Below are 55,676 nucleotides of genomic sequence, written 5' to 3' on the forward strand. Positions count from 1 at the left end.
CGCCTCGGCCAGACCCTTGTCGATCTTGAGGATGGGCACCACGCCCTTGGTCTCCCACAGATAGGCGGCCGACGGCTTGCCCTCGATCTCCCGGTCCATCGTCTGCTCGAACAGGATCGCCGCCAGCACCCGGTCGCCGGTGAACGCCGGGGAGGTGATGATCCGTGACCGCATCTCGTGGATGAGGTCGAACATCTCCTGCTCGGAGGAGTAGGCGTTCTCTTGGATGCCGTACAGGCGGAGCGCCTTCGGGGTCGAGCCTCCGCTCTGGTCGAGCGCCGCGATGAACCCCTTGCCCGACGTCATCCGCTCGGCTTGCTGCTGGTTGGACATGAATCTCTCCACTTCCTCGGGCCCTGCCGCTGACGGCGCACCGTCAGGGCTCAGATCGTGCCGATCATATTCGTCCGGTCGCACCGCGGGCCGTCAGGTCGTCGCCATACCCACCCGGCCGCGCGGGGAACGCGGCGCCCCGAGTCCGCCCCCCACCTATGTCAGCGGGCGCCCATCGCGTCGACGAATTCGTTCAGTCGGGGCGGCTCAGCGCCACGATTGCGGGATCGTTTCCGCCATGCCTTACGATCGACGGATCACGCGCGGACTGCGCCTCAGGATGTGTGGCACAGATCGATGGAGTGTTCTTGTCAATATGGCGTGGTGGCGGGTTGAGTCGACAGCCCCGATTGGCGAGGGTCCGTGAAGGCTGTTTATATTCTTCCGCGCGGTGCGAATGTGAGTGATGCAGGATGATCGAACGATCCAACGATTCAGCCGAGCCGGCGCCCTTCGAGATAGCGAAGCGCCAGGTGGACGGTGCGATGGTGCTGAGCGTGTCCGGCGAGGTGGACATGCTCAGCGCGCCGCAACTGGACGAGGCGATACGCAGTGCCCTGGCCGACGGGCCCGCGGCCTTGATCGTCGACCTGACGAAGGTGGATTTCCTCGCGTCGGCCGGAATGACCATCCTGGTGACCGCGCAGGCCGAGGTCGCTCCGCCCACTCGGTTCGCGGTTGTCGCGAACGGGCCGGCCACCAGCAGGCCGATCAAGCTCACGGGTCTGGACGGCGTTTTGTCGATGTACAGCACGCTCGACACCGCGCTGAGCCGCGTCACCAAGGGGTAGATGCCAGGTTCGTTGGCGTCGTAAGCGCCCGCACCGCAACGGGATTCGCGCCCGGCCGACACCGTCGCGCATGCCCCGCGCACCGCGCAGCCATGTCGCGCGACCCGCGCCGTAGCATCGGCGCCATGGAACCGAGCCGGTGGTGGGGCGACGACCGCGCCATCCTGGACGACGAGGAGGCGCGCAGGCGGATCGTCGACGCCGCGGGCCGCTGCATCGTCCGCCGCGGCAACACTCAGTTCCGGATGGCCGAAGTGGCCGACGAGGCGGGGGTTTCGCGGTCGACGGTGTACCGCTACTTCCCCGCGCGCGACGACGTCCTGCTGAGCCTGATGCTGATGCGCGTCGACAACGCGCTCGGCGAACTGGTGCGCTCGCTGCCCGCGCCGGACGACCCGGTCCGGTCGGTGCCCGAGATGGTCCTGGCGCGCGTCGAGTCGGTGGACGGCAACCCCTTGAACGCGGCGCTGTTCGCCGCCGAGAGCACGGCCGTGGCCGCGGCCCTCGACAAGGGCTCGGAGCCTCTTGTGGACCTACTGTTGCGGCACTACGAACCGTTGCTGACCCGGTGGCAGGCGGGGGGCCGCCTGCACCGTGACCTGGACTTTCGGTCGGTTGTCGAGTGGCTGCACACCACGACGCTGTTCCTGCTGGCGCCCTCGTGGCGGCACCGTCCGGCGGCCGACAAGCGCAGGTTCGTCGAGCAATTCGTGGTGAGGGCCCTGGTTCCGAAGGTCGGACAATAGTCCCGTATCGTCCGATGTCCAGACGATCAGCTACTTTTGTCTGACGGGGCGCTGCGCCGGTTGACATTCCCTTGCCGGCGCAGGGCCCCGAACCAGGACGGACCGATATGAAAAACGCTGTGACACGGGTGCGGTCGATCGTCGGCCTGACCGCTCACCTGGGCCGCGGCGTCGGCCGGGTGACCGCCGACGCGGTAGTGCGGGGTCGCTTGGGGTTGCCCCGCACCGTCGACGACATCGACGCCCGGGTCCTGTCCAAAGTCATGGGAGCCACCGTCAGGTCGGTTCGCGTCCTGTCCCGGGACGCGGGGACGTCGTCGCGGGCCCGCCTCGTGCTGACCGGGAAAGACGTGCCGGAGTCGGTGTTCGTCAAGGTCGCGGCCCAGACGGCGGCCACCCGTTTGATGGGTGAACTCGGCCGGCTCGGGCACACCGAGGTGCGCTTCTACAGCCAGCTCGCGCCGCAACTCAACGGCGTCCCGCTTGCCTACGGGGCGGCATTCGACGCGTGGACCGGCCGCTATTTGCTGGTCCTCGAGGACCTGCCGGCCGAGACCTGCGAATTTCCCGACACCCTGCACCCGATTTCCCCCGACCAGGCCAGCCTCGTCATCGAGTCGCTGGCCGACCTGCACGCGTGCTTTTGGGGCCGCCTGCCCCGCGCCGGCCGCGGCCCGCTGGGCTGGCTGTACACGCCGTCGGGCGACGTCACCTCGTTGTTGACCGGCGCATTGATGCGCACGTCGATCAAACGTCTCGCCGACCGCGCCGGCACGCCGGCCGCCATTTCTTTCGACAAGGGCCGCTTCATCGCCGACAACTACCGCGCCGTCGCCGCCCTGATCGACAGGCCCCCGCACACCGTCATGCACGGCGACGCCCACCCCGGCAACATGTACTTCCACGGCGGCAAGGCGGGCCTTTTGGACTGGCAGGCGGTGCGGCGCGGGCATCCCTCCCGCGAGCTGGCCTACACGCTGATCACCAGCCTGACGACGGAAGATCGACGGGAGACCCAACGCGAGCTCCTCGACGACTACCGGCGCGCGCTCGCCGCGGCCGGCGGGCCCGACCTGGACCGCGACGATCTGTGGCTGCGATACCGGCAGGGCGCACTGTACGCATACGTTGCCCCGCTGATCACGGCGGGAATGGGCGGAATGCAGGCCGAGGAAATCGCCATGGAAGGCTTGCGGCGCGGTGTCGCCGCACTCGACGACCTGGAAACCGTTGCGGCACTGCGGGGTTCCCTATAGCCGGGCTACGGGCGGCCCGTCGGCGGCGTTCGGCCGCACAGTTCGGCGGATCACCGAACTTCATTGACTCGACCTGCCCTGGGGCATATCGTCAGTAGTTACGCTACGCAGCGTAGCGTAAATGTGCTGTGGCCGGCTCGGCGGCGCGTCGCGACAAGGAGAGAGCCTCATGTTCGATCTGAAGATCACCGGTGGCACGGTCGTCGACGGCACCGGCGCGGAGCGCTACCGGGCCGACATTGGCATCAAGGACGGCGTCATCGTCGACGTTGTCCGCCGCCCCGGACACAGCGAGGCGCCCGGCCTGGAAAACGCCGAGGCGGCCGAAACCATCGACGCGACCGGGCATGTCGTGGCCCCCGGCTTCGTCGACATCCACACCCACTACGACGGCCAGGTGAGCTGGGACAGCCTGCTGGAGCCATCCAGCGGCCACGGCGTCACGACGATCGTGACCGGCAACTGCGGTGTCGGTTTCGCGCCGGTGCGCCCGGGCAGCGAGCAGTGGCTGATCGAGCTCATGGAGGGTGTCGAGGACATCCCCGGCACCGCGCTCACCGAGGGCATCACCTGGGGCTGGGAGAGCTACCCCGAGTACCTCGACGCGATCGGCAAGCACAACTTCGCGATCGACGTGGGCAGCCAGGTCGCCCACGGCGCCGTGCGCGCGTATGCGATGGGCGAGCGGGGCGCCCGCAACGAACCCGCCACCCCCGACGACATCGCCGCCATGGCCCGGCTGGTCACCGAGGCGGTCGAGGCCGGCGCGCTCGGCTTTTCGACATCGCGCACCATGGGCCACCGCGCGATGGACGGCGAACCCGTACCCGGCACCTTCGCCGCCGAAGAAGAGCTGTTCGGCCTGGGCCGCGCCATGGCGGCGGGCGGTCAGGCCGTGTTCGAGCTGGCCCCGCAGGGCGCGGCGGGCGAGGACATCATCGGGCCCAAGAAGGAACTCGACTGGATGCGCCGGCTGAGCGGCGAGATCGACCGGCCGGTGTCGTTCGCCCTCATCCAGGTCGACGCCGACCCGAACCTGTGGCGGGAGATGCTGGACCTCTCCGCGGCCGCGCACGAGGAGGGCGGCCGGCTGCACCCGCAGATCGCCGCGCGCCCGTTCGGCATGATGATCGGCTTCCAGGGCCACCACGGCTTCAGCCACCGGCCCACGTACCGCAGGCTCGCGGCCGAATGCAGCCGCGCCGAGCTCGCGCAGCGCCTGGCCGATCCCGCGGTGCGGGCGGCGATCCTGTCCGAGGACGACCTGCCCGTCGACCCGACGCTCCTGTTCGACGGCATGTTCGCCCTGGTGCAACACTCGCTGCACCGCCTCTACGCGCTCGGCGATCCCCCCGACTACGAGCCCACACCCGACCGCACGGTCGCCGCGATCGCCGAGCAGCGTGGCGAGGACCCGCTGGCGACGCTCTACGACCTCATGCTCGAGTCGGACGCGACCAACATGCTGATGCTCCCGCTGTACAACTACGCCGACGGCAACCACGACGCGATCCGGGAGATGATGCTGCATCCGGCGGGCGTGCTGGGGCTCTCCGACGGCGGCGCGCACTGCGGGATGATCTGCGACGCCTCCTATCCCACCTTCCTGCTGACGCATTGGGCGCGCGACCGCCACCGCGGCGAGAAGCTGCCGCTGGAATACGTGATCCGCAAGCAGTCTCGCGACACGGCGCACCTGTTCGGCCTGACCGACCGGGGCACCATCGAGGCCGGCAAGAAGGCCGACATCAACGTGATCGACATGGATGCCCTGCGCCTGCTCCCCGCGACGATGGCGTTCGACCTGCCGGCCGGCGGGCACCGGATCCTGCAGGGCGCGAGCGGCTACAAGGCGACGATCGTCAGCGGAACCGTCACCCGCCGCGACGACGTCGACACCGGGGCCCGCCCCGGACGGCTGGTGCGCGGGGCACGCTAGGGGCCGCGCCGGTGAACGCGTCCGTCGGCAACCGGGCCGGCTCACACGTCCGGGAGGACGCGATCGGCACCCCGCCCGCGGGCCCCACCCTGGTGCCGGCCGAGCGCTACCACTCTCCGGCGTTCGCCGCGCTCGAGGCCGAGCGGATGTGGCCGAAGGTGTGGCAGCTGGCCTGCACGCTCGACCACGTCGCCGAGCCGGGCGACTACTTCGAGTACCGCTGCGGCGCGTACGGGGTGCTGATCGTCCGCGGGGACGACGGCGCGCTGCGCGCGTTCCAGAACGCCTGCCGCCATCGCGGCAATTCGCTGTGCACGGGCTCGGGCTCGGGGCTGCGCGAGCTCAAGTGCGGCTACCACGGCTGGACCTGGGACCTGGCGGGCGCGCTCAAGCGGGTGCCCGGCCGCAAGGGCTTCGGCACGCTGAAGATGTCCGACTTCCCGCTGATCCCGGCCCGGGTCGACTGCTGGGAGGGGATGGTCTTCGTGAACCTCGACGTCGATGCGATGCCGCTGCTCGAGTACCTGGAGGCGGTGCCCGACGACATCGCCTGGTGCCGTCTGAGCGACTTCCGCTGCTACGCCACGCTCACCGTCGACGTCGATGCGAACTGGAAGACGATCGCCGACGGCTACAGCGAGACCTACCACATTCAGACGCTGCATCCCGAGTTGCTGCGCTGCGTCGACGACATCCATGCGCCACAACAGATCTGGGGCCATACCGGCAAGTCGGACCAGCCGTACGGCGTGCAAAGCCCCCGTTTCGACGGCGCACTGAGCGACGAAGAGGTGTGGGACGCCTACGTCCGCACGCAGGGCGCGCTGATGGGCGCGGCGGAGGGCACGCCGTTCCCCGCCGACGAACGCCGGCCCGGGCAGACGGTCGCCGACCTGATCGCGGCCCGCACGCGGGCGTTTGCCGCCGGCCGCGGGGTGGACCTCGACTGGGCCGACACCGACCGCATCACCCGGCTGCACCAGTACAACGTGTTCCCGAACATGACGTTTCTGGCCAACGCCGACCACCTGACGATCATGTGCTCGCGGCCCGGCGCGGATCCCGATCACGGCGAGTTGGTCATCTTCCTGATGACCCGGATGGCGCCCGGCGCGCCGCGCAACAAGCCGGCGGACATGCGCACCACCGCCGGGGAAGCCGAGCCCGGCATCGTGCTCACCCAGGACATCCGGTTGCTCGCGGGCCTACAGCGCGGCCTGCACCAGCCAGGATTCACCCACCTGACGCTGTCCGGCGAGGAGCGACGCGTGATCAACATGCACCGCAACCTCGAGCGCTACCTGGATCTGCCCGAAGCGGAGCGGATGACCGGCGGCGAGTAGCGCGTTGAGTCTGCGCTGAGGGCGGGGTGTTCTCGCACTTTCTCGCCATGGCCGCAGAATCAAACTCCATAAATTCGCGCAGACCTCCCGAAATCGGGCCGAGTCGAATTAGACTCCCGGCTTGTGACCACCCGGTCGAACGCCTGGGGCGACGAACGTGGTCATCTCCTGCAGCAAATCCAGATGCGCTATCGCGCGCTCGGCCCCCGGGGGGCGCGGCGGCTGTGCCACCGCTTCGCGCGGGTCGGCGTCTACACCGCGCCGGATCGCCTGCGGGCGATGCTGGCGGGCGTCCCAGTCGCGTGCGACGAAGTCACCGATGTGAATTTCGCCCTGATCGCGATGCAGCTGAACCGCGAGGCGCGCGGCGCGAAACTCAAGCGCCTCAAGCGGCGCGGCACCCGTTCCCTGATGTTCGTGGGGCTGGTCCTGGTCGTGCTCAACTTCTTGTTCTGCCTTGCCTACGTCCTGCTGAACCTGGCACAGCAGGCCGCGCCTTTATAGGGCCTTGGTGGGTCAGCCGCGGGCGCGCTCGTTGTGCCTGACCTGGTTGAAGGGAATGCCGCGATCCGCCGCGTATTCGCGGGGGAAACCCAGCACCCGCTCGCCGATCACGTTGCGCGCCATCTCGTTGCTGCCGCCGCCCAGCGCCACGGTCTGGCGCGACAGGTAGCGCTCCCCCACCTTCAGCAGGTCGTGGTCGTCGTCCACCACGCCGCTGGCGCCGGTGATCTCCATCGCCGTGTCCACTTCCAGGCAGGTGACGTCCGAGTGGAACAGCCGGATGATCGAGCCCGCCGCCGGGGGCAGCGCGCCGTTGCGCATCGCGGTGGAGACGTGGTCGACGAGCCGGTCGCGCACCATGCGGCGCGCGAACACCCGCCCCACCCGGTCCTGGGTGCCCGGGTCGCCGGCCTGGCCGGTGGCCTCGGCGAGGGCGAAGAAGTCGACCAGCGCGTCCTCGGTGCGTTCGCGGCCCCGTCCGCTGGCGAATTCCGACCCGTGGCCGACCGCGCGCCGCTCGTGATGCAGCAGCCGCGAGGCCACCTCCCAGCCCTTGTTGACCTCCCCGACGACGGCCTCCTCGCCCAGCCGAAGGCCGTCGAGGAATTCCTCGCAGAACTCCGTAGACCCGTCGACCTGGCGGATGCGGCGCAGGGTGACCCCGGGATCGTTGATGGGGGCCAGGAACATCGTCAGGCCCTCGTGCTTGGGCACCGTCCAGTCGGTGCGGGCCAGCAGCAGGCCATAGTCGGCGGCGAATGCGCTGGTGCTCCAGGTCTTGGCGCCGTTGATGACCCAGGCGTCGCCGTCGCGGTCGGCGCGCGTGATCAGCCCGGCGAGGTCGGAGCCACCGCTGGGTTCCGAAAGCAGTTGGACCAGAACCTCTTCGCCGCGCAGCGCCGCCGAGATGTGCTGGCGCTTCTGGGCTTCCGTGCCGCTGTCGAGCAGCGCCGCACAGCAGATGGTGAACGTGGGAACATTTAGGATCAGCGGCATCTCGTAGCCGACGGTTTCGGCGTCGAAGGCCTTCTGGTAGGCCACGTCCAGGCCGAGCCCGCCGTATTCGCGCGGAAAGCAGATGCCGGCGAAACCGCCAACGTAGAGCCGCTTTTGCAGCTCGCGGGCGCGCTGCCAGGATGCGTCGTCGCCGCGGTCGCCCAACGGTGGCCGGACCGGATCGACCTGCGGCATGTTCTTCGCGAGCCACGCGCGGGCCCGCGCCGCGAAGGCCTCGACCGACTCCGTCATGCCGCGGGCCGCCCGCCGCGCAGCCCCGCGTAGATGGCGCGATGATGTTCGGCGGGCGTCCCGAACATCGAGCGGTACAACGTGATCCGGCGCAGGAAGAGATGCAGGTCGTGCTCCCAGGTGACGCCGATGCCGCCGTGCAGCTGCACGCACTCCTGCGCCAGCGTGGAAGCGTGCTCGCCGAGGTAGGACTTGGCGGCGCTCACGGTCAGCTGCGCGTCGGGTTTGCGTGCGGCGACGTCCGCGACCGCGCCGTAGGTGATGCCGCGGCAGGCCTCGAGCCACATTTTCATGTCCGCGAGCCGGTGTTTGAGGGCCTGGTAGGACGCCAGCGGGCGGCCGAAGCTGTGCCGATCCAGCGCCCAGCGAATGGTCATGCCGAAAACGGTGTCGAGAATGCCGACCAGTTCGGCGCACTGCAGCACCACCGCGATCTGCGCCTGACGATCGATGAGGACCGGCGCCTGCGTCGCCGAGCCGACCGCCGCGGCCTCGTCGACGACCACGCCGTCGAAATGCACTCGCGCGTAACGTTTGACGAAGTCCAGCGACCGCTGCGGCGCCACCGTCACCCCCGGCGCGTCCGCGGGCACCACGAACTGGCGCGGGCCGTCCGGGCTCCGCGCCACCACCAGCAACAGCGCGGACTCCGCGCCCGCCTCCACCCGGTCCTTCACACCGTCGATGCGGTGGCCGCCGGCGGTCGGTGTGGCGGTGACGGTCGGCCGTTGTGGTGCGAATGGCCGGCCGGGCTCGTCGACCGCCCACGCGCCCACCGCCGCGCCCGACATCAGCGAGTCGATGGTCGCGGCGTGCCGGTCGCGGTTGTCGGTCTCGGCCACGCCGGCCAGCACGACGCTGACCGGGTGCAGCGGGCCGGGTGCCACCGTGTGACCGAGGTTTTCGGCGATGAGTGCCAGGTCGTGCAGGCCGTCGCCGGAGACGCTGCCGCCGCCGAGCTGCTCGGGCACGAGCAGGCCGGTCCAGCCCAGCTCGGCGGCCCGCCGCCACCAGCCGGGGTCGAAGGAGACGCCGTCGGCGTGCAACGCGCGCACCTGTGCGAGCGATGCGTGCTTGTCCAGAAACGCGCGCGCGGTGGCGACGAACAACTCGGTTTCCGGGGCGGCGTCACCCATGGGCGCCCTCCTCCTCGATGCCGAACGTGTTGACGGCCATCGCGAGCAGGCCGTAGCCACCCACGGTGAACACCAGATCCATTCGCTGCCGATCGTCGAAGTGCCGGCCGAGATCGGCCCACGTCGCATCGGAAATCTCGCTGCGCTCGTCGAGTTCGTCCACCGCGCCGACCACCAGGCGGTCGAGTTCGTCGGTCAACCCGCCGTCGCGAATCGCATCGATGTCCGCCGGGGTCAGCCCGGCGCGCCGCGCGATCGGCTCGTGGTGAGACCACAGGTAGTCGCAGTCGCACCGCTGCACGATCCGCAACACCGCGATCTCGCGCGCCCGCGCCGGCAGCGTCGAGTCCACCAGCAGGTGGGCGTTGAACCGCAGGTACGCGCGGGTCAGGTCGGGGTGGCGCACCAGTGTCGCCAGCACGTTGCCGGCGTCACGCGCGTTGGCCCGCTCGGGAGGCAGCAGGGCCTTGAGGGCGGCGCGGGTGTCGTCGTTCCATTCGCCGTCCGGCAGCGGCGTCAGCCGCATGTGTCGCTCCTCGGGTTGGCGGCTCTACGCGATCGGTTCGTTGCCGAGCACGGTAGTGCGCAGCATCTCCCGCGGGGAGTCGGGGTCATAGGGTGCCGCCCGGTGCAGCACACCCTGGTTGTCCCAGATGACGGCGTCGCCGACCGACCACTTGTGGCGGTAGACCTTGTCGGGGCCGGTTGCGCGGTCCAACAATTCGGCCAACAACGCGCGGCCCTCGTCGAGGTCCATGCCGACGACGTAGTCCGCGGATGCCCCCAAGACCAGCGACCTGCGACCGCTGCGGTGCGTCCACACCAGCGGATGCTCGTGCGTGCGCCGCTGCCGCCAGCGCCGCAGCTGCTCCGGCGTGGGGTCGGGCGTGACGCGGCGCTGGGAGGCCTCCAGCGAGTGCACCACCCGCAGCGCGCCGAACCGCCGCTTCTCCTCGTCGGTCAATTCGTCGTAGGCCGCATAGGAATTGGCGAATTCCGTCTCGCCGCCGCGTTCGGCGACCGCCACCGCCGACAGCAGCGTGGCCTTCTGCGGGCACTCGTCGCCCAGGGGGGTGCAGCCGTCGATGTGCCAGTCGAAGGTGGCCCGCAGGTAGGCGGCCGAGGAGTTCTTGGACGTGTCGAGCGTGATCGGGTAGATGCCCGCCACCGGATGGTGGCCGTCGGAGGAATAGTCCACTTCGCCGAGGCGCCGGCAGAAATCCACCTGCGCTTCGGGTTGCAGCCCCAGCCCACGAAAGACCAATACGCCGTTGTCTTCCAGCGCCTCCATCACCGCATCGCCCAGCAGGTCGTCGGAGGCCAGCCGGTCTGCATCGACGCCGAGGACCTCGGCGCCGACCGACGAAGTGAGTTTGTTGATGGTGATGAGGCTCATCGCCCGTCCTTTCTCATGAGGGTCACGGCACTGGTTCGCCGACGCGATTGAGGACGGCGTCCGCGGAGTCGGTGGGCTTGGGCTGGGCGAAGATTTCGACCGCCATCGCGACCATCACCAACGAATAGACCAGGTGCAGCAGGTGCAAGACGTCCTCGGGCAAGTCGTCCAGCGGGAACTTGTCGCAGTAGTCGATCGCTTCTTCCAGACGCGGAAAGAACGCGTCGTAGAACGCTCGCATCTCCTGCATGCTGCTGGTCATCCGTTGATTCCAGCGCTCGGCTTCGGTTGCCAGACACCAGGTTTGCGCGAACCCTTCGAGTTCGGCGAAGGCGCTCGGTAAGAGGGGCTTGCTCATCGCTCACACCCCCGCCGGCTGCATGTCACGCTGGTACTGCTCGACCCAGTCGACGACCTCCTTGTGCAGGTGGCGCACCAGGATCTCCTGGTCGTTGAGCGGGAACTCGTCGACGATGCCGGTTTCCAGGGCCGCCTGGGTGCCGCCGAGCATGCCGGCGTCCTGCAGGGCGAACTCTTTGAGCACCACGGCCGCCACCTCGTGCTCGATGCGCTCGCGCACGGTGCGGGCGGGGTGGAAGGCGGTGTAGGCCTCGAACCGATGGGTGTTGTGCGACGTCGGCCAGTACCGGTACAGCAGGTACCAGCCGCCGTAGATCAGGATCTCCAGGTTGGGGAAGATCTGAAAATTGCTGATGCCCCATGGCTCGATGCCGCCGGGATTCAGCCCGGCCGGCAGCTCTCCGAGATCGGGTGTGCGCCAAGGCCCGACGAGCCCGCTGCGGGTGGCCCGTTCGATCGGGTACATGTATTCCGGCGCCAGCAGCCAGCGGCGGGTCCCCGCGGTCGAGACCACCCGGTGCGGACCGTCGATCTGGAAGTGGGCGCACTCGAACCCGGCGTTGGGGTCGCGCACCTCCGCCGGGACCTGCTGGGGATGCAGCGACGGCACGTGGTAGTACTCCTGGAACGCGTCGGCGAAGATCTTCCAGTTGCTGTTGTTGTGCGCCTCGAAGTCGTAGCGCTCGGTGAGCTTGCCGAACGGGTAGTCGTCGAGCCCCGTGATCATCGGACCGAGGAACTCGCGCAGGCCCTGGCGCGGCTGCCGGTCGAGGTTGATGAAGATGAACCCGTTCCACACGTCGCAATGCACCGGGCTCAACCCGTAGTCGGCCGTGTCGAGGTCGAAGAACTCCGAGTCTTGCTGCACGAAGGTCAGCGCGCCGTTGAGGTCGTAGCGCCAGCCGTGGTACTTGCAGGTGAACTGCCGGCACGTCCCCCTGGTCTCCTCCTGCGGAAAGTCGTTCCATACCAACTTGTTACCGCGGTGGCGGCAGACGTTGTGGAAGGCCCGGATCACCTCGTCCCTGCCCCTGACCACGACGATCGACGCCGGGGCCGCCTCGATCTCCTTGGTGAAGTAGCTGCCGACCTTTGGCAGCTCCTCGACCCGGCCGACGTTGAGCCAGGCCCGTTTGAAAATCGCTTCCCGTTCGAGCTCGTAGAACTCCGGCGACGTCGAATCCCGGAAAGAGATCGGCCCGGTACCCAGCGCCGGGTAGTGCCGGGTCCAGCTGCCCTCGGCCGGCTTAGGCCATCGTCCCATCAGAACCTGCCTCTCGTGGAAATATTCCGTGGCTGTCGACGGATTCCCGCTGTGCTCACGGTGCTCACATCACGGCTCCGCCGTTGACGCCGAGAACCTGGCCGGTGATGAATCCGGCCTCCTCCGAGCACAAAAACCCCACCGCCGCGGCGATGTCGTCACCGGTGCCCAAGTGGCCCAGCGGGATCTGGCTCGCCATCTCCGCGTTGGACTTGAGGTGTCCCTGCGCCTGCGACGCGTGCTGCATGGGCGTCTCGATGCCCGACGGGGGGATGTTGTTGACGGTGATTCCCAGTGGGGCGTATTCGCGCGCCAGCGATTTGGTCAGCGCGATCACGGCACCCTTGGAGGCCGCGTAATGCGCCATCTTGGGGGAGCCCCGCTGTGCGCTGGACGACGAAATCATCACGATGCGGCCCCATTCGGCGGCGATCATGTCGGGCACCGCCACCTGGCAGCAGTGGAAGGTGCCGGTCAGGTTGACGTCGATGATGTGCGACCAGGACTCGGTCGTGATTTCGGTGAACGGCGCAAATCCGACCACCCCGGCGCTGGTCACCAGGATGGTCACCGCTCCCAGCTCGTTGCGCACCTTGGCGAAGGCCTCCTCCACCGCCGGGCGATTGGTGACGTCGACCGCAACCCCCCACGCCTCCACGCCCTTGGCGCGCAGCTCTTCGGAAACGCGTTGGGCCGCCTCGCCGTTGATGTCGAGCACCGCGACCTTGTGCCCACGCCGGCCCAGCTCGTGGCACGTGGCCTCGCCCATGCCCGACGCCCCGCCGGTCACCACCGCGACCCGTGTCATTGGCGATGCCCCATTACTGACCGTCCTGTCACTCGTAGACCACCGTGATCGTTCGGCTTGTCGGCAGGGACTGACAGGTCAAAACCCAGCCCTCGGCGACCTCATCCGCGGTGAGCGCGTTGTTGTTGATCATTCGCGCGCTGCCCTCCGTCAATCTGGCCATGCACGTTCCGCAAGAGCCGGTTTCGCATGACGACGGCGCACGCAGGCCCGCGGACCGCGCGGTCTGCAGCAGGGTCTCGCCGTCGCGGTAGGCGACTGTGGTCCGCTGGCGGTCGAGGTGGATGGTCACCCGTTCGGTGGCCGTCACCGCCGGACCGTTTGCCGCCGCCGCGGCCACGTCGGGGGTGTCGAAGCGCTCCAGGCGCACGCGGTCGGCGGGCACACCGGCGCCCACCACGGTCGCTTCCACGGTGTCCATGAACGCCGCGGGCCCGCAGATGTAGACGTCGACGTCGTCGGGCCGGCCGACGAAGCGCTCGACATGGCCGGCGTGGACGACGCCGCGGTCCTCGTCGAGGTGGTGCTCGATCACCAACCGGTCCGGGTGGCGATCGGCCAGCCGGGCCAGCGCGTCGGCGAAGATGACCGACTCTCGGGTGCGGTTGGCGTAGAACAGCCGGATGGTCCGGGTCGTGTTCGCCAGCGCCCAACGGATCAGCGAAAAGACCGGGGTGATGCCGCTGCCCCCGGCGAAGGCCACCACGTCGCGGTTGGTGTCACTCAGGACGAACCGGCCGGCCGGCGGCGCCGCATGGATCTCCCCGCCGGCAGTGGCCGTGTCGTTGAGCCAGTTCGACACCACGCCACCGGGGTCGCGCTTGACCGTGATGCGCAGGTCCTCGCCGGCCATCGGCGACGACGACATCGAGTAGCAGCGCCGGTGCTCGAGGCCGTTGACGTGCACCCGCAGCGTGAGGAATTGACCGGCCTGGTAACAAAACCGCGGCCGGTGCGGGGCGGGCACGTCGAACACGAGCGACACGGCGTCGCCGGTCTCGCGCACCACCTGCTTGATGCGCAGCGGCGCGAAACCGTTGGCCGCCGAATCGTCTTGGGAGTCTGGACCTCCGCCTGGCTGTCCCATCCGGGCCAGATTATCAACCACTTGTCATGATTATCAAGTACTTGACATATGCTAGCGGTCGGCCGCGGTCAGGCCGGGTTCGCCGTATCGCACGCGCAGGGCCTCCCACGGGGTTGCGTACTCGCCGGGGACGTTGCGGTAGGCGCAGTGGCGCTTGATGAATGCCCGCACGAACGGGGCGGCCAGCCGGGTGGCGTGTCGCTTCCACCCCGCGATTTCCCGCATCTCGGCGAGCATCTCCGGCCACGAGTGGCGCTGAAACGCCAGCGCCTCCTGAGCCCGGGTGAAGTCCATCCAACAGTTGAGGAACCACCCGTCGTCGCTGTCGGGATTTCCCGGCCGGGCGCACATCGCGTCAACCAGCCCCGTGAGCCCTCGCGCCTCGCCCGGGCCCTCCGTCGTATCGCGCTGCGTCAGCAGGTGCGATTCGTCGCCCGCGACCAACAATGTCTCTCCGCCGACGTCCGCGCTGGTGGCCGCCGCGAACGCGCGGGCGACGTCGCGGACGTCGACGGTGTGCACCCGCCCGTCCGTCGGCATTATGGTGCCGAAGAACAGGATGTCGGGATCGTAGTTCTCTTCGCTCGGATCGACGGTCAGGACGCCACCGAGCCGCAGGATGACCCAGTCGAGGTGCGACGACCGAACGGTCTCCTCGGCTTCCAGCTTGTGCCGGCCGTAGAGCTCGCATGGTCGTAAGGGCGTGTCCGGGCCGCAAAGGCCGCTGAAGCGGTGCGGGTTGGGCGCGCCGTAGACCGACGAGCTCGACGCATAAACGAACCGCGGCGGATTCGGCAGCGCCTCGGCGCAGCGCACCAAAGCCGCGGTCGCGCCGACGTTCACCCTGCGCGCGAAGGCCGCATCGCGATAGGTCGTGGGCGGGATCACGGCCGCGAGGTGGACGATGACGGCCGGCGCCACCTCGGAAACGAGCCGCTCTACGTCGGTGAAGTTCGTGAGGTCGGCCCATCGAATGGCCACGCCGGCCGGAAGTCTTTGGGCGGCTTTGCGATTGGCCGGGCGATCGCGCCCGGTCGCGATCACCCGGCGACCGTCGGCGCCCAGGCGCTTCACCGTCGCGGATCCGACCAGACCGAAAGCACCGGTGACGAGGACCTCATCTGACATCGTGTGCCGCCTTCCCGGCGAGGCGCTTCGCGCTGGCGATCAGGATTGGGTGCGCTCGCTGAGCAACGTGTGACCCGTGCCCTTTTCGACGACCCGGGCCAACAGGTCGTGCAGCAGCTGCTGCTCGTCGCTCGTCAGCACCCCGAACACGCTCTCGTGGGCGGCGATCGCGTCGGCCAGCACCGCCGTGGTGACGGCTCGCCCCTCGTCGGTCAGATAGGCCTGCATGATTCGTCCGTGCTGCGGATCCTGCTTGCGCTCCACCAGGCCGCGGCTCTCGAGCGCGGACAGCGCCAGCTGGGCGCCCTGCGGGCTGATCAGCAGCCGCCGGGCCAGCTCGGCGCCCGACAGGCCGGGCTCATCGGCGAGCTGACGCATCAGACCGATCTGAGCGGTCGTCACGCCGTGGCCGCTGATGGCCTCGTTGACCTTGGTCAGCGAGAAGTGGAAGGCCTGCTTGAGCAGCCACAGGATGTTGTCGGTGAGGGCTATGCCGTCCACGGGTCCGTCACGCACCTTCCTCCGGGCTTCGGTGGACGCGGCCGTCTTTCATGACGAACCGCACGTCGAGGGTGGTGGCGATGTCCCGCGACGGGTCCCCCGGCACCGCGATGATGTCGGCGAGATAGCCGGGGGCGAGGCGTCCCAGCTCGTGCTCGGCCTCGATCAATTCGGCGCTGGTCACCGTCGCCGCACGGATCGCCTCCATCGGCGTCATGCCGCGATCGACGAGCGCGCACAACTCCCTGGCGTTCTGTCCGTGCGGAATCGCCGGCGCGTCCGTCCCGCAGGCGATGCGCACCCCGGCGGCAATCGCCTTGGGCAACATCGACTTTGCCCGCGGGAACACCTCGTTCGCCTTCTTGCGCAGCTCGGGCGCGATCCGGTCGACCGCCATCGCCTCGGTCAAATATGTCGTGGACACCAGAAAGGTGCCGTGGTCGACCATCATCTGGATCGTCTCGTCGGTGGCCAGAAAGCCGTGTTCGATGCAGTCGATTCCCGCTTTGATGCAGGCGCGGACGGCCGTGTCGCCGACGGCGTGCGCGGCGACGCGCACGCCGGCGCGGTGCGCCTCGTCGGCGATGGCGGCGAACTCCTCGTCGGAGTACTGCTGGGCACCCGGTGCCGTGCTGTGCGACATGACGCCGCCGGACGCCGACACCTTGATCACCTTGGCGCCGTGGCGAATCTGGTAGCGCACGCACGCACGGACATCGGGGACGCCGTTGGCGATGCCCTCGGCCACGCTCAGCGGCATGATGCCCGGGGCCAGCCGCTGGAAGACCGTCGGATCCAGGTGCCCGCCGTAGGGCGTCACGGCGTGGCCGGCGGGCACGATCCGCGGGCCGGAATGCCAGCCGGAATCGATCGCGCGCTGCAACGCCACGTCCAGCAGGTACCCGCCGGTCTTCACCATCAGCCCGAGATTGCGCACGGTGGTGAAGCCGGCGTCGAGGGTGGTGCGGGCGTTGACGGCGCCGCGCAGCGTGCGGTACACGGGGTCGTCCTGCACCCCGTGCATCGGGTTGGGCAGACCGTCCGGCCCGCCGGGGCCGCCGATGAGCAGGTTGAGTTCCATGTCCATCAGGCCCGGCAGCAGCGTCACGTCACCGAGGTCGATCTCCGCCGCCGAATCCGGCGGGCCCGCAACGGGATTGACCGCGCTGATCCGGTCGCCCTCGATGATCAGGAGGGCCGGCGAGCGGACCTCGCCGGCGTCGATGTCGGCCCAGCGGTCGGCCCGCAGCGCGATGGTCACGGGATGGGTTCGGAGACGCAGTCGAGGCTGGAGGCTCCCGAGTCGGGCACCCGGGGCTGTTTCCAGCACTCCACCGGGAAGGACACCATGATCATCGAATACAACAGGTGCATCAGGTTGGTGACGTCGTCGGGCAGGTCGTCGAGCGGGAATTTGTCGCAGTAGGCGATGGCTTCTTCGGCCCGCGGCGTGATTGCGTCGTAGAAGGCCTGCATCTCGGCCATGGAGCTGTCCAGTCGCTTCTGGTAGCGCTGCGGTTCGCTGTCCAGGCACCAGGCCGCGAACGGCTCCAGGTCGGCGAATTCGCTTGGGAGCTTGGCGGTCACGGCTACACCCCCACCGTGTTGCTCTGGTAGTCGGCGATCCAGTGGGCGGTCTCCTTGTGCAGGTGGCGAATCAGTATTTCCTGGTCGTTGAGCAGGAATTCGCGCACCACGCCGGTCTCGATCATGCCCTGGGTGGCCTCGAGCGTGTTGGCGTCCTGCAGGCCGTATTCCTTGAACGTCACCGCGGCCAGTTCCTGCGCGACCCGCTCGCGCGGCGTGCGCGGCTGGGGGAAGTACAGCGTCCCCTCGAACACGTGGGTGTTGTACGACGTCGGCCAGTAGTGGTAGGTCAAATACCAGCCCTGACCCCAGAACAGGATGACGAAGTTGGGAAACAGCTGGAACGAGTCCAGCCCCCATGGGTCGCACTTGGCCGGGTTCAGCCCCGGGGGCATCTCGCCGAGATCGGGTTTGTCCCAGGGCCCGAACAATCCGCTCTGGCAGATGTCTTCGATCGGCTTGCGCATCTCGGCGTCCATCTCCCAGGCCCGGATTCCCGAGGTGCTGACGAGACGATGCGGGCCCTCGATGCGGTAGTGCGGCGCCTCGAAGCCGGCTTCGGCCGCGGCCTTGGAGTAGGTGGTCGGTGACTGGTTCGCGTGCAACACCGGTGCGTGGTAGAACTCCTGGAACGCGTCCATGTAGAGCTTCCAGTTGGCGTGCACTTCCGAACGGTAGACCCACCGGGACGTCATCCGGTCGAAGGGATAGCCCTCCAGGTCGATGATCATCGGTCCGAGGAATTCCCTCAGCGACTGCTCGGGTCGCGGCGCGAAGTTGACGAAGATGAACCCCTCCCACACCTCGCAGTGCACCGGCACCAGCCCGTAGCGGTCCTTGTCGAGATCGAAGAACTCGCTCTCCTGCTGCACGTGGGTCAGCTTGCCGTCCAGGTCGTAGCGCCAGGCGTGGTATTTGCAGGTGAACTGCCGGCATGTGCCGCTCGTCTCCTCCAGCGGCATGTCGTTCCAGACCAGCTTGTTGCCGCGGTGCCGGCAGATGTTGTGGAACGCGTTGACCTCGCCCCGGGTGTTGCGGACCACGATGATCGACGTGTTGACGACCTTCAGTTCCTTGGTGAAATAGCTGCCCCTGCGCGGAAGGCTTTCCACGCGACCGACATTCAGCCATGCGCGCTTGAAGATCGCCGGGCGCTCCAGCTCGTAGATTTCGGGGCTGATGGAATCCTGATAGGACACCGGCCCGGTGCCCAGCTCGGGATAATGTTGTGTCCAGCTGCCTTCGGGCGGCTTGGGGAAACGGGCCATATCTGCCGACCGTATATGCTCTACATCACAATCGCAAGTAGTTGATATTGCCCGTCGCGGACGGTTGAGGAGGAGCTTCGGTGCACCAACATGACGCCTTGTTCATCGGTGGGACGTGGACCTCACCCAGCGGCGGCGAGACCTTCGAGGTGATCTCGCCGCACACCGAATCGCCCATCGCCCGGGTGGCCACGGCCGGGCCCGCCGAGGTGGACGCCGCGGTAGCGAGCGCGCGCGCGGCGTTCGACGAGGGACCGTGGCCGCGCCTGGAACCCGCCGACCGCATCGAAGCCGTGCGCCGCCTCGCGAAACTCTATGGGGCGCAACGCTCCCAGATGGCCGAGCTCATCACCGCCGAAATCGGTGCCCCCACCACCTTCGCCCAGCGAGCCCAGGTCGGGCTGCCGGCCATGATAATGTCCGCGTTCTGCGACCTTGCCGAACGCTTCCCGTGGCGGGAGACGCGCCCGGGCTTCTACGGAGCCGACCTCGACATCCGGCGCGAACCCGTCGGCGTGGTCGCGGCGATCGTCCCGTGGAACATGCCGCAGTTCCTCATCGTCACCAAGCTGATCCCGGCGCTGCTGGCGGGGTGCTGTGTGGTGGTCAAGCCGGCGCCGGAGTCGCCGCTGGACGCGCTGCTGCTCGCCTCGATACTCGAAGCGGCCGAGCTGCCGGGCGGTGTGGTGAGCGTGCTGCCCGGCGACGCGAGGGTCGGCGAGCGGCTCATCCGGCACCCCGGCGTGGACAAGGTGTCGTTCACCGGCTCCACCACCGCCGGCAAGGCGGTCGCCGCCGCCTGCGCGGCGGACCTCAAGCGGGTCAGCCTGGAGCTCGGCGGCAAGTCCGCGGCGATCGTGCTGGACGACGCCGATCCGGCCGCGGTCGCCTCCGCCATCCGGTCGGCGAGCCTGTCCAATTGCGGCCAGATCTGCAACGCTCTAACGCGAATCCTGTTGCCCGCCAACCGAAGCGATGAGTTCGTCGGTGCGCTGGCGGCCGAGATGGAATCCCTCCACATCGGCGATCCGGCCGATGCGGCGACGCAGCTCGGACCGCTGGTCGCGAAGCGCCAGCAGGAGCGCGTCCGCAACTACATCACCGAAGGCCAGCGGGAGGGCGCCCGACTCGTCACCGGTGGCGCCGAGCTGCCCGACGGCGTCGACGGCGGCTGGTACGTCAAGCCCACGCTGTTCGCCGGGGCCGACAACGCCATGCGCATCGCCCGCGAGGAGATCTTCGGCCCGGTGCTGACCACCATCGCCTACCGCGACGAGGACGAGGCCATCGCGATCGCCAACGATTCCGACTACGGGCTCGCCGGATCGGTGTTCACCGCCGACCATGGCCGCGGAGTCGGCATCGCGGGCCGCGTGCGCACCGGAACCTTCGGCGTCAACCAGGGCTACACGATGGACCCGTTCGCGCCCTTCGGCGGTGTCAAGGGCAGCGGATACGGGCGCGAGCTCGGCGCCGAGGGGATCGACGGCTATACGGTCCTCAAGTCGATCTCCGTCGCGGCACCGCAGTAGCGGCGCACGCTTGGGTGTGAATGCTCGGCGCACTGTCACCAGCCACGGTCCGCGGACGTCACGCCGGGCCGCGACCGTCACCGGCCAGTTGCAGCAGCAGTCTCGTGCCGCCCAGCGGGCTGGAGTGTAGGGACGCCGTGCCGCCGTGCAATTCGGCCTGCTGGGCAACGAGCGCCAGCCCCAACCCCGACCCCGAGCGCGATGCGGTGGAGCCGCGAGAGAAGCGCTCGAAGACCGCCGTGCGTTCGGCTTCGGGGACCCCGGTGCCGTCGTCGTCGATCATGATTTCCACACCGTCGCCGGAACTGCCCACGGCGAGCCGGATTTCGGTGGCGCTGCCATGCTTGACCGCATTGGCGATGGCGTTGTCGATGACCAGCCGCAGCCCGGTGGGCAGCCCGACCATCAGCACCGTGGGCGACGGCACCAGCGACACCTCCACCCCGGGGTAGATGCGAAGCGCGTCGTGGGCGGCGCGGTCCAGCAGTTCGGTGACGTCGAACGGGACGAAATCGTCGACCGTGGTCAACTCGCCCTGCGCCAGCCGCTCCAGCGCCGTCAGCGTCGCCTCGATCCGGCTCTGCGTTCGAATGACGTCGCCGATGACCTCTTTGCGCTGCTCCGCGGGAATATCCAAGGTGGACAACACTTCCAGGTTGGTGCGCATGGCGGTCAGCGGGGTGCGCAATTCGTGCGAGGCGACCGCGGCGAAGTCGCGCGCCGACTCGAGGGCCGCCCTGGTGCGCTGTTGCTCGTTGCCGATGCGGGCCAGCATGCCCTCGACCGCCTCGGCGATCTCGACGGCCTCGCGCACGCCGCGGACTTGAACCTCATCGGGGCTGGACTGCGCGTTGATGGCGCGGGCCTGTTGGGCCAGCAGCAGAAACGGGTTGACCATGATCAACGAGATGAACCAGCCGACGATGACGGTGCCCCCGATGACGCTGCCGCAGATCAGCAGCACACGCAGGTGGAGCTGGTTGATTCGGTGTTGCGCTTCGGCCAACGGCGCCGCGAGCGCGATCGAGGCGGGGCCCGCGGTGAAGGTGCGGACTCGGTATTGCACGCCGTCGATGGTCGTGTTGGCGTACCCGTTCGGAAGTTTGGGCAGGACGATGTCGCCCGGAACCGACACCGTCACGTCGCCGATGCGGGCGGTGCGCACCAAATTGCCGTCCGGCATGGGCCGGTCGGGGTTGGTGAGCTGCGCGCTGTTGATCAGTGTGTTGATGTCACCCAGGCTGCTCACCGAATCCAGTCGGCGGTCGAGCTGGCTGTACTGGTCGTTGGTGACGCCGATCCAGACCCAGGCCCCCAGCAGGACCACGAGGGTTATCACCGACAGCGCGGCGACGATGACGATGGTGCGCAGCGACAGCACCCGCATCGGCAGTTGGAGGTGGAAAACCGAATTATCGGGCGCCACTGTTCATCCCGTTCCTGGGTGACATCTCGCCTTCCGCTTTCGCCCCCGGCTCGGCCATCGGATCAGGATATAGGCGCGGCGGTCACCCGCCCTGTCGGCGCTTCGACGGACGTGCCAGTCCTGTGAACTGCACGACACTCACCTTGTTTTCCGATTAGGTGAGTGAGTACTCTCTCACCATGCAGCCCTCCGGACGTGATCGGCTCCTGGCGGCGGCGCTGAAGCTGTTCGCCGACAAGGGGTACGCGGCGACGTCGGTGGCGGACATCCAGCGGGCGTCCGGGCTGGCGCCGGGTTCCGGCGCGCTCTACAAGCACTTCGGGTCCAAGCGCGAGCTGTTGGAGTCCGCCGTCGCGCATCGCACCGACAGCATCGTGGCCGCCCGCGAGCAGTACGACGCCGGGACGCCGGGCAGCGTCGAGCAGGCGGTGCGCACCGCCGGCCAGCTGATCTGGAACAACCTGACCCAGAGCGAGGATCTGCTCAAGGTCATGCTGCGCGAACCTGACGAGCTCGGCGACCTCGACGAGAAGACCTGGCAGGTCATCACCGACAACGCCTATCAGCGGTTCGCCGACGAACTGGCCGCGTCCAACCGCTCCGGTCGCACCGACATCCCCGATCCCGAGGCCGCCGCGGCGGTCGCGATCGGCTCGCTGTCGTACGCAGCGACGCTGCAGGCCCTGACGGGGCGCTTGCCCGGCAACATCGACGAGCACCGTTACTTCGAGGCGTGGGTCCAGCAGACGCTCGGCGCCCTCGCGCGCCACACCATAGCCCGAAACCGTTGATCCCCAACATATTTCAGGAGAATACCCGTGTCGTTTTCACTGCAGCTCAGCGATGACGTGATCGAGGTGCGCGATTGGGTGCACAAGTTCGCCGCCGAGGTGATCCGTCCCGCCGCGTCGGAATGGGATGAGCGTGAGGAAACTCCGTGGCCCGTGATCCAGGAGGCCGCGAAGGTGGGACTGTACTCACCCGATTTCTTCGCGCAGCAGGCGGCCGAACCGACCGGTCTTGGCTTTCTCACCACCTTCGAGGAGATGTTTTGGGGCGACGCCGGCATCGCGCTGTCTATCCTGGGCACCGGGCTGGCCGCAGCGGCGTTGGCGGGCAACGGAACTCCCGAACAATTGGGTCGCTGGCTTCCCGAGATGTTCGGTACGCCCGAGGAACCCAAGCTCGGCGCGTTCTGTTCGTCCGAGCCCGACGCGGGCTCCGACGTCGGCGCCATTCGCACCCGCGCACGCTATGACGAGGCCGCCCGCGAATGGGTCCTCAACGGGACCAAGACCTGGGCGACCAACGGCGGTATCGCCAATGTGCACATCGTCGTGGCATCGGTCTATCCCGAACTCGGCACGCGCGGGCAGGCCACGTTCGTGATCCCGCCGAACACCAACGGGCTCGAGCAAGGCCAGAAATTCAAGAAGCACGGGATCCGCGCGTCGCACACCGCCGAGGTGGTGCTGGACAACGTACGGCTGCCCGAGGACGCGATTCTCGGGGGGCGGGAGAAGTTCGAGGAACGCATCGCGCGGGTCAAGTCCGGTGCTTCGTCGCGCGGACAGGCCGCGATGAAGACCTTCGAGCGCACCAGGCCCACAGTCGGCGCGATGGCCGTCGGGGTGGCACGCGCCGCCTACGAGTACGCGCTTGAATACGCCTGCCAGCGCGAACAATTCGGTCGCAAGATCGGTGAATTCCAGGCGATCGCATTCAAGCTGGCCGATATGAAGAGCCGCATCGACGCGGCCCGCATGCTGGTGTGGCGCGCCGGATGGATGGCGCGCAACAACCAGAGCTTCGACTCGGCGGAAGGCTCGATGGCCAAGCTGGTGGCCAGCGAGACCGCCGTGTACGTCACCGACGAGGCCATCCAGATCCTGGGCGGAAACGGGTACACCCGCGACTACCCGGTGGAGCGGATGCACCGCGACGCAAAGATCTTCACCATCTTCGAGGGCACGAGCGAGATTCAGCGCCTGGTGATCTCGCGGGCGATCACCGGCCTGCAGATCCGCTAGCCGCGCGGCGTCAGCCGCGGCGCAACGCGCCGATCGCCTCGTCGAGGGCCGCCTCTAGGTAGGACAGGTCACCGGTCGCGAGCATGATGCCGACGCCGCCCTGGATGCCGGCCAGCAGGGCGGCGGCCGCGCGCTCGGCGTCGACCCGGCCCGCGACCTTGCCCTGTTCCTGCATCTCGCGAATGCCGGTGGCGATGGCGCCGTGCCACTTGGCCATCAGCTCGGCCGTCACGGCCTGGGCGCCGGGAGTCGTGCGGCCGATCTCCGACATCAGCACCGCGATGGGGCAGTTCTGACCCTGGCGGCGATAGCGGCCCACCACGGCGTCGCGCCACCGCTGCCAGGCCGCCCACGAGGTGAGCGCCGACAGGTGCGGCTGCTGGTCGTCGAGCACCATCTGCGACTCGTATTTGGCCACCGCCAGCAGCAGCTGCTCCTTGCCGCCCGGGAAGTAGTGGAAAAGCTGACTCTTCGACGTGCGCGTGCGGGACATGATGTCGTCGAGCGTGGTCTGTGCGACACCGTGCACGCGGATCTCGGTGGCCGCGCCCTCGATGATGCGCCGCCGCGTCGCCCGCCCCTTCGCGGTCCACTTCTGGACTTGCGGGTCCATTTTTATCGGCGGAGCATGTGGACTCATGAGTCCAAACGATACGCGGCTGACGGGCCGCACAGCACTGGTCACCGGTTCTACCGCGGGCCTTGGCGCCGCCATCGCGAAGGCCTTGGCGGCGAGCGGGGCCTTCGTCGTCGTCAGCGGTCGCGACAAGTCGCGCGGGGACGCCATCGTGGCCGACATCCGCTCGGCCGGGGGCTATGCCGCGTTCGTGGCCGCCGACCTGGGCGCCGGGGACGAGGAGGTTCGTCACCTGGCCGCCGTCGCAACCGAGCTCGCCGGCGGGCGCCTCGACATCCTGGTGAACAACGCGGCCGCTTTGCAGATGCCGACGCCTACCGCCGAGATCTCCGAGCGGTCGCTGCGAGAGGCGTTCACCGTCAACGTCTTCGCGCCCTTCCTGCTGACCGGGGCGGTCGCACCGCAGATGGCCCGCGACGGCAGGGGCGCCGTCGTCAACATCGGCTCGATCACCGGGCTTCGGGGGTCCGACGGCTCGGCGGTCTACAGCGCCAGCAAGGCGGCCGTCCACTCGTTCACGAAGTCCTGGGCCGACGAGTACGGGCCCGCCGGCGTCCGCGTGAACGCCGTCGCGCCGGGGCCGATCGCCACGGAGCGGCAGGACGAGTTCGCCGATCACCTCACGCCGGTGCTGGCCCGGCTTCCGTCCCGGCGGATGAGCACACCCGAGGAGGTGGCCGCCTCGGTGGTGTTCCTGGCCAGTGACGACGCCGCGAACATCCACGGGGCCGTGTTGAGCGTGGACGGCGGCTGGGCGGCCGTCTAGCGGACGAGACATGATGGCGGCATGACCACCGACATTCGTGTTCTCGACAACGAGGAGGAGCTCGTCGCCGCGGCCAACGTGTTTCGTGCCGCCATGATCGGGTTCCCGCCGCTGTCGAACCTGGAGCCCGGCCAGATCGGCAGGCTGCTCGAACCGGGCCGCACGATCGGGGCGTTCGTCGACGGCCACCTCGTGGGCACCGCCGACGCCGTGACCAGCCGGCTGTCGCTGCCCGGCGGCGCGACCGTCGGCCATGCGGCCGTGACACACATCGGGGTCCTGCCGTCGTACACCCGCAAGGGCATCGCCACCGACCTGATACATCACCAGCTGCGCGACATCTCGGCGCGCGGCGAGGTGGTCGCGACGTTGCGCGCCTCGGAGGCGCCCATCTACGAGCGGTACGGCTACGGCGTGGCGAGTTCATCGCAGACCGTGGAGGTCCGGACGGCACGGGCGGCGCTACGCCCCGGCGTCGGCGCCGGCGGCCCGGTGCGGCTGCTGGACGGGGGCGAAAAGTGGGAAGCGCTGCCCCGGATCTACGCCGAGAATCGCCCGTCCCGCCCCGGCACCATCGACCGCCCCGAGGTGTGGTGGGAGGCCGTGCGCAAGCGCAGCGGATCCTCCTCGGCCCCTTCGTATGTTGCGGTACACGGCAAGCCCGGAGCCGAGTCCGGGTTCGTCCGTTACCGCCCCGTGGACACCGAGGCGTGGTTCGTCAGCGACCAGCGCACCATCGCCGTCGAGGATTTCTTCGCCCCCACCACGGACGCCTACCTGGGGCTGCTGCGTTTTCTGCTCGGGCTCGACCTCATTGACCGCGTGGTGTTCTGGATGCTGCCGATCGACGATCCGCTGCCCTGGCTGCTCGTCGATCGGCGCGCGGCGCGCGTGACCGCGGTGCACGACGAAACCTGGCTGCGGGTCGTCGACGTGCGAAAGGCGCTGGCGGCGCGGGGTTATGCCGGCGATGGCGCGGTGACGATCTCCGTCGATGACCCGCTGGTGCCGGGCAATTCGGGCAACTTCACCATCAGCAGCGACGGTGCGGAGCCCACGGACCGGCCCGCTGCGCTGCACATCGGCGTCGAGGGCCTGGGTGCCGTGCTGCTCGGCGGTACGACATGGCGTGGCCTCGCCGTCGCCGGGCTGGCCGGGGCCGACGACCCGGCAGCGCTTGCCTCGGTCGATCGCCTCTTTGCGGTGCCCGAGGCGCCGCACGCGGGGTTCTTCTTCTGATGATCGCGATCGTCGGGGCGGGGATATGCGGCCTCGCGGCCGCCTACGAGTTGTCGCGTCGCGGAGAGCGTCCGATGGTGCTCGAGCGCGGCCGGCCGTTCGCCGAGCAATCCGCCGGCCTGGCCCGCATTTTCCGCGTCGCGCACCGGCGCCCCGCGCTATGCCGGCTGGCGATGCGTGCCCGCGATGGCTGGCGGCGCTGGGAGGCCGAACTCGGCGCCGGGCGCCTGCTGGGTTCGGAGGGCTTCGTCGCCGCCGGCGCCACCGAAAACACCGCCGCGGCAATGGCCGCCGCCGGCGCCGACTTCTCCTGGCTGGACCGGTCGGGGATCACGGCGCGCATCCCCTTCGTCGCCGCGCCCTGGGAAGCCGGGGTGTTCGATCCGCTCGGCGGCAGCCTGCGCATCCGCCGCGCGCTGGTCGCCTTGGCCCGGCACGCCGACATCGTTCGGGCGGCGGTCGTTTCGGTCGCCGACGACGGCGCGGTCACACTCGCCGACGGCAGCGTCGTACGCGCGGCGCGGGTGCTCATCTGCGCGGGTGTTCAGACGCCGACGCTCTTCGGCCCGCTCGGCGTCGAGTTCGGCCCGCACACCCGCTTCACCTACGAGGGTCCCGCCAAGAACACAGCAGCCGGCGCCGCGTGCCTTTCCGCGCCCGAGGGCTACGGGTTGCCCCTCGGCAGCACCGGCCGCTGGGCGTTCGGCCAGGAGGTGCCGGACCCCGCGACCGTGCGCGCGCTGTTCCCGTCGCTGAGGCCCGTGGACCGGGTCGACTGCTTCACGGCGCGCGCCCCATGGCTGGACTCCGGCGGCGACGGCTGGACGGTGGCCCGGCGCGGCCGCGTCGTCGCATTCGTCGGCAGCAACCTGATGAAGTTCGGGCCCCTGCTGGGCCAGCTGCTGGCCGCTGCCGTGCTCAGCGACGAGCTGCCGGGCGAGCTGACGACGGTCTAGTGGGAACGCGGGCACCCCGCGAAACCAATTGCGTGGCAACGGAGTCAGTTATTTGTCCGAGCGCAGTTGCGGCTGCGGCAGCTTCTCACACAACTCGGCGAGGGTGGTGCGCAGCTCGGCCAGCCGCTCGGCGCCGATGACGGCCTCCACCTGCGCATCCAGCCAGGAGCTAACCGCCAGGGCGTCGGCCAGCAGATCCAACCCCGCTTGCGTGTAGCGCACGATCTTGGCCCTGCCGTCGTGCGGGTCGGCAACGCGCTCGACGAAGCCCAGGTCTTCGAGCTCCGACACCACCTGGCCGACGGCGTTGAGCGACACATCCTGGGCCCGCGCGATGTCGCTGATCCGGCTGCCCTCCCAGGCCAGGAACACCATCAGCCGGGCGTGTGCGGGCCGCAGCCTGTTGTAGCCCAGCGCCTGACCGCGGGCCAGGCTCGCGCGCGTCATCCACTCACCGAAGTCGATCGCGTGGCGCTGCAGCGAGTTCGATTGGAACTGATGCAGCCGGCGCTCGCTGGGCCGCGATCGCCTCCGAGCCGCACTCAACGTAAATCACACCTCCGAAACGCGGCCTGGCCTGATTGGCGACGTTACCGTGCCCCGGAGGCTACCTCAGCCCGCCCATTGCCGGCACAAACCCCTTACTTAGTGAAGGCTGCTTCACTACACTGTCGACCATCGTCTTTTTCGTCCACGCAAGATATCGAAGCCCCGCGGGTGACCGCGCCGTGAAGGGACGCCACGAACGATGATCGATGAAAAGACCCACTATGGCGCCGAATACGCGTTCGTACGGGGACCGGACCCGGCCTGCTCGAACTTTGCCCGGCTGGATGACGTGCAGCGGCAACACCGGCCTTTCCTGCACGCCGAGGAGGCCGACGGTTACTGGGTGTTCACCGACCATGATGTGATCCGCGAGGGCCTGCAGCATCCCGAACTCTTCTCGAACCGCGTCATGGTGCCGATCGAGCCGGACCCGCAGTACAAGTGGATCCCGATCATGCTCGACCCGCCCGAGCACACGAAATGGCGGCACGTGCTGGGCCTGTACTTCTCGCCGGGTCGGACCAAGGCGCTGGAAGACGAGCAGCGAGCCTTCGCCATCGAGCTCATCGAGAAGGTCCGCGACCGCGGGTCCTGCGACTTCTACCGCGACTTCGCGGCCGTCTTCCCGACGACGATCTTTCTGCAGATCATGGGCCTGCCGATCGAAAAGCTGCCCGATTTCATGGTGTGGGAGGACAAGATCCTGCACGCCACACCGGAAAACGACCCGGACCATTCGCGGGGGGTCGAAGCCATGATGGAGGTCGTCGGGTACTTCGGCGAATTGATCGCCGCCAAGCGGGCCGACCCGCGATTGCGGGCCGACGACATCGTCAGCAACGCCCTCGACTGGCGCATCGACGGGGAAGCGCCGTCGGACGCCGATCTCCTGTCGTGCATGCTGTTGCTCTTCATGGCGGGGCTGGACACCGTTGCGTCGCAGCTGTGTTACTCGTTTTATCACCTGGCCACGCACCCGGGTGACCGCCAGAAGTTGGTCGCCGACCCGTCACGAGTACCACAGGCGGTGGAGGAACTGGTTCGGGCCTACCCCATCGTGCAGACCGCCCGGATCGCGACCCGGGACATCGACTTCCACGGCTGTCCGATCAAACGGGGCGACATGGTGGCTTTCCCGCTCGCCATGGCCAATCGGGATCCCCACGAGCACAGTCGCGGCGGCACCGTCGACCTCGACGCCCCGTCGCCGCGGCATATCGGTTTCGGTGCCGGCCCGCATCGCTGCCTCGGCTCGCACCTGGCGCGCCAGGAGATGACGGTTGCGTTGCAGGAGTGGCACCGGTTGATCCCCGACTACGAAATCTCGGACGAGTCGGCGGTTTCCGAACACACCGGCGGGGTGTTCGGCATCGATCGGCTGCCGCTGAGGTGGGACCCGTAGCGGCGATCCAAGCCGCGCCGAAACGCCGTCCGGGGTTGACACCACCCTGCGAAACTGGTGAAGATACCTTCAGTATTAGCCCCCCGACTCGAGGCGGCCCGATGATCCTTGCCGGCGAGTTCCCAGTGCCCCCGGCCACCCTGCATCCCGGCGGCGTGTGGTTCTTCAACTGGATCGTTCCCATCATCGGAAGCGTCTTCATCGTTCTCGTCATCGCCGACGTGATGCGCCGTCGGCGGCTCACCTGGGGGTTTCTGTTCCTGTTCAACAGCATGGCGATCTACTGGATGGAAAGTCTGGGCGACTGGGGCCAAATGCTTTATTACAGCCCGGCCTTCGCCCGTCACCACCTGTTGGAGTGGCTGCCCCTGAAGACGCCCCACGACCCACTGTTCATGCCGTTCGCCTATGCGGTGTATTGGGGCGTGCACGCGCTGCTGATCCTTTGGCTGAGCCAGTGGCTGAGCACCAAGACCGGCTGGAGCATGCTGAAATCCGTTCTGGTGCTGGCCGTCCCGGTCAACTACGCGTGGGACTTCACGGTCGAGGGCTCGGCCACCGCACTCGGCTGGTGGACCTACGATCCCGGCATCGGTTTGGTCCTGCAATGGGGCAGCGGCGGTCGCATCACGCTGTTGTGGACGATCGGGCTGATGTGTCTTTGGCCCAACCTGATCGCCTACTGGGCCGGCAAGCCACCCATCCGCGGGCTCAACCACCTCGAGCGGTTCTGCCGGCTGGACCGGTTCACCGTGCCGAAGCGGGCGGACAGCCCGCGGCCATCCGCCACGGGCGCAGGCGCCACGGCGGTCGCGCTCGCGCCTACGGCGTCGCGGCTGACCAAACAGCAGGAGTTCGACGGTTACCTGAACTACGAGGTGACGATCCCGCGCTGGCGATTCGAGGTGCTGCGGCTTGCGGCCTGGTTCGTCGGATTCCAGGTCAGCTTCTTCGTCTACCTGACGCCGCTGTTGATCATGCGCGGACTGACCGGCGCCGAAAGCCCGTACGTCCCATAGCCGCTGGTGTCGGGGCGAGTTGACGTGTTGACAGCACAACTACATTTTAGTGAAGATAGCTTCACCGTTTCGCTGCCCGAAGGGAGCGGCCCATGTTGCTAGCGGCACAAGGCCCGGTGCCACCGGCCACGCTGCATCCTGGCGGAATATGGTTCTTCAACTGGGTCATCCCGATCGTCGGCGGCTTGGTCATCGTTCTTGCGATAGCCGATGTCGTCCGGCGCCGCCGTTTCACGTGGGGATTCCTGTTCCTGGTCAGCAGCATGAGCATCTACTGGGGCGAGACCATGGGCGACTGGGGTCAGATGCTCTACTACAGCCCCGCCTTCGCCCGCCACCACATGCTGGAGTGGCTGCCGCTCAAGACGCCGAACGATCCGCTGTTCATGCCGTTCGCGTACGCGATCTACTGGAGCGTCCACGCCGTGCTCGTGCTGTGGCTGAGCCAATGGATCGGCAAGCGCCTGGGATGGAGCCTGCTCAAGGCGATGCTGGTGCTGGCCGTCCCGGTGAACTACGTGTGGGACTTCACCGTAGAAGGCACCGCCAGCGCGCTGGGCTGGTGGACGTACGACCCGGGAATCGGTCCGGTGCTTCAGTGGGGCAGCGGCGGGCGGATCACCCTGCTGTGGACCATCGGGATCATGTGCGTGTGGCCCAACCTGATCGCCTACTGGGCGGGCAAGCCGCCTATCAGGGGGCTCAACCACCTCGAGCGATTCCTCCGCCTGGACCGGTTCACGTCACCCAAACCCGTCGCCGGTGAGCCGGAGGTGTCCCCCGCGCGGCCGGGCACCACCGCCACCGCCGTCGCGGTCGCCGAGGCGCCGGCGCGACGCACCAAACAGCAGGAGTTCGACGACTACCTCAACTACCGCGTCACCATCCCCCGTTGGCGTTTCGAATTGATGCGCCTGGGGGCCTGGGTGTTGTGTTTCCAGGTCAGTTCCATTGCCCTGATGGGCATCCCGCTGCTGCTCGTGCGGACCCTCACGGGCGCCGAAAGCCCTTACATTCCATGAAGCGAAGGGACACCGAACCTCGTGGCTGACACCTCAGATCACTCGCGTCGACACCCCCACGAGCTGCCGCCGGAATACTTCCTGCCGCCGGCCACCAACGCGGCGCTGTGGGCCGAAACCGTCAAGCTGGTCGCCGGCTCGTTCGCCTTCATCCTGGTGCTGGCGATCGTCGTGGTGCTCACCCAGGGCATCGTCATCAAGGTCTAGCCGCGCGGCGCCGCAGCCGCAGGCGCCTAACGTGATCTCTTGCGCCGCATGACCATTCGCGAGAGTCGCCCCACGGCGCCGGTGGTCCTCAGCCGTGCGGAGCCTCGGAGATCTTGGTGTCCGGCTTGCCCACCGTCTGGCAATACGTCATCGCCGACAACCGGGTCGCCGTGATCTCCACGTTGGTCGGATCAGACCCGCTCTTGTCCTTGAGCATCTTGCTGACCTCTTCGTTCTGCTTCTTCTCGTCCTGGGTGGTGAAGTCCTTGCACTTGGTGTCGCCGCCGGTGTTGACGATCTGCGAGGCCGAACACGCGCCGGACAGCAACGCGGCGGCCGCGATCGTGGCCGCAGCAATTCGCTTCATCATTTGCCCTCCTGGGTCGAAGTCGTGATATCTGTTCACCAAACGACCGTATTTCAAACCCCATGCGATTTCGCGCCGGCAAATGGCGTATTTACAACGCCACCGCGGCTATAGGAGGCCGCGCAACGTCTCGATCAGCTTGATCCGCTCGGCGGCGGTGCCCGCGATGGGCGCCACGTTCAGGGTGGTCACCCCCGCCTCACGGAAGGCCGCCAGGCGTTCCTTGACGAACTGGGGGCTGCCGATCAAGTTCACGTCGCGCACGAGTTCGTCGGGCACGACCTTGGCGGCGCCGTCCTTGTCGCCGGCGAGGTAGAGCTCTTGGATCCGGTCGGCCTGGGGGCCGTACCCGTATTTGGTGGCCAGCGTGTGGTAGAAGTTTTTGCCCTTGGCGCCCATTCCGCCGATGTAGAGCGCCAGGTGCGGTTTGACGAATTCCCGTAGCGACTCGACATTTTCGCCGATGGCGAGGACCGGGCCGGCGAATATCTCCAGCTTCCCCAGCCGGGGATCCCGGTTGGCCTGACCCGCGGCCAGCGCGTCTCCCCACACGTCGCGCGCCTTCTCCGGCAGATAGAAGATCGGCTGCCAGCCCTCGGCGACCTCGGCCGCCAGCTCGACATTCTTGGGGCCCAGCGCGGCCACCAGGATCGGGATACGTTCCCGCACAGGGCGATTGATGAGCTTGAGTGGTTTCCCGAGTCCGGTCCCCTGTCCGGCGGGGAGCGGAATCGTGTAGTGCTTGCCTTGGTGTTGCAGCGTTTCGCGGCGCCACACCCGACGGCAGATGTCGATCACTTCGCGGGTGCGTGCGATCGGCGCGTCATAAGGGACCCCGTGGAAACCCTCGATGACCTGGGGGCCAGACGCGCCGAGGCCCAGCGTGAACCGGCCGTCGGAGACGTAGTCGAGACCGGCGGCCGTCATCGCGGTCAGGGTCGGCGTGCGCGTGTACAGCTGCAGGATGCCCGAGGCCAAATGAACCCGTTGCGTGCTGGCGGCCAGGTAGCCCAGCGCGCTCACCGCGTCGAACGAATACGCCTCGGGGACAAAGACGATGTCCAACCCGGCGCGTTCCAGGTCGGCCACTTCGGCGGCGACCTCCTTGAACCCGCCCGCGTAATTGATTCCCAACCCGATCCGCATGCCCAGATCCCCCTACGCGCCGGCGAACTGCTCGGCCAGCTCGAGGGCCTCGTGCCGGATCCGGTCGAACTGGGCGCCCATCGCCTCGGCCAGGGCCTGCGCGCCGGAAAGCGGCCGGACCATCACCATGAAGTCGTCGATCAGGCCGGCATCGTCGAAGTGCAGGAAGTCGCAGCCCATGACGGTCACACCGGGCACCCCGGCCAACCCCGCTTCGAACACGAGCGCGTGGTCGCGCCCACCCGGGTCGGCGATCTCGCGGACATACCGAAAGTCCTCGAACACCCGCATCACACCCCGCAGGATCGCGGCGGTGATCGGCTTACCCACGTAGGGCTTGAACGCCACCGGGCTGGTGAACACCACGGTGTCGGCCAGCATCGCCTGGATCGCCGCCTCGTCCCGGGCCTCGACCGCCGCGCGGAACGGATGCTTGGTACTCAGGAGACACCTCCGCGTTAGTCAACTTGTTGACGTGTCGCTGCGTGATGCGGTGTTGGCCGCGCTCCTCGAGGGCGAGGCCTCCGGATACGACCTTGCCAAGGGCTTCGACTCGTCGGTGGCCAATTTCTGGATGGCCACCCCGCAACAGCTCTATCGCGAGCTTGACCGTCTCGCCGGCGAAGGCCTCATCCGGGCCCGCGTCGTGCACCAGGAACGCCGTCCCAACAAGCGCATGTTCTCGCTGACCCAGGCGGGGCACGAAGCGATCCGGCGGTTCACGTCCACCGCGCCGAAGCCGTCGGTGATCCGCGACGACCTTGCGGTCAAGGTGTTGGCCGCCGACGCGGGTGACGCCCGGGCCGTCCGTGACTTCATGGTCGAACGCCTGCGATGGGCGAAAACCAAGCTGCAGCGCTATCAGCGGATGCAAGCTCGCATGCTCGGCGGCCGCGGCGAGGAGGAATACCTTGCCGGGACCGAACGCGTGGGCCCCTACCTGACGTTGCTGCGCGGAATATCGTTCGAAGAAGAAAACATTCGGTGGGCCGAGCGCGCGCTGACCATCCTCGAACAACGCCTCGCGGACCGGCCCTGAACGCGCGGCTCGACGGCGCCGCGCTGCCATGAGTTGCTGGGGACACCAAATGAACCGCCCAACAATGTGATTGGTCGTCCGGCGGTGGTCCTCAACGGGCCCGCGGGCCATCGGCTACCGTCGGTTCAGTGTCAGAGGCTTCCGGTAGCGACCGAATCGACGATGTCACCCCCGGCGACCTGATCGTCGTCCACCGAGGCCGCGGCGAACGGACCTACAAGGTGATGTTCAAGGACCTCAGCGACGACCGCTGGCTCGTCACGCTCGACGGCGCGGAGGGGGAAGCCTTCCAGCTCGACCTCGCGCCCGGCACCACGGTCAAGCGGTCCCTCGCCGCGAAATGGGAATCCGCGCAAAGCCCGACGCCGAACCCCGAAGGTCGAGACGCCGTCGGGCCTTGACTGGTTCGGCCCGCATGGACACGATTGCCGCAGGGCGTGGCCGGCGCTGGTGGGAGGTGGAATGGCCGACATCACCATCCTGATCCGTGCTGACCACGATTGGTTTCGCGAACAGTTCGCCAGGCTGGACTCGCTGCGGCCGCAGGCGGCCAACGACTCCGCGCTCGAGCGGGTGTGGCGCCCGCTCGCCGACAAGCTCGACGTACACGCCTACATCGAGGAGAAGATCTTCTACCCGCAGTTGCTCAAGCGCGGCACCGACGATCCGGAGGGCGAAACACTCGATGCCATCGGCGATCACAACGACATCCGCGACGGGGTGCGCGACGCCAACGCGGCGCGGGCCGGCACCGACGAGTGGTGGGCGGCCGTCGACCGAACCCGGGCGGCGAACGACGAGCACATGAGCGAGGAGGAACGGGACGGGCTGCCCGACTTTCGCCGCAGCGCCCCGATCGGCCTTCGCGAAGCCCTCGGGCGGCAATACAGCGAATTCATGGCCGAGCATCCCACCACCGAGGGATTGCCGATCGTCGACCGCGACCCCGAGGGTTACGTCGAGAGCGTCGAGGACGCCTCGCCATCCGGGCGCACGGACTTCTCGCTTCGCATCGGCAGCCTGAAGGGCCAGTGAGAGCCATGGCGTCCACCGACAGCGACGTCCTGGCGATCACCCAGCTGGTCAATCTCTACGGACTGGCCGTGGACAGCCGGCGCTGGCAGTTGTTCGACATCGTTTTCGCCGCCGATGTCGTGGCGGACTACGGCGCGTCATCGCGGTGGACCGATCTCGAGCGGTTCAAGGCCGACTTCGCGGCGTATCACGATCCGTTCGACTCCACCCAGCACACCATGTCCACGCACGTGGTCCACGTCGACGGGGACCGCGCGCACAGCTTTTGCAACGGCGCCTGGCGCCTGGTGCGAAATGCCGCCGACGGCGGTGCGCTGTGGGACGGCACCGGCTGGTACGACGACGCCTGGCTACGCACGCCCGGCGGCTGGCGAATCACGCGCCGAACGTGCCGCATCGCGTGGTGGACCGGTAACCCGGCCGTCAACGAAACCATCCCCGGGGTGAGGTTCGATCTGACCACCTCGGTGCTGCGGCGCGAAGCCGACGCCGGGCGAATCGGTGTGCTCGGGCCCACCCGAGCCGGTTGAGGCCGCTTGGCCGACGGGTGGTTAACTGCGACCGTGACCAGGGAACCGGAGTTGGCGCGCCGCTTCTTCGATCGATACGAGCCCGTGCACGGCGTGACGTACTTCGCGCCGGAGTCGCGGGCGGCGTTGGACGCCCTGGGGTATCGGGGTTTTTGGATGGGCTACTTCGCCGCTCGATCGGCACCGCTGGGCACCGTGGCGCGGGAGGTCGTGGCCGCCGTCTTCTACAACTTCGCCCCCGAGCGCGTCGCCAAGGCCCTGCCCGCGGCGTGGGAGATCGCCGGCCCCGAGGCCGCGTTGCGCGCCCGGGAGGAGTCGGCGGTGGCGGCGCTGCGCCGGTACGGAATCACCGCGGATGACGACGTGACCACCGCGGCCGCGCTGGCGGGCAAGGCGGCGCGCGCGGCTCCGGCGGACGGAAGACCGCTGTTCGCTGCGAATCTGGCGTTGCCCTGGCCCGAAGATCCGCTGGCCACGCTGTGGCACGCGACCACGCTGCTGCGCGAGCATCGCGGCGACGCGCACGTGGCGGTGTTGGCGGCCGCCGGCATCTCGGGGCGGGAGTCCAACGTGCTACACGCCGCGGCGGGCCGAATCCCGCGCGACTACATCGCCCGCACCCGTGACTACGACGAGGCGGAGTGGCGGCGTCACCAACAGCGCCTGGCCGCGCGCGGCCTGCTCGACGATGACGGGTCCCTGACCGCGGCGGGCCGGGAGTTGAAGGACGACATCGAATCTCGCACCGACGCGCTTTCCCTCTCGGCGCTCGACGCGCTGTCCGACGACGAGGTGGAGACGCTGTTCCAGGCCCTCACCCCGATCACCCGGGCCGTGGTCGCGGGCGGCGATGTCCCCGCCTCCACCCCGATGAGCCTGCGCCGCGACGACCTGGGCGACGGCGGTGCACATCTGGGCAACGCCTAGTGTGTGGCGCCGACCGATTGTGCCACAACGGCATCCATCGGCGGTCCCGCCCCCTCGGTCATGTCGCGGTCGGCCACGGCGGTGGCCGTAGCGGTGCCGTTGCGGATCGTCCCGACGATGTCGACTCGGTCGTTGATCGCGAAATGCGCACTGGCGGTGGCGCGTTGGATGCCGTTGCGGGTGATGAAGGCGGTATTCGGCGTGACAAGATACGTCTGGGTGTATCCGTTGGCGCTGCGCGCGGTGACCGAGTCCGCCGACACCGCGACGATCTTCCCCTGCTGTCGCACCGGCTGGGAGGCCGGCGTTGGCTCCAAAGTCCCTGCCACCGTCCGCTTTTCGGGTGTGGAGTTGGTCAGCAGCGCGGCCAGGATCGCCGTGCACAGCAGCGCGGTGAAGGCGATGTCACACGCAGCCGCGGCGGCGGAGATGGTGCGTCGCGCGCTTCGACCGGTCGGAGACCGCCTTTGCCCCGACGGTTCGCTCATGCAGTGCTTGGCATCCACGGTCGGTCCTTCCGGCGGTTTTGCGCCGAGATCCGTCGACACCTACCGCATCCGGTCGTTGCTCGTGGTGTTACCCGCACAACCGGGGGCGTAAACAGCGTCCGGCGCGTGTCAGCTCTTGGCGAGCGTGAATTGCGCGACGTCGGTGTAACCCTCGCGGAACAGTTCGGCGCAGCCGGTCAGGTACTTCATGTACCGGTCGTAGACCTCCCGCGACTGAATCGCGATGGCCTCGTCCCGCCGCGACCGCAGGGCGGCCGCCCAGGTATCCAGGGTGCGGGCGTAGTGCAGGCGCAGCGGCTGGACGAGCCTGACTTCGAAGCCGGCGCGCTCGGCGTGCTCGACGACGGCCTTGGCGTTGGGCAGGTCCCCGCCCGGGAAGATCTCGTCCATGATGAATTTCATGAAGCGCAGCTTGGTCATGGTGATGGGCAGGCCGCGCTCGGCGAACTCCTCCTCGCTCGGCTTGATGATGCTGTGCAGCAGCATCACGCCGTCGACGGGGAGCGCCTGGTAGGCCATCTTGAAGAAGTCGGTGTAGCGGTCACGCCCGAAGTGCTCGAAGGCGCCGATCGACACGATGCGATCCACCTCGTCGCCGAACTGTTCCCAGCCCTGGAGCAGCACGCGCTTGCTCCGTCCGCTCGCATGCGTGTCGAGCCGCCGTTGCACGTGTGCCTGCTGATTGCGGCTCAGCGTCAGGCCCACGACGTTGACGTCGTAGCGCTCGAGCGCGCGAACGATCGTCGTGCCCCAGCCGCAGCCGATGTCGAGCAGTGTCATACCCGGCTTCAGAGCGAGCTTGCCCAGCGCGAGGTCGACCTTGGCCAACTGCGCCTCTTCGAGGGTCATGTCGTCGCGCTCGAAGTAGGCGCAGCTGTAGGTGCGCGTGGGATCCAGGAACAGCTCGAAGAACTCGTCTGACAGGTCGTAGTGCGCCTGTACGTCCTCGAAGTGCGGCTGCAAGCTGACGGCTTCGCTGTGATTTTCGGGCTTTCGAACAGGCAAGGCACAACCTTCGACGTGGGTTTGATTGAACGTTCAGCGAGTTCAGCGCCACTGCTCGAAGCCGCTCGACTGTCTGGCGGGCCAGTCTACCGGCCGGTCGGCCATGCCCCGAAATCGCGATTGCCGCATTCATTCAGGTGTGGGGGCCGCCCGCCGTGGCTAAAGGGAGATGGGGGCTGTTTCGAAGGGACGTCACACGGACGGAATGAGGTCGACACCATGGAACCGATATCGCCGACGGATGCGCTGTTCCTCATCGGCGAATCACGTGAGCATCCGATGCACGTGGGATCGCTACAGTTGTTCGAGCCGCCCGAGGATGCCGGGCCGCACTTCGTCCGGGACTCCTACCAGGCGATGCTGGAATGCACGGACGTTCAGCCGACGTTCCGCAAGCACCCGGCGTTCTTTGGGGGCCTCACCAACGTCGCGTGGTCGTTCGACAAGGACGTCGAGCTCGACTACCACCTTCGGCGCTCCGCCTTACCCGAGCCCGGACGCGTCCGAGACTTGCTGGAATTGGCTTCCCGGTTGCACGGCAGCCTGCTCGACCGGCACCGTCCGCTGTGGGAAGCGCACCTCGTCGAGGGCCTCGAGGACGGGCGCTATGCGGTCTACACGAAGTACCACCACTCCCTCATGGACGGTGTCTCGGCGCTACGGCTGATGCAACGCGCCTTAACCCCCGACCCAAGCGACGACGAGGTGCGGGTTCCGTGGAACCTGGCGCCCCGCAGCAACGGGAAGCGGCGCCCGCGGCCGTCGCTGCTCGACCGGGCCGGCCGCACCGCGTCGGCGTTCGCGCTGGCGCCGGGCACGCTCAGGCTCGCGCGGGCCGCGCTGCTCGAACAGCAGCTGACCCTCCCTTTCCGGGCGCCGCGCAGCATGTTCAACGTTCGGATCGGCGGTGCTCGACGGGTGGCCGCGCAGTCCTGGTCGCTGGAGCGCGTCAAGGCCGTCAAGTCCGCCGCCGGAGTCACGGTCAACGACGTCGTGCTGGCCATGTCCGCGGGGGCGCTTCGCGCCTATCTCCTCGATCAGAACGCCCTGCCGGACGCCCCGCTGACCGCGATGGTGCCGGTCAACCTCCGCAAGCAAGACGACGACCGCGGCGGCAACCTGGTCGGCACGTTCCTGTGCAACCTGGCGACCCACCTCGAGGACCCGGCGCAGCGGCTGGAGGTGATCAGCTCCTCGATCCGTGACACCAAGGGGGTGTTCCAGCAGTTGCCCCCGGTTCAGCAGCTGGCCCTGTCGGCGTTCAACATCGGCGGGCTGTTCTTCGGGCTCATCCCCGGCTATCTGTCGGCCGCCGCGCCGCCGTTCAACGTCGTCATTTCGAACGTCTCGACCGGCCCCGCCGAGCCGCTGTACTGGCGTGGCGCCCGCCTGGACGGGAACTATCCGCTGTCGATCCCGCTCGATGGTCAGGCGGTCAACATCACCGTCACCAACAACGCCGACAATCTCGACTTCGGCCTCGTCGGCTGCCGGCGCAGCGTCCCGCACCTGCAGCGGCTACTGGCCCACCTGGAGAACTCGTTGAAAGATTTGGAGCGCGCCTTCGGCGCGTGAAAATGCTTTCGCGCCTTAAACGTTGGCGCTTTCTATCGGCGCTGGCGTGGTGGTGTAATTCAGGCACACCGTGGTGCCGCCGGGGCGTGCCTTGATGGTGCAGTGATCGGCCAGCGCGTGCATCAACATGATGCCGCGCGACGCATCGGGATCGTTCGGCTTCTTCGGCTGGTGCCGGTGCCAGCTGCCGCGATCGCTGACGCACACGCTGATGGAGTGCTCGGTGGGATCGTGGTCGGCCTGAAGCTTCATGCTGCCGACCCTTTGCTGCGCGCGGTAGGCGTGCTCGACGCAATTCGCGAGCGCTTCGCTGGCGCCCAGCACGATGTCGTCGCAGACGTCTGCGGAGACTGCGGTCGAGTCCCGCAGCCAGCGGCGCAGCGCACGGCGCAGTTCCGCCGCGGTGACGGCGTCGGCCAGACCGGCGCGCGTGAATCGCGCCGGGGTCACGTGCGCGTCAGCGGCCATGGTGCAGACATACCCAGTTCCGGTCCAGGCGATGACCCCGTGCACGTCTCGCTTCGGTCACCGATCGGGAGTCGGTGGGAATCATCGCGACGAAAAAGGGGTGATTACCCGTTAATCGGCCGGCCACGCCCCGGGCGGTATGTGACTTCCGCCATACCCGGTCATTCCAGGACGAAGACCGGGATCTGCCGTTCCGTCTTCGCCTGGTATTCGGCGTACGGGGGGTACGCATCCACGGCGAGCCGCCACCACTGCTCTCGTTCGGCGCCCTCGACCTCGCGCGCGGTGAGGGCGACGACCTTGTCCCCGTCCTGCAGCGTCACCGCCGGGTTGGCCCGCAGGTTGAAGTACCACGACGGATGGTCGGGCGCGCCGCCCTTGGACGCCACCACCGCGTAGCGACCGTCCTTTTCGACGCGCATCAACGGGACATAGCGCCGCTTGCCGGACTTGGCCCCCGTCATCGTCACCAGGACTACGGGCCGGCCGAAGATTTCGACTCCGTCGGTGGTGCCCTGCTGCAGGATTCGTTCGGTCTGCTCGCGCACCCAGTCGGTGGGGCTCAACTCAACTTGGTCTGACATGGCTCGCACAACACCGAGACAAGGCCTGGCCATTCCCGCCGCCGTCTAGCGAGCCCCCGGCGAGAGGAGCGCCGGGCGGTGGCGGACCTGGTTTCCACCGGCGCGTTTGGCCTCGTACATGGCGGCGTCCGACGTGCTGATGAGATCGTCGATGAGTTGTGTGTCGTCCGTGGGCGGGGCGATGTCGAGGGCGACACCCGACGTTCCGATGCTGGCCGTGATCGGGAACGGAACGTCGGCGATGGCTCGGCGAAGCCGCTCGGCCATGCGCACGGGGTTGGGTGTGGTGTCGGTGTCGACGATCACGAACTCCTCGCCCCCGATGCGGCCGATCACGGCAGAGCCGGCGCAGCTCTGCCGCAGCGCCTCGCCGACCGCGACCAAAACCTGGTCGCCGACGGCATGCCCCTGGGTGTCGTTGATCTTCTTGAAGTCGTCCAGGTCGATGACCGCGATCACCAGGTACCTGCCCGGGGATCGGCGCCGCAGCGTGATCAGTTCGTGCACAGCGTCGTAGAAGGACCGCCGGTTGTGCAGGCCCGTGAGCGCGTCGCGATCGGAAGCCAGCAGATCGGTTCGCAGCGTGTGCACCAACGACCGGATCCCGAACGGCACGCCGATGTTCAGCGCGGTCACCGTGATCAGGCCGGCGCTCGTCAGGGCGATGTCGCCCGTGGCGGCGGTCAGCCGGTGCGCCAGAGTGGCCGCGCAGGCCGCGGCCACGACGAAGTTGGCGAACACGTAGTGGCCGGTGTGAAAGTAGGCGGTGAACCCGCCGAGAATGGCGAACGTCGTGCATCCCATCAAGCCCGCGTAGGGATTCGCCAGGCCCAAACATGTCACAGCGATTGCGGCCGTTGCGCCCAGCGAGAAACCGATCGACTGACGCCGGGTGGGCCAGCGCAGCAACCACCAGAACGCGCCGGCGAATCCCAGCGCCGCTATGCCGACGAAGGCCGCCCTGAGAGTCGGGTCGGCCGGTCCCGTGGGAGTGCGCAGCATCAGCAGAGGAAGCGCAGCCTGCGATGCGGTGAAGGCGAACGTTGCTCTCCGCCAAATGGTCTGCAGCCCACGGCCCTTCAAATAGGCACTGACACCTTCGTACTGATCGGGTCGGGTCACCGTCGATGACTCCGCGGTGGATTTGCCACGTGAAGAATTAAAGACCAACCGCGATAATGTGCAAACTCGACCAAGAGCTGCCCGGCGCTTGTCAGCTGCGGGGGCGCAGCACCGGCGTCACCAGCTCTTTGGTGGCCAGGTAGCTGTCGAGGTTGCGGATCGCGAGTAGCGCCATCGCCGTGCGGGTCCGACCGGTGGCGCTGCCGATGTGGGGGAACAGCACCACGTTGTCCAAGTTCAAAAGCTCGGCGGGCACATGGGGTTCGTCGGCGAAGACGTCCAGGCCCGCCCCGGCCAGCCCGCCGCCCACGAGCAACTCCACCAGCGCTTCCTGGTCGACCACGCTGCCGCGCGCGACGTTGATCAGGTAGCCCTCGGGGCCCAGCGCCTCGAGGACCGCGCGATCCACCAGTTTGCGGGCCCTGTGCTCGCCCGTCGTGGCGACGACCAGGGCGTCGACCGACCGGGCCAACTGCACCGGCGACTCCGCATACCGGTACCGCGACCCCTCGACCCGGTGGCGGTTGTGATACGCGATAGCACAGTCGAAGCCGAGCAGCCTGGTCGCGATGGCCGAGCCGATGCGGCCCAGGCCGAGGATCCCGACCTGCATGCCGCTGACGTCGGTGGCGTACGGGAACGGGCCGTCGCGCGCCCATCGCCCCGCCCGCACGTAGCGGTCGGCGGCGCCGAAACGGCGCGCTGTCATCAGGAGCAATCCCACTGCCGTATCGGCGACCGTGTCCGACAGCACGTCCGGTGTGTTGCTGACGCCGATGCCGCGGCGCTTCGCCGCATCCAGGTCGATCGCGTCCACGCCGGCCCCGTTGTTGACGATCGCCTCCAGGTTGGGCAGCGCCGCGATGGTGTCCGCGTCCACGCCGGGGTGGCCCGAGGTCACGACCACCCGGACGTCGCTGGCGTGCTCGGCCAGGAACGGGGTGCGCTGCGGGCCGTCGGGCAGGATGGGGATTTCATAACGCTTCGCCAGCTCGTCGGCAAAGGTTGGCTCGAACGCGCCGACGCGCAGTACCGCATTGGTCTTCCTCACCGTCACGCTTTTATCATCCGGCGTCTTGATCCGGCGACGGTGAACAACATGCGACCGCTCGGGCCGGCGGGTCAATCCGGCGGCGCGGGCGGAAACTCGGCGCGCTTGGCGACGGCATCGCGGTAGGCGTACACCCGGTTCGCGACGGTTCCCAGGACCGCGGTGGTGCGACCGGATTGCCCGTAAGCGGCTACGAACTCCCATCCGTCGGGGTCGCCCTCGACGATTTCGATCGCGTCGTAATCGGTTGGGAAACCCAGCATCTGAACCTTGACATCGTATTGGTCCGACCAGAAATAGGGCACGTCTTCGTAGGTTTCCGCCCCATCGGGGCCCGCCAACAGCGTTCGAGCGGCTGCCGCGCCCTGACGGCCCGCGTCGTCCCAGTGTTCGGTGCGCAGGTGGCGCTCATACAGCGGATGCCACCAGCGGGCGACGTCGCCGGCGGCGACGACGGGGGCGTCCGGGCTGCTGCCTTCGGCCGCGCCCGTGGCATCGCAGACCACCCCGTCGTCGACGCGCAGGCCCGAGCCGTCCAGCCAGTCGGTCGCCGGCCTGACGCCCAGCCCCACGACGACGAGGTCGGCCGGGATCTGCGATCCGTCGGTGAGCCGTACCGCCTCCACGCGCGCGTTGCCGACGAAAGCCTCGACGCCCACGCCCACTCGGAGGTCCACGCCGTGCCGGCGGTGCAGCTCGGCCCAGCGAGGCGCCAGCTCCTTGCCCAATGCGGCCAGCAGGGGGCTGGTGGCTTTCTCGATGAGCACCACATCCAGCCCCATCGACCGGCAACTCGCGGCCACCTCCGCACCGATGAATCCGCCCCCCACCACTACGACCCGCGGCCGTGAGCCAAGCCGGTCACGGATGGCCAGGCAGTCATCGACCGTCCGGAGCATCAGCACCCCGTCCGGGACGGGTCCGCCGGGCCACTCGCGTGGAGTAGCGCCGCTGGCGATCACCAATCCGTCGAATTGCATTGACACATCTCGGTTTTCGTCCCGCACCTGGACGGTGCGCGAGGGTAGGTCCAGCTTGGTCGCCGACGCCCCTCGCAGGACGCGCGCCTCCATCTCGAATTGCGGCGCCAAGTCGACGCCCGCCCGATGCACCTGGCCGGTCAAGAACTTCTTCGAAAGCGGCGGCCGGTGGTAGGGGGCGTGCCGCTCGGCGCCCACGATGGTCAGCGCGCCGTCGTAACCATCCTGGCGCAGGGTTTCGGCCGCACGGGTGCCCGCCACGCCGGCGCCCACGACGACCACCTGTCTCAGTTGACGACGCGACATCGGTCAGTCCTTCAGCGTGATCGCCTGGGTGGGGCACGACACTTCAGCGCCTACCAGCTTTTGCCGCAGCTCCTCGCGGGGTTGCTCCTGAAGAAGATGCAGCCCGTCCTCGCGCACGTCGAACACCTCGTGGCAGATGCTCATGCAAACACCGTTGCCATCGCAGGTATCAAGATCCACCGAAACCCTCATCGCACCTTCGCCTTTCCCGTCGCGTCGGCCCCCGTGATCCCCCGGGAACTGTCGGGTCCACCAGAGGGCTTTCCTTGCGCGCGCGCACGCTCGCGGGCGGCCTTCGCCACCGGCGAATACTCCAGGTAATCGACCGCCATCTGCGTGGACGCCTCATCGTTTGGATGGTGACTTGGCCGCATGTACCGGACCGGCGTCGTCACCAGAAGCTTCCACGGACCCGGCAACCGGTACTCGCGGGCGGCCCACAGCCAGTCCCGCCAGCGCCACTTGCGATCGATGGTCGGGTCCCGGGCCATCAGGTAGCGAGCTCCGGCGATCCACCAACCGACGAACAACGGCGCGGTGAAGAACATCGAAAACGCTCTGATCCAATAGCTTCCGCAGACGTTCTGGTAGACGTCGTAGACCACCGAGCGGTGCTCGACCTCCTCGGCGCCGTGCCAACGCAGCAGGTCGAGCATCATGGGGTCGGCCCTCGCATAATCCAGACCCCGGTTGGTCAGCACCCACTGGCCCAACATGGCCGTGAAATGTTCCAGCGCCGCGACGTCGGCCAGACGCCGATACAGCCACCACCGCTTCAACGCCGGCGGAAAGTATTTGGGCGGATCGCCGAGCGTGAACGACAGCACCTTTCCCAGCCGATCCGTATAGGGGGTGGTCTCGATGCCCTGTTCGGCCAAATGGTCCAGCACCACCTGGTGCGCCCAGGCATGCCAGGACTCCTGCTGAACGAACGGCTTGATCGCGGCCTCCAACTCCGGATCATCGACCAGCGACGAGGCTTCCAGGACGGCTTTGATGAAGTGCCGCTCACCCTCGGGCAGCAACAGGTGCAGGACGTTGATCATGTGGGTCGAGAAGGGGTCGTCCGGCACCCAGTGCAGCGGGGTGTCCGACCAATCGAAACGGACCATCCGGCGATATTTCGGATGCCCCTCGTGTTGGAGTTGGACCTCTGGCATCAGCTGCTCCTCCCGCCGACGGCTTGTGCACGGCGGCCGAGCCGAGCGCAACCCCCACGCTTGGCGACCGCTCAGACGGACGGGTACCCACGCGCCCGCGTGGCCATGCGTACCGGCGGTACCGGGTTTCCCCGACAATTCGCTGTGAACGAGTGTTTACCGGATAACGCCTGCCCGGGCCGCGCCCGCGGATTCCGCGCGGAAGCAAATGCGGCGTCGCTCGGTTGAACGCGGCATGCGCATTGGTGTCGTGTTCCCGCAGACCGAGCTCGGTGCCGACCCCGCGGCCGTGCGTGCCTACGGACAGGGCGTCGAAGAACTCGGCTTCACGCACATCCTCGCCTACGACCACGTCGTCGGCGCCGACACGGCGGTGCACCGGGGCTGGCAGGGACCCTACGACATCGACTCGACGTTTCACGAGCCGTTCGTCATGTTCGGGTACCTCGCCGCGGTCACCTCGCTGGAACTCGTCACCGGCGTCATCATCTTGCCGCAGCGACAGGCGGTGTTGGTGGCCAAGCAGGCGGCCGAGGTCGATCTGCTGACCGGCGGGCGGTTCCGGCTCGGTGTCGGATTGGGGTGGAACGCCGTCGAGTTCGAGGCGCTCGGGGAGACGTTCACCAACCGCGGCAAGCGCTCGGAGGAACAGGTCGAGGTCATGCGCAAGCTCTGGACCGAACGGTCGGTCACGTTCAACGGCGCCTATCACACCGTGACCGCGGCGGGCCTGGCGCCGCTGCCCACCCAGCGGCCGATCCCCGTTTGGTTCGGTGCGGCGTCCGACCGCGCCTACGAGCGCGCAGGACGACTCGGCGACGGCTGGTTTCCGATGATGGGACCCGGCCCCGGCCTCGATCACGCGCGCGCGCAGGTGCGCAGCGCGGCGACGGCGGCGGGTCGCGACGCCGACCGCCTCGGGATGGAGGGCCGGGTCAGTTGGGTCGGGGACGCGGACAAGGCGGCCGCCGACATTGCCGCCTGGAAGGACGCCGGCGCCACTCACCTGTCGGTGAACACCATGAAGGCCGGTCTGGCCACCGTCGACGACCACCTGGCCGCGTTGGGGCGGGTCGCCGCCGACGTGGGGTAGGTGCGGTCTCACCACCGCGAACCAAAGCCGTGCGCTACGCGCGCGCGCCGTGGTGAACCTGGTTTCCGCCGCGGCGTTTGGCGGCATACATCGCGTTGTCGGCGATCATGATGAGCTCGTCCACCGCGCACGCGGCCACGGCACCGGTCAAGAGGTGCAGTTCGGCGGTGGCGGTGCCGATGCTGGCGGTGATCTTCGGGAACACCCCGGCGAGCGCGGCGCAAAACCGCGCGGTCAATGGTCTCACGTCCGACGTCCCAGAGGTCAGTGCAACCAAAAACTCCTCGCCGCCGGCGCGGCAGATGACCGCGTCGTCCGGAGCGTGCTCACGCAGCAGCTCGGCCACGGCCCGCAGCGCGCGGTCGCCGGCCAGATGACCGTGGGTGTCGTTGATGCGCTTGAAGTTGTCGAGGTCGAGCATCACCACCGCCAGGTGCGTATGCGACGGCGGCGGGTTGGCCAACCGGTGACCGACCGCATCGGTGAACGCCCGCCGGTTCAGCAAGCCCGTGAGGGCGTCCTCTTCGGAACGAAGTGCATACGTTCCCATCGCGCGCGAAATGCTCCAGATGCCCAGGGGCACCGACAAATTCAGAAAGTTGTCCAGCCAGAACGCGGAGACCGCCGTCGCGATGTTGACCTCACCGGCGAGCCGCACCACCGCCGCGGTGGTGACCACCACAGCCCATAGGCCGTTCCAGAGCAGGAGCTTGGGGCCGTGGAAAAACGCGATGTATCCGCCGGTGACGGCCATCGCCGTAGCCGCCAGGGCGGCGAGGGCGGCGGTCGGTTGCACGAGGCTCCAGGCGGCGACACACAACGTGCCGACCGTCAGGATGGCCTGCGACTGACGGCGGGTGGGCCAGCGCGTCAGCCACAAGAGCATCAATCCGAGAATGAACGTGGCGGTGACCACGCCGGTGACCGCCCCTACCGCACTCTCCCGGCTCGGCAACGCCGTCAGCGGTACCAACGCCGACGATCCCGCGACGATAGCCATGACTACCTGTGCCGAACGGAGCATCCCCCGTTGGCGCAGAAACGCAGTGATCCAGTCGTACTGGTCGGGTTCGCTCAGCCACGCCCTCAGCCGCGACATCAGTCGGCGAACCCGCGGTGCGGTATGTGGCCAAGAGAAAGGTCTCTCGAGGATGGCCTCATCGCGGCGATGGGTCCCAACCCTCGCTCCCGTGCTTGGGCGAACGTCGACTCACTGCACTTACCGGCCACCGGATCGGTACCCCTTTGCGACCCACCTCGGCCCCGTCTTTCACCCGTCTTTTCGAGCCGCCGCGGCACCGACAACTTGCGAGTCCAAATGCTACTCCTTTGCGGGTGGCGCATCGCGAGTGTGGCGACCATCCGCAACGTCCCGCTGCGGTTCCCGACGTCCCGGTTTCGGATCCGCCGATTTGGGCGACCCTGCTCCAGAAGCATGCGTCGGAGCCCGGAGGAGACCTCGCATGGATCGGCAAGCCAACATCGACCCGCCGCCAACGCCCGAGGACGCCCGGAAGGCGACCGCGGAACAACGCGAATTGCAGGAGAAACTCGAACACCAGGACGACGACCCCGACGGACCGGGCTTGCACCAGTCCCGGCGCGACCTTCCCGACGAAAGCACACGGTAGGACCGCAACTCGATCCCATGCTGATCACCGAGCAGACCTGCTGGCGGGTCGAGCGCGCCGACCAGTTGGCCTGCGTTGTCGACGCCGCCGACTATTTTCGGCATGTCAAGGCCGCGATGCTGCGCGCCGAGCACCGAATCATGCTGGTGGGTTGGGATTTCGACACCAGGATGACGTTCGAGCGAGCCGGTAAGGAGCTGCCCGGGCCCAATCAGCTTGGCCCGTTCCTCTACTGGCTGCTGTGGCAGCGGCCGGCGCTCGAGATCTACGTGCTGAAGTCCAATCTGCGCCTGCTGCCGGTCTTCGACGGCATTTGGTACGGCATCACCCCCGTGTCCCTGATGAATCGACTCAGCAGCCGGCGACTGCGCTTCGCTATCGACGGGTCCCGCCCGACCGGCTCGGTGCATCACCAGAAGCTCGCGATCGTCGACGATGTCTTCGCGTTCTGCGGCGGCATCGACCTCACGCTCGATCGCTGGGACACACCGGAACACCGGCACGACAACCGTTTTCGCCGAGCGCTGGGTCGCAGGTACGGCCCTCGTCACGAGGTCGCCGCCGCGGTCGACGGCGCGGCGGCGGCGGCCCTCGCCGAGAGCGCCCGGGACAGGTGGCGGGGAGCAACCGGCCGGCCGCTGGGCCCGATCGACGGTGCCGATGCAGTCTGGCCTGCCGAGCTGCGGCCGATCCTGCACGATGTCGGCGTCGGAATCGCGCGCACGCTGCCCGGCTTCGATGGCCGCCGGGAGGTTCGCGAGGTGGAGGCGCTCAACCTCGCGGCGATCTCGGCGGCGCGCCACACCATCTATTTGGAGAACCAGTACCTGGCGGCCCGGCACGTGGTCGAAGCGCTGGCCGCTCGGCTCCGGGAACCCGACGGCCCGGAGATCGTGATCGTCCTTCCGCGCAGAGGCCTGAACCGCCTGGAGCGCGAAACGATGGACGGCGCGCGCCACCGCCTGATCCATCGGCTCTGGGCGGCCGACGAGCACCGTCGATTGGGCGTTTACTGGGCGGAGACCGACGGCGGGTCGCAGATCTACATTCACTCGAAGGTTCTGGTCGTCGACGACCGGCTGTTGCGCATCGGCTCGTCAAACTTCAACAACCGGTCGATGGGATTCGACAGCGAATGCGACCTCGCCGTCGAAGCCGACCCGAACGACGGAGCGCACGATCACATCCGACGCGCGATCGCGTCGGTCCGCCAACGACTGGTGTGTGAACACCTGGGTGTGTCGATCGATGCGTTCGGCCAGGCAATGCACGATGGCGGGTCGTTCTTGGGGGCCGTCGAGGCGCTTCGTGGTGAGGGAAAGACGTTGCGGCGGTTCACCAGCCGGGCCGTGGCCGGGGAGGACAGCCCGCTGGCCGAAAACGACTTGATGGATCCCGACCACGTTCCGCGGTCACTGGCCCGGAGCGCGCGGCGTCTGCTCACCAGGCTGTCCCAGTGATTTCCGTTTCCTCGGGTCGACTCTGGTCAGCGGCGGCGGGCGAAGTACTTCTTGTAATCCTCGGCCGCGGTGCGCAGTTCGGGGTCGGCTTGGAACTTCGGTTCGAATTTCGCCCATGCCGCTTCCCGCTTGGCGGGGAAGTACTCGGTCGGCCAGTACGGATGCTGCTGCGGGCGGTAGTCGCGTAGCACCCGCCTGGCGACGGTGGCCTTGTGGACCTCGTCGGCGCCGTCGGCGAGCCCCATCGTCGGCGCGCCCGCATACATCGCCTGCAGCGGCGTCAGGTCCGTCGTTCCCAGGGACCCCAGGATGTGCAGGGCGTTGTACGACACTTCCCGCAGTACCTTCGCCATCGTGAACTTGACCGTGGCGATGTCCGTGCGGGCCTCCTTGGTACTGGAATTGTCGATCTTCCAAGCCGTTTCGAGCACCAGCAGCCGCAGCATCCGGATGGCGGCATAGGAGTCGGCGATCCTCTCCTGCACCATCTGGTGTTCGGCGATGACCTTGCCGTGCGACTCGCGTGACAGCGCGCGCTCACACATCATGTCGAATGCGAGCCTGCACTGGGCGATGGTGCGCATTGCGTGGTGGATGCGTCCACCGCCGAGGCGGCGCTGGGCGAGCGTCTTGGCGCCGTCCTCGGGACCGAGCAGGTGGTCGAGGGGAACCCGCACGTCCTGGTAGATGATGTGGTTGTGGTTGCGGGGCTCCGGCTGGATCTCGACGCCCGGGGTTCGGCGCGGCACGACGAACATGCCGTTGGTGCACATCACGAAGAGAATGTCGGCCACCCGTCCAGCCGAGGTGAACCACTTCTCGCCGTTGATGACCCACTCGTCTCCGTCGCGCACGGCGTGGGTCTTGAACAGGCTGGGATCGGATCCGCCCTGCGGCTCGGTCATCGAATACGCCGAGAACATGTCCTGGTTGAGCAGCGGCTCCAGCCACCGCTTCTTCTGCTCCTCGGTGCCGAAGGCGGCAAGCATCTCCATGTTGCCGGTGTCGGGGGCGGCGGCGCCGAACATCTGCGGGGCCTGCGAATAGCGCCCGATGACCTCGTTCAAAAGCGCCAGCTTGAGCTGACCGAAACCGGGACCGCCCAGCTCCTCGTCGAGGAAGATCGCCCACAGCCCCTGGTCCTTGATCTGTTGCTGCAAACCGCGCACATAGGCCTTGACCCGCGGATCGGGAGAGCGAACCGCGTACGGGAACACGAAGTCGAGCGGCTCGATCTCCTCCTTGCAGAAGTTGTCGACCCAGTCGAGCTTGCATTGGAACTCGGGATCAGTCGAGAAGTCCCACGCCATGTTGGTCTCCGTTCTGCCGCGTGCTAGGCCTTCGTCAGCTCGGCGTATCGCGTGATGTGTTGGTCGGTGGTGCCGAACTCGTACTGAATGGCGGTGAGCCGCTTGAAATAGTGCCCGATCGCCAGCTCCTCGGTCATCCCCATCCCGCCGTGCAGCTGCACGGCTTGCTGGCCGATGAAGCGTGCGGCGCGGCCCACGGTGGCCTTGGCCGCCGATACCGCGCGAGCGCGGGCCGCCTCGTCGGCGTCGAGGTTGAGGATCGCCAGGTAGACGGCCGCGATGGACTGCTCGAGTTCCATGTACATGTCGACCATGCGGTGCTGCAGTACCTGAAAGCTGCCGATCGGTTGCCCGAATTGTTTGCGCTGTTTGCAGTATTCGACGGTGTCCGCCAACACCTTTCGCATGCAGCCGACCGCCTCGGAGCAGATGCCCGCGGCGCCCTCGTCGCGCGCGCGGCTCAGCGATGGCCATGCCCGGCCCCGCTCGCCGAGCAGTGCCTGAGCCGGCAGCCGCACGTCGTGGAACGCGATGTCGGCCGCGCGCCGGTCGTCGATGGTTCGATACGGGTGGACCTCGATGCCGGCCGCGTCGCTGTCGGTGAGAAACAACGAGATTCCGTCGACGCCGGGGGTGCGGGCGGTGACCAGCAGGTGCGTCGCCAATGGCGCGGCCATGGCCACGGCCTTCGCGCCGTTCAGCAGCCAGCCATCACCGTCGGGCCGAGCCAGGGTTGTCACGTCGTGCCAACGATCGGCGGAGTCAGCTTCCCCGGCGGCCAACGCCGCCACCGCTGTGCCGGCAACGATCTCCTTCAACACAGCGGTCGCCGCCGGGCCGCCGGCGCGGTGCAACAACCCGCCGGCCACGACGACCGACTCGATGTAGGGTTCGATCACCAACGCGTGGCCGAGTGCCTCGGTGATGACCATGAGTTCGACTGGGCCACCGCCGATTCCACCGGCCTGTTCGGGCAGGGTGGCGCCCAGGATGCTGAGCTCGGTGGCAAAGCCGCGCCAGATGTCAGGCTGCCAGCCGGCGCCGGTCTTCGCGGCCGCGCGGCTCGTCTCGAGGTCGTACCGCACGGTGAGAAACTTGGCCAGCCCGTCACGCAGCAGCTGCTGCTCGTCGGTCAGGTTGAAATCCATCTATAGCCCCAACGCGGCTTTGGCCAGAATGTTTCGTTGAATTTCGTTGCTTCCGGCGTAGATTGAGCCTGCCCGGTCGTTGAAGTATCGCAACGGCGCGACCGCCTGCCAGGGCGCGCCGGTCAGGTATCCGTCGCCGGGCGGGTCGAATTCGGCGATCGGACCGCCGGGTGCGGTCCCGTGCGGCTGGTAGGCCCGGCCCCGCGGCCCGGCCGCCTCCAGTGCGAGTTCGGTCAGTGCCTGGCTGAGTTCGGTGCCCAAGATCTTGAGCATCGACGATGCCGCACCGGGGTTGCGCCCCTGGACCACCGCGGCGAGCGCCCGGTATTCGAGAACCTCGAGCACCTCGGCGCGGATCCGCGCGTCGGCCAGCTTGCGCATGAAGGCGTCGTCGTCGGCAAGCCGGCCACCGCCCGGCCCGGGCTGGTCTTTGGCCGCCCGACCGATCTCCTCGGCCATCACCTGCAGGCCCGGCGACACCGCGCCACCGCCGCGCTCGAATTCCAACAGGTACTTCGCGACCGTCCACCCGTCGTCGATCTCGCCGATGACGTTGGCCTTGGGCACCCGCACCTCGTCGAAGAACACCTGGTTTTGGATCTGTTCGCCCGAGGTCATCACCAGCGGCCGGATCGTTATGCCGGGTGAGGTCATGTCGATCAGGATGAACGTGATGCCCTGCTGCTTTCTCTCCCGGCGGGAGGTGCGCACCAGCGCGAACATCCAGTTCGCCTCGGCGGCGTGGGTGGTCCAGATCTTGCTGCCGGTGCACACCAGATCGTCGCCGTCGACCACGGCCGCCATCGACAGTGCCGCCAGATCCGACCCGGCCTCGGGCTCGGAGTAGCCCTGGCAGAAGACCACCTCGCCGGTCAGGATCCGGGGCAAAAAGTACTCTTTGTGCGCGTCGGTGCCGTACTTGATGATCGCGTGCGCGACCATGCGAATCCCCATCGGCGACAACGACGGCGCGCCCGCCAGCGTCGATTCGCGGCTGAAGATGTAGTGCTGCGTCAGGGTCCAGTCGCAGCCGCCGTACTCGACCGGCCAGGAGGGCGCCGCCCAGCGCCGTTCGTGCAGGATCGCCTGCCACGCCATGCTCGCCTCGTGGTCGGCGTAGACGCTGGTCATCAACAGCCCGGTGCGCCGCAGTTCGGGGGTCAGCCTCTGGTCGAGAAAGCTGCGGACCTCATCTCGGAACGCCCGGTCAGCATCTGACCATTGCAGATCCATGAATTTCCCCGGCCATGACGTGGTATCAGCGTGGTGTCCGCGTGAGTCTAGCCCTCACCGCGGCGGCGGTAAGTCCGGGTTCGCCGCGACGACGGCTCTCATCCGTCGAGCAACGCGCCGTGCGGGAGGGTTGGCAGAATGAGTCGACCTCGCAACCTCACAGAGAGCACCACACCTTGATCCCAAGGGTCCCGATGCCCGGCGCCGGCATCATGGAAATTCCCAGCGCCCCAATCCATATGGCCGCCGCCGGCGGCGACCTCGTCGGCCTGGTTGTCACGACATGATCGACGTCGCCGCGCTGCAATCGTGGATGGACGAACGCGGGCTCGGCGCCGGCCCGGTGCACAACGTGCGGGGCATCGCCGGCGGAAGCCAGAACATCATGGTCCGTTTCGAGCGCGACGAGCGCGAGTACGTCCTGCGCAGAGGCCCACTGCATCCCCGTCCCTACAGCAACACCGCGATCCTGCGCGAGACACGGGTGCTGGCGGCCCTCGCAGCCACCGACGTGCCGCACCCACGACTGATCCAGGCGTGCGACGACCCCACCGTCCTCGGCGGCTCGGTGTTCTATCTGATGGAACCCATCGACGGATTCAACGCCAGCGTCGAACTGCCTCCGCTGCACGCCGGAAGCGAGGCCGTGCGCCGGGATATGGCTTTCGCGCTCGTCGACGCGCTGGCCGCCCTCGGCGCCGTGGACCACCGCGCGGTCGGACTGGCCGATTTCGGCAAACCCGACGGATTTCTGGAACGTCAGGTCCCGCGCTGGCTCGCCGAGCTGGACTCCTACCACTCGCCGGCATTCACTCCGCGGATCCCCAACGTGTCGGCCGTGGCGGACTGGCTGACCGCCCGACGACCGACCCGCTGGACGCCCGGCATCATGCACGGCGACTACCACGCGGCGAACGTGATGTTCGCGCGCACGAATCCCACGGTGGCCGCGATCGTGGACTGGGAAATGGCGACCATCGGGGATCCGCTCCTTGACCTGGGCTGGCTGCTGGCGTCCTGGCGGCTGCCCGATGTCCAGGGCGTGTTCGGCGGACCGTTCGCGCGGTCGGCGAACCTGCCCACGACAGCAGAACTCGCGCACCGGTACAGCCAGCAGACCCGCCGCGATATGACCCATCTGCGCTGGTACACCGTCCTGGCCTGCTTCAAGCTCGGAATCCTCCTGGAGGGAACCTGGGCGCGGGCGCACGCCGGCAAGGCGCCGATGGAAGTCGGCGAACAACTGCACACCACCACCCTGCGCCTCTTCGAGCGCGCAACCGCACTGATCGAGGAGTCCGCATGATCGACTTCACCATCCCCGAAGCGACCGCCGCCCTGGCCGCCGAGATCCGTCGGTTCGTCATCGACGAGATCGTTCCGTTCGAGGCCGACCCGCGGCTCACCCAACACGGACCCACCGACGAACTGCGATCCGAGATGGTCGAGCTCGCGCGCCGCCGGGGGCTGCTGACCTTTCAGGCGCCGCGACGGTTTGGCGGGCGCGAACCCTCACACGCCGACCAGGCCGTCCTCTACGAGGCCGCCGGGTGGTCCACGCTCGGCCCCGTGGCCCTGAACTGCGCCGCCCCCGACGAGGGCAACATGTACCTGCTGGCCAAGATCGCCAACGACGAACAGGCCGACGCTTTTCTCCGCCCGGTGATCGACGGGCACCAACGCTCGGTGTTCGCCATGACCGAACCCGACGGCGCCGGCTCCGATCCCGGCCAGCTCAAAACGACCGCGACCTTCGACGGCACGCAGTACGTCATCAACGGACTCAAATGGCTCATCACCGGAGCGGCGGGCGCCAAGTCGTGGATCATCATGGCCGACGTGGTAGATAACCCGCACGGTGCCAGCGGTCCCACGCTGTTCCTCTGCGATGGCGCTACGCCCGGCATCGAGATCGAGCGCATCATGTCGACGATGGACCGCAACTACGTCGCCGGACACGGTGTCGTTCGCCTCTACGACGTCGCGCTCCCCGCGTCCAGCGTGCTCGGCGAGGTCGGGCAAGCATTGCGCTACGCGCAGTTACGACTGGCGCCGGCAAGGCTGACGCACTGCATGCGTTGGCTGGGCGCAGCCGAACGCGCCCAGGCCATCGCGATCGAGCACGCGCGCGTTCGTCGGGCCTTCGGTAAGCCCATCGGTGAGCACCAGGGCGTTTCGTTCATGCTGGCCGACAACGCGATTGCGCTGCAGAATTGCCGCCTGGCGATCTGGTGGGCCTGCTGGATGCTCGACCAAGGCGCCAAGGGGCGCCACGAAAGTTCCATGGTCAAGGCGACGGTATCCGAGCAGCTCTACCAGGTGGCCGACCGTTGCGTGCAAGTCCTTGGCGGGATCGGCATCTCCGATGAAACCCCGGTGGCGATGATCTTTCGCGACATGCGCGCCTTCCGGCTGTACGACGGTCCCACCGAAGTTCACAAGTATGCGATCGCGCGAAAGCTCCTGAGCCACAACGCCTAGTATCGAAGAGGTTGGCGAGAACCTCCGTCCACCACA

General features: G+C 67.9%; 60 protein-coding genes (1 of these 60 running past the window's edge). 27 read left to right on the forward strand and 33 right to left on the reverse strand.

Going from position 1 to position 55,676, the window contains the following annotated elements:
- Positions 1–333: the 5' end (the start) of a fructose bisphosphate aldolase gene (locus tag BST11_RS02195; RefSeq protein ID WP_083136375.1), read on the reverse strand. Its footprint begins 561 nt before the window's first position; the window shows 333 of its 894 coding nt (coding positions 1–333); its start codon is at positions 331–333; the stop codon falls past the left edge of the window.
- A 413-nt stretch (positions 334–746) separates the two neighbouring features.
- Between BST11_RS02195 and BST11_RS02200 the strand changes: the two genes are divergently transcribed.
- The 6 genes from BST11_RS02200 to BST11_RS02225 all read left to right on the forward strand — a co-directional run bounded on the left by BST11_RS02200 (position 747) and on the right by BST11_RS02225 (position 6,912).
- Positions 747–1,124, forward strand: a complete 378-nt coding sequence (locus BST11_RS02200; protein ID WP_083136376.1) for an STAS domain-containing protein — start codon at positions 747–749, stop codon at positions 1,122–1,124.
- Between the two features lie 125 nt (positions 1,125–1,249).
- Positions 1,250–1,870, forward strand: coding sequence for a TetR/AcrR family transcriptional regulator (locus tag BST11_RS02205; protein ID WP_083136377.1), 621 nt, complete (start codon positions 1,250–1,252; stop codon positions 1,868–1,870).
- 107 nt (positions 1,871–1,977) lie between these two features.
- A complete protein-coding gene (locus tag BST11_RS02210; protein ID WP_083136378.1) occupies positions 1,978–3,126 on the forward strand; it encodes a phosphotransferase in 1,149 nt (382 codons plus the stop codon).
- Positions 3,127–3,295: 169 nt separating this feature from the next.
- Positions 3,296–5,065: an N-acyl-D-amino-acid deacylase family protein gene (locus BST11_RS02215; protein ID WP_083136379.1), complete on the forward strand. Its 1,770-nt coding sequence runs from the start codon at positions 3,296–3,298 to the stop codon at positions 5,063–5,065.
- An 11-nt stretch (positions 5,066–5,076) separates the two neighbouring features.
- Complete coding sequence (locus tag BST11_RS02220; protein WP_083136380.1) at positions 5,077–6,408, forward strand: aromatic ring-hydroxylating oxygenase subunit alpha; 1,332 nt, start codon at positions 5,077–5,079, stop codon at positions 6,406–6,408.
- Positions 6,409–6,531: 123 nt separating this feature from the next.
- Positions 6,532–6,912 (forward strand): hypothetical protein, encoded by a 381-nt coding sequence (locus BST11_RS02225; RefSeq protein ID WP_244897451.1) that lies wholly within the window; start codon positions 6,532–6,534, stop codon positions 6,910–6,912.
- Positions 6,913–6,924: 12 nt separating this feature from the next.
- Here the strand turns inward: BST11_RS02225 and BST11_RS02230 are convergent, their stop codons facing one another.
- From BST11_RS02230 to BST11_RS02290, 13 genes are all read right to left on the reverse strand, one after another.
- On the reverse strand, positions 6,925–8,160 hold the full coding sequence (locus BST11_RS02230; protein WP_083136381.1) for an acyl-CoA dehydrogenase family protein: 1,236 nt from the start codon (positions 8,158–8,160) through the stop codon (positions 6,925–6,927).
- Positions 8,157–9,296: an acyl-CoA dehydrogenase family protein gene (locus tag BST11_RS02235; RefSeq protein ID WP_083136382.1), complete on the reverse strand. Its 1,140-nt coding sequence runs from the start codon at positions 9,294–9,296 to the stop codon at positions 8,157–8,159. Before BST11_RS02235 ends, BST11_RS02230 begins: the two co-directional genes overlap by 4 nt.
- Complete coding sequence (locus BST11_RS02240; RefSeq protein ID WP_083136383.1) at positions 9,289–9,822, reverse strand: carboxymuconolactone decarboxylase family protein; 534 nt, start codon at positions 9,820–9,822, stop codon at positions 9,289–9,291. Before BST11_RS02240 ends, BST11_RS02235 begins: the two co-directional genes overlap by 8 nt.
- 24 nt (positions 9,823–9,846) lie before the next feature.
- Positions 9,847–10,692, reverse strand: a complete 846-nt coding sequence (locus BST11_RS02245) for a TauD/TfdA dioxygenase family protein (RefSeq protein WP_083136384.1) — start codon at positions 10,690–10,692, stop codon at positions 9,847–9,849.
- A gap of 22 nt (positions 10,693–10,714) precedes the next feature.
- The gene (locus BST11_RS02250; protein WP_083136385.1) at positions 10,715–11,050 is read right to left on the reverse strand and encodes a hypothetical protein; all 336 of its coding nucleotides are present in this window, start codon (positions 11,048–11,050) and stop codon (positions 10,715–10,717) included.
- Positions 11,051–11,053: 3 nt separating this feature from the next.
- Positions 11,054–12,316, reverse strand: a complete 1,263-nt coding sequence (locus BST11_RS02255) for an aromatic ring-hydroxylating oxygenase subunit alpha (protein ID WP_083136386.1) — start codon at positions 12,314–12,316, stop codon at positions 11,054–11,056.
- A gap of 64 nt (positions 12,317–12,380) precedes the next feature.
- On the reverse strand, positions 12,381–13,124 hold the full coding sequence (locus tag BST11_RS02260; protein ID WP_083136387.1) for an SDR family NAD(P)-dependent oxidoreductase: 744 nt from the start codon (positions 13,122–13,124) through the stop codon (positions 12,381–12,383).
- A gap of 28 nt (positions 13,125–13,152) precedes the next feature.
- A complete protein-coding gene (locus BST11_RS02265; RefSeq protein WP_083136388.1) occupies positions 13,153–14,211 on the reverse strand; it encodes a ferredoxin--NADP reductase in 1,059 nt (352 codons plus the stop codon).
- Positions 14,212–14,262: 51 nt separating this feature from the next.
- The gene (locus BST11_RS02270; RefSeq protein WP_083136389.1) at positions 14,263–15,339 is read right to left on the reverse strand and encodes an NAD-dependent epimerase/dehydratase family protein; all 1,077 of its coding nucleotides are present in this window, start codon (positions 15,337–15,339) and stop codon (positions 14,263–14,265) included.
- 39 nt (positions 15,340–15,378) lie between these two features.
- The gene (locus BST11_RS02275; RefSeq protein WP_067317674.1) at positions 15,379–15,831 is read right to left on the reverse strand and encodes a MarR family winged helix-turn-helix transcriptional regulator; all 453 of its coding nucleotides are present in this window, start codon (positions 15,829–15,831) and stop codon (positions 15,379–15,381) included.
- A gap of 16 nt (positions 15,832–15,847) precedes the next feature.
- The gene (locus tag BST11_RS02280; RefSeq protein ID WP_083136390.1) at positions 15,848–17,101 is read right to left on the reverse strand and encodes a metal-dependent hydrolase family protein; all 1,254 of its coding nucleotides are present in this window, start codon (positions 17,099–17,101) and stop codon (positions 15,848–15,850) included.
- On the reverse strand, positions 17,098–17,427 hold the full coding sequence (locus tag BST11_RS02285; RefSeq protein WP_083136391.1) for a hypothetical protein: 330 nt from the start codon (positions 17,425–17,427) through the stop codon (positions 17,098–17,100). Before BST11_RS02285 ends, BST11_RS02280 begins: the two co-directional genes overlap by 4 nt.
- A 2-nt stretch (positions 17,428–17,429) precedes the next feature.
- Positions 17,430–18,695 carry an aromatic ring-hydroxylating oxygenase subunit alpha gene (locus tag BST11_RS02290; RefSeq protein ID WP_083136392.1) on the reverse strand — a complete coding sequence of 422 codons (1,266 nt, stop codon included), beginning with the start codon at positions 18,693–18,695 and terminating at the stop codon, positions 17,430–17,432.
- An 80-nt stretch (positions 18,696–18,775) separates the two neighbouring features.
- On the opposite strand from BST11_RS02290, the gene BST11_RS02295 reads away from it, so the two are divergent.
- Positions 18,776–20,227, forward strand: a complete 1,452-nt coding sequence (locus tag BST11_RS02295; RefSeq protein WP_083136393.1) for an aldehyde dehydrogenase — start codon at positions 18,776–18,778, stop codon at positions 20,225–20,227.
- 58 nt (positions 20,228–20,285) lie between these two features.
- Here the strand turns inward: BST11_RS02295 and BST11_RS02300 are convergent, their stop codons facing one another.
- Complete coding sequence (locus BST11_RS02300) at positions 20,286–21,614, reverse strand: sensor histidine kinase (protein WP_067317576.1); 1,329 nt, start codon at positions 21,612–21,614, stop codon at positions 20,286–20,288.
- 218 nt (positions 21,615–21,832) lie between these two features.
- Here BST11_RS02300 and BST11_RS02305 point away from each other — a divergent pair, with 218 nt between their 5' ends.
- Both BST11_RS02305 and BST11_RS02310 read left to right on the forward strand, forming a co-directional pair.
- Positions 21,833–22,444: a TetR/AcrR family transcriptional regulator gene (locus BST11_RS02305; RefSeq protein WP_083136394.1), complete on the forward strand. Its 612-nt coding sequence runs from the start codon at positions 21,833–21,835 to the stop codon at positions 22,442–22,444.
- Between the two features lie 27 nt (positions 22,445–22,471).
- Positions 22,472–23,683 (forward strand): acyl-CoA dehydrogenase family protein, encoded by a 1,212-nt coding sequence (locus BST11_RS02310; protein ID WP_083136395.1) that lies wholly within the window; start codon positions 22,472–22,474, stop codon positions 23,681–23,683.
- A gap of 10 nt (positions 23,684–23,693) precedes the next feature.
- Here the strand turns inward: BST11_RS02310 and BST11_RS02315 are convergent, their stop codons facing one another.
- Positions 23,694–24,296 (reverse strand): TetR/AcrR family transcriptional regulator, encoded by a 603-nt coding sequence (locus BST11_RS02315; RefSeq protein ID WP_083136396.1) that lies wholly within the window; start codon positions 24,294–24,296, stop codon positions 23,694–23,696.
- A gap of 25 nt (positions 24,297–24,321) precedes the next feature.
- Between BST11_RS02315 and BST11_RS02320 the strand changes: the two genes are divergently transcribed.
- The 3 genes from BST11_RS02320 to BST11_RS02330 are packed head-to-tail and all read left to right on the forward strand — an operon-like array spanning position 24,322 to position 27,281.
- Entirely contained in the window at positions 24,322–25,086 is a 765-nt protein-coding gene (locus BST11_RS02320; protein WP_083136397.1) for an SDR family NAD(P)-dependent oxidoreductase, read from the forward strand.
- A 21-nt stretch (positions 25,087–25,107) separates the two neighbouring features.
- Positions 25,108–26,325, forward strand: coding sequence for a GNAT family N-acetyltransferase (locus tag BST11_RS02325; protein WP_083136398.1), 1,218 nt, complete (start codon positions 25,108–25,110; stop codon positions 26,323–26,325).
- Positions 26,325–27,281, forward strand: a complete 957-nt coding sequence (locus BST11_RS02330) for an NAD(P)/FAD-dependent oxidoreductase (protein ID WP_083136399.1) — start codon at positions 26,325–26,327, stop codon at positions 27,279–27,281. The genes BST11_RS02325 and BST11_RS02330 overlap by 1 nt, the downstream gene beginning before the upstream one ends.
- A 48-nt stretch (positions 27,282–27,329) precedes the next feature.
- On the opposite strand, the gene BST11_RS02335 is transcribed toward BST11_RS02330, so the two are convergent.
- The gene (locus tag BST11_RS02335) at positions 27,330–27,728 is read right to left on the reverse strand and encodes a MarR family winged helix-turn-helix transcriptional regulator (RefSeq protein ID WP_244897452.1); all 399 of its coding nucleotides are present in this window, start codon (positions 27,726–27,728) and stop codon (positions 27,330–27,332) included.
- Positions 27,729–28,029: 301 nt separating this feature from the next.
- Between BST11_RS02335 and BST11_RS02340 the strand changes: the two genes are divergently transcribed.
- From BST11_RS02340 to BST11_RS02355, 4 genes are all read left to right on the forward strand, one after another.
- Entirely contained in the window at positions 28,030–29,232 is a 1,203-nt protein-coding gene (locus tag BST11_RS02340) for a cytochrome P450 (protein ID WP_083136400.1), read from the forward strand.
- A 101-nt stretch (positions 29,233–29,333) separates the two neighbouring features.
- A complete protein-coding gene (locus BST11_RS02345) occupies positions 29,334–30,251 on the forward strand; it encodes a hypothetical protein (protein WP_158086761.1) in 918 nt (305 codons plus the stop codon).
- Positions 30,252–30,343: 92 nt separating this feature from the next.
- Positions 30,344–31,273 carry a spirocyclase AveC family protein gene (locus tag BST11_RS02350; RefSeq protein ID WP_082958124.1) on the forward strand — a complete coding sequence of 310 codons (930 nt, stop codon included), beginning with the start codon at positions 30,344–30,346 and terminating at the stop codon, positions 31,271–31,273.
- 21 nt (positions 31,274–31,294) lie between these two features.
- Positions 31,295–31,480: a DUF7156 family protein gene (locus BST11_RS02355; RefSeq protein WP_067317557.1), complete on the forward strand. Its 186-nt coding sequence runs from the start codon at positions 31,295–31,297 to the stop codon at positions 31,478–31,480.
- A gap of 88 nt (positions 31,481–31,568) precedes the next feature.
- Here the strand turns inward: BST11_RS02355 and BST11_RS02360 are convergent, their stop codons facing one another.
- From BST11_RS02360 to BST11_RS02370, 3 genes are all read right to left on the reverse strand, one after another.
- Positions 31,569–31,850, reverse strand: coding sequence for a hypothetical protein (locus BST11_RS02360; protein WP_083136401.1), 282 nt, complete (start codon positions 31,848–31,850; stop codon positions 31,569–31,571).
- Positions 31,851–31,955: 105 nt separating this feature from the next.
- Positions 31,956–32,993, reverse strand: coding sequence for an LLM class F420-dependent oxidoreductase (locus BST11_RS02365; protein WP_083136402.1), 1,038 nt, complete (start codon positions 32,991–32,993; stop codon positions 31,956–31,958).
- Between the two features lie 12 nt (positions 32,994–33,005).
- On the reverse strand, positions 33,006–33,437 hold the full coding sequence (locus BST11_RS02370; protein WP_264010358.1) for a nuclear transport factor 2 family protein: 432 nt from the start codon (positions 33,435–33,437) through the stop codon (positions 33,006–33,008).
- Between the two features lie 31 nt (positions 33,438–33,468).
- Between BST11_RS02370 and BST11_RS02375 the strand changes: the two genes are divergently transcribed.
- The 5 genes from BST11_RS02375 (at position 33,469) to BST11_RS02395 (ending at position 36,524) form a co-directional block, all read left to right on the forward strand.
- Complete coding sequence (locus BST11_RS02375) at positions 33,469–34,032, forward strand: PadR family transcriptional regulator (RefSeq protein WP_083136404.1); 564 nt, start codon at positions 33,469–33,471, stop codon at positions 34,030–34,032.
- 128 nt (positions 34,033–34,160) lie between these two features.
- Positions 34,161–34,433 carry a hypothetical protein gene (locus tag BST11_RS02380; RefSeq protein WP_083136405.1) on the forward strand — a complete coding sequence of 91 codons (273 nt, stop codon included), beginning with the start codon at positions 34,161–34,163 and terminating at the stop codon, positions 34,431–34,433.
- Between the two features lie 61 nt (positions 34,434–34,494).
- On the forward strand, positions 34,495–35,067 hold the full coding sequence (locus BST11_RS02385) for a hemerythrin domain-containing protein (RefSeq protein ID WP_083136406.1): 573 nt from the start codon (positions 34,495–34,497) through the stop codon (positions 35,065–35,067).
- A 5-nt stretch (positions 35,068–35,072) separates the two neighbouring features.
- Positions 35,073–35,597, forward strand: coding sequence for a nuclear transport factor 2 family protein (locus BST11_RS02390; RefSeq protein ID WP_083136407.1), 525 nt, complete (start codon positions 35,073–35,075; stop codon positions 35,595–35,597).
- Between the two features lie 33 nt (positions 35,598–35,630).
- Positions 35,631–36,524 (forward strand): SCO6745 family protein, encoded by an 894-nt coding sequence (locus BST11_RS02395; RefSeq protein WP_083136408.1) that lies wholly within the window; start codon positions 35,631–35,633, stop codon positions 36,522–36,524.
- Here the strand turns inward: BST11_RS02395 and BST11_RS02400 are convergent.
- Together BST11_RS02400 and BST11_RS02405 are read right to left on the reverse strand one after the other, a co-directional pair.
- On the reverse strand, positions 36,521–37,012 hold the full coding sequence (locus tag BST11_RS02400; RefSeq protein WP_083136478.1) for a type 2 periplasmic-binding domain-containing protein: 492 nt from the start codon (positions 37,010–37,012) through the stop codon (positions 36,521–36,523). The genes BST11_RS02395 and BST11_RS02400 overlap by 4 nt on opposite strands.
- Positions 37,013–37,141: 129 nt before the next feature.
- On the reverse strand, positions 37,142–38,038 hold the full coding sequence (locus BST11_RS02405) for a cyclopropane mycolic acid synthase family methyltransferase (protein WP_083136409.1): 897 nt from the start codon (positions 38,036–38,038) through the stop codon (positions 37,142–37,144).
- Positions 38,039–38,257: 219 nt separating this feature from the next.
- On the opposite strand from BST11_RS02405, the gene BST11_RS02410 reads away from it, so the two are divergent.
- Positions 38,258–39,613 carry a WS/DGAT/MGAT family O-acyltransferase gene (locus tag BST11_RS02410; RefSeq protein ID WP_083136410.1) on the forward strand — a complete coding sequence of 452 codons (1,356 nt, stop codon included), beginning with the start codon at positions 38,258–38,260 and terminating at the stop codon, positions 39,611–39,613.
- Between the two features lie 15 nt (positions 39,614–39,628).
- Here BST11_RS02410 and BST11_RS02415 read toward each other — a convergent pair whose 3' ends face one another.
- The 7 genes from BST11_RS02415 to BST11_RS02445 form a co-directional block, all read right to left on the reverse strand.
- Complete coding sequence (locus BST11_RS02415) at positions 39,629–40,081, reverse strand: ATP-binding protein (RefSeq protein WP_083136411.1); 453 nt, start codon at positions 40,079–40,081, stop codon at positions 39,629–39,631.
- A 161-nt stretch (positions 40,082–40,242) separates the two neighbouring features.
- On the reverse strand, positions 40,243–40,665 hold the full coding sequence (locus tag BST11_RS02420) for a nitroreductase family deazaflavin-dependent oxidoreductase (protein ID WP_083136412.1): 423 nt from the start codon (positions 40,663–40,665) through the stop codon (positions 40,243–40,245).
- A 45-nt stretch (positions 40,666–40,710) separates the two neighbouring features.
- Complete coding sequence (locus tag BST11_RS02425) at positions 40,711–41,667, reverse strand: GGDEF domain-containing protein (protein ID WP_244897454.1); 957 nt, start codon at positions 41,665–41,667, stop codon at positions 40,711–40,713.
- A gap of 211 nt (positions 41,668–41,878) precedes the next feature.
- Entirely contained in the window at positions 41,879–42,844 is a 966-nt protein-coding gene (locus BST11_RS02430) for a 2-hydroxyacid dehydrogenase (protein WP_083136414.1), read from the reverse strand.
- 65 nt (positions 42,845–42,909) lie between these two features.
- Positions 42,910–44,124, reverse strand: a complete 1,215-nt coding sequence (locus BST11_RS02435) for an NAD(P)/FAD-dependent oxidoreductase (protein ID WP_083136415.1) — start codon at positions 44,122–44,124, stop codon at positions 42,910–42,912.
- A 3-nt stretch (positions 44,125–44,127) separates the two neighbouring features.
- Complete coding sequence (locus tag BST11_RS02440) at positions 44,128–44,316, reverse strand: ferredoxin (protein ID WP_067317519.1); 189 nt, start codon at positions 44,314–44,316, stop codon at positions 44,128–44,130.
- The gene (locus BST11_RS02445) at positions 44,313–45,284 is read right to left on the reverse strand and encodes a metal-dependent hydrolase (RefSeq protein ID WP_083136416.1); all 972 of its coding nucleotides are present in this window, start codon (positions 45,282–45,284) and stop codon (positions 44,313–44,315) included. The genes BST11_RS02440 and BST11_RS02445 overlap by 4 nt, the downstream gene beginning before the upstream one ends.
- 235 nt (positions 45,285–45,519) lie before the next feature.
- On the opposite strand from BST11_RS02445, the gene BST11_RS02450 reads away from it, so the two are divergent.
- Positions 45,520–46,377, forward strand: coding sequence for an LLM class F420-dependent oxidoreductase (locus BST11_RS02450; RefSeq protein WP_083136417.1), 858 nt, complete (start codon positions 45,520–45,522; stop codon positions 46,375–46,377).
- A 34-nt stretch (positions 46,378–46,411) separates the two neighbouring features.
- Here BST11_RS02450 and BST11_RS02455 read toward each other — a convergent pair whose 3' ends face one another.
- The gene (locus BST11_RS02455; RefSeq protein WP_158086762.1) at positions 46,412–47,377 is read right to left on the reverse strand and encodes a GGDEF domain-containing protein; all 966 of its coding nucleotides are present in this window, start codon (positions 47,375–47,377) and stop codon (positions 46,412–46,414) included.
- A 463-nt stretch (positions 47,378–47,840) separates the two neighbouring features.
- On the opposite strand from BST11_RS02455, the gene BST11_RS27875 reads away from it, so the two are divergent.
- Both BST11_RS27875 and BST11_RS02460 read left to right on the forward strand, forming a co-directional pair.
- Complete coding sequence (locus tag BST11_RS27875) at positions 47,841–48,008, forward strand: hypothetical protein (RefSeq protein WP_169834864.1); 168 nt, start codon at positions 47,841–47,843, stop codon at positions 48,006–48,008.
- Positions 48,009–48,025: 17 nt separating this feature from the next.
- Positions 48,026–49,468, forward strand: a complete 1,443-nt coding sequence (locus BST11_RS02460; RefSeq protein ID WP_142276164.1) for a phospholipase D-like domain-containing protein — start codon at positions 48,026–48,028, stop codon at positions 49,466–49,468.
- Positions 49,469–49,494: 26 nt separating this feature from the next.
- On the opposite strand, the gene BST11_RS02465 is transcribed toward BST11_RS02460, so the two are convergent.
- From BST11_RS02465 to BST11_RS02475, 3 genes are read right to left on the reverse strand one after another with little or no spacing between them, the layout of a single operon-like run.
- A complete protein-coding gene (locus BST11_RS02465; protein ID WP_083136420.1) occupies positions 49,495–50,778 on the reverse strand; it encodes an acyl-CoA dehydrogenase family protein in 1,284 nt (427 codons plus the stop codon).
- A 23-nt stretch (positions 50,779–50,801) separates the two neighbouring features.
- Positions 50,802–51,926, reverse strand: coding sequence for an acyl-CoA dehydrogenase family protein (locus BST11_RS02470; RefSeq protein ID WP_083136421.1), 1,125 nt, complete (start codon positions 51,924–51,926; stop codon positions 50,802–50,804).
- Positions 51,927–53,159 carry an acyl-CoA dehydrogenase family protein gene (locus BST11_RS02475; protein WP_083136422.1) on the reverse strand — a complete coding sequence of 411 codons (1,233 nt, stop codon included), beginning with the start codon at positions 53,157–53,159 and terminating at the stop codon, positions 51,927–51,929. It lies immediately after the preceding gene.
- A 283-nt stretch (positions 53,160–53,442) separates the two neighbouring features.
- Between BST11_RS02475 and BST11_RS02480 the strand changes: the two genes are divergently transcribed.
- Together BST11_RS02480 and BST11_RS02485 are read left to right on the forward strand one after the other, a co-directional pair.
- Complete coding sequence (locus BST11_RS02480; protein ID WP_244897457.1) at positions 53,443–54,465, forward strand: phosphotransferase family protein; 1,023 nt, start codon at positions 53,443–53,445, stop codon at positions 54,463–54,465.
- A complete protein-coding gene (locus BST11_RS02485; RefSeq protein WP_083136423.1) occupies positions 54,462–55,640 on the forward strand; it encodes an acyl-CoA dehydrogenase family protein in 1,179 nt (392 codons plus the stop codon). The genes BST11_RS02480 and BST11_RS02485 overlap by 4 nt, the downstream gene beginning before the upstream one ends.
- Positions 55,641–55,676: the final 36 nt, after the last annotated feature.

This window comes from Mycobacterium alsense, assembly GCF_002086635.1.
GTDB classification, from domain to species: Bacteria; Actinomycetota; Actinomycetes; order Mycobacteriales; family Mycobacteriaceae; genus Mycobacterium; species Mycobacterium alsense.

Coding starts and splice junctions, on each gene's coding strand:
- BST11_RS02200 (WP_083136376.1), top strand. CDS start 747: ATGATCGAACGATCCAACGATTCAGCCGAGCCGGCGCCCTTCGAGATA.
- BST11_RS02205 (WP_083136377.1), top strand. CDS start 1,250: ATGGAACCGAGCCGGTGGTGGGGCGACGACCGCGCCATCCTGGACGAC.
- BST11_RS02210 (WP_083136378.1), top strand. CDS start 1,978: ATGAAAAACGCTGTGACACGGGTGCGGTCGATCGTCGGCCTGACCGCT.
- BST11_RS02215 (WP_083136379.1), top strand. CDS start 3,296: ATGTTCGATCTGAAGATCACCGGTGGCACGGTCGTCGACGGCACCGGC.
- BST11_RS02230 (WP_083136381.1), bottom strand. CDS start 8,160: ATGACGGAGTCGGTCGAGGCCTTCGCGGCGCGGGCCCGCGCGTGGCTC.
- BST11_RS02235 (WP_083136382.1), bottom strand. CDS start 9,296: ATGGGTGACGCCGCCCCGGAAACCGAGTTGTTCGTCGCCACCGCGCGC.
- BST11_RS02240 (WP_083136383.1), bottom strand. CDS start 9,822: ATGCGGCTGACGCCGCTGCCGGACGGCGAATGGAACGACGACACCCGC.
- BST11_RS02245 (WP_083136384.1), bottom strand. CDS start 10,692: ATGAGCCTCATCACCATCAACAAACTCACTTCGTCGGTCGGCGCCGAG.
- BST11_RS02250 (WP_083136385.1), bottom strand. CDS start 11,050: ATGAGCAAGCCCCTCTTACCGAGCGCCTTCGCCGAACTCGAAGGGTTC.
- BST11_RS02255 (WP_083136386.1), bottom strand. CDS start 12,316: ATGGGACGATGGCCTAAGCCGGCCGAGGGCAGCTGGACCCGGCACTAC.
- BST11_RS02260 (WP_083136387.1), bottom strand. CDS start 13,124: ATGACACGGGTCGCGGTGGTGACCGGCGGGGCGTCGGGCATGGGCGAG.
- BST11_RS02265 (WP_083136388.1), bottom strand. CDS start 14,211: ATGGGACAGCCAGGCGGAGGTCCAGACTCCCAAGACGATTCGGCGGCC.
- BST11_RS02270 (WP_083136389.1), bottom strand. CDS start 15,339: ATGTCAGATGAGGTCCTCGTCACCGGTGCTTTCGGTCTGGTCGGATCC.
- BST11_RS02290 (WP_083136392.1), bottom strand. CDS start 18,695: ATGGCCCGTTTCCCCAAGCCGCCCGAAGGCAGCTGGACACAACATTAT.
- BST11_RS02300 (WP_067317576.1), bottom strand. CDS start 21,614: ATGCGGGTGCTGTCGCTGCGCACCATCGTCATCGTCGCCGCGCTGTCG.
- BST11_RS02305 (WP_083136394.1), top strand. CDS start 21,833: ATGCAGCCCTCCGGACGTGATCGGCTCCTGGCGGCGGCGCTGAAGCTG.
- BST11_RS02315 (WP_083136396.1), bottom strand. CDS start 24,296: ATGGACCCGCAAGTCCAGAAGTGGACCGCGAAGGGGCGGGCGACGCGG.
- BST11_RS02320 (WP_083136397.1), top strand. CDS start 24,322: ATGAGTCCAAACGATACGCGGCTGACGGGCCGCACAGCACTGGTCACC.
- BST11_RS02325 (WP_083136398.1), top strand. CDS start 25,108: ATGACCACCGACATTCGTGTTCTCGACAACGAGGAGGAGCTCGTCGCC.
- BST11_RS02330 (WP_083136399.1), top strand. CDS start 26,325: ATGATCGCGATCGTCGGGGCGGGGATATGCGGCCTCGCGGCCGCCTAC.
- BST11_RS02335 (WP_244897452.1), bottom strand. CDS start 27,728: ATGACGCGCGCGAGCCTGGCCCGCGGTCAGGCGCTGGGCTACAACAGG.
- BST11_RS02340 (WP_083136400.1), top strand. CDS start 28,030: ATGATCGATGAAAAGACCCACTATGGCGCCGAATACGCGTTCGTACGG.
- BST11_RS02345 (WP_158086761.1), top strand. CDS start 29,334: ATGATCCTTGCCGGCGAGTTCCCAGTGCCCCCGGCCACCCTGCATCCC.
- BST11_RS02350 (WP_082958124.1), top strand. CDS start 30,344: ATGTTGCTAGCGGCACAAGGCCCGGTGCCACCGGCCACGCTGCATCCT.
- BST11_RS02360 (WP_083136401.1), bottom strand. CDS start 31,850: ATGATGAAGCGAATTGCTGCGGCCACGATCGCGGCCGCCGCGTTGCTG.
- BST11_RS02365 (WP_083136402.1), bottom strand. CDS start 32,993: ATGCGGATCGGGTTGGGAATCAATTACGCGGGCGGGTTCAAGGAGGTC.
- BST11_RS02385 (WP_083136406.1), top strand. CDS start 34,495: ATGGCCGACATCACCATCCTGATCCGTGCTGACCACGATTGGTTTCGC.
- BST11_RS02390 (WP_083136407.1), top strand. CDS start 35,073: ATGGCGTCCACCGACAGCGACGTCCTGGCGATCACCCAGCTGGTCAAT.
- BST11_RS02400 (WP_083136478.1), bottom strand. CDS start 37,012: ATGAGCGAACCGTCGGGGCAAAGGCGGTCTCCGACCGGTCGAAGCGCG.
- BST11_RS02410 (WP_083136410.1), top strand. CDS start 38,258: ATGGAACCGATATCGCCGACGGATGCGCTGTTCCTCATCGGCGAATCA.
- BST11_RS02415 (WP_083136411.1), bottom strand. CDS start 40,081: ATGGCCGCTGACGCGCACGTGACCCCGGCGCGATTCACGCGCGCCGGT.
- BST11_RS02420 (WP_083136412.1), bottom strand. CDS start 40,665: ATGTCAGACCAAGTTGAGTTGAGCCCCACCGACTGGGTGCGCGAGCAG.
- BST11_RS02425 (WP_244897454.1), bottom strand. CDS start 41,667: ATGCTGCGCACTCCCACGGGACCGGCCGACCCGACTCTCAGGGCGGCC.
- BST11_RS02435 (WP_083136415.1), bottom strand. CDS start 44,124: ATGTCGCGTCGTCAACTGAGACAGGTGGTCGTCGTGGGCGCCGGCGTG.
- BST11_RS02440 (WP_067317519.1), bottom strand. CDS start 44,316: ATGAGGGTTTCGGTGGATCTTGATACCTGCGATGGCAACGGTGTTTGC.
- BST11_RS02445 (WP_083136416.1), bottom strand. CDS start 45,284: ATGCCAGAGGTCCAACTCCAACACGAGGGGCATCCGAAATATCGCCGG.
- BST11_RS02450 (WP_083136417.1), top strand. CDS start 45,520: ATGCGCATTGGTGTCGTGTTCCCGCAGACCGAGCTCGGTGCCGACCCC.
- BST11_RS02455 (WP_158086762.1), bottom strand. CDS start 47,377: ATGGCTATCGTCGCGGGATCGTCGGCGTTGGTACCGCTGACGGCGTTG.
- BST11_RS27875 (WP_169834864.1), top strand. CDS start 47,841: ATGGATCGGCAAGCCAACATCGACCCGCCGCCAACGCCCGAGGACGCC.
- BST11_RS02460 (WP_142276164.1), top strand. CDS start 48,026: ATGCTGATCACCGAGCAGACCTGCTGGCGGGTCGAGCGCGCCGACCAG.
- BST11_RS02465 (WP_083136420.1), bottom strand. CDS start 50,778: ATGGCGTGGGACTTCTCGACTGATCCCGAGTTCCAATGCAAGCTCGAC.
- BST11_RS02470 (WP_083136421.1), bottom strand. CDS start 51,926: ATGGATTTCAACCTGACCGACGAGCAGCAGCTGCTGCGTGACGGGCTG.
- BST11_RS02475 (WP_083136422.1), bottom strand. CDS start 53,159: ATGGATCTGCAATGGTCAGATGCTGACCGGGCGTTCCGAGATGAGGTC.
- BST11_RS02480 (WP_244897457.1), top strand. CDS start 53,443: ATGATCGACGTCGCCGCGCTGCAATCGTGGATGGACGAACGCGGGCTC.
- BST11_RS02485 (WP_083136423.1), top strand. CDS start 54,462: ATGATCGACTTCACCATCCCCGAAGCGACCGCCGCCCTGGCCGCCGAG.